The organism is Pseudomonas sp. 1 (genome assembly GCF_056626735.1).
In genome coordinates this window covers 229,325-284,883 of record NZ_JBWXMQ010000002.1, presented here as the reverse complement: position 1 = coordinate 284,883, position 55,559 = coordinate 229,325, and the positions used below count along the sequence as shown (strand labels likewise).

The 55,559-nt window shown below is 60.5% G+C and carries 54 protein-coding genes, 5 tRNA genes and 1 riboswitch (1 of these 60 cut by a window edge); of the genes, 22 read left to right on the top strand and 37 right to left on the bottom strand.

Translation table 11 applies throughout. The features are described 5' to 3' along the window. Position 1: 1 nt before the first annotated feature. From rlmD to AC1MDC_RS04415, 4 genes are all read right to left on the bottom strand, one after another. Entirely contained in the window at positions 2-1,387 is a 1,386-nt protein-coding gene (gene rlmD, locus AC1MDC_RS04430; protein WP_480392563.1) for a 23S rRNA (uracil(1939)-C(5))-methyltransferase RlmD, read from the bottom strand. Continuing rightward, positions 1,387-2,289 carry a cysteine synthase CysM gene (gene cysM / locus AC1MDC_RS04425; RefSeq protein WP_085704789.1) on the bottom strand — a complete coding sequence of 301 codons (903 nt, stop codon included), beginning with the start codon at positions 2,287-2,289 and terminating at the stop codon, positions 1,387-1,389. Before cysM ends, rlmD begins: the two co-directional genes overlap by 1 nt. A 141-nt stretch (positions 2,290-2,430) precedes the next feature. Beyond that, on the bottom strand, positions 2,431-3,855 hold the full coding sequence (locus AC1MDC_RS04420) for a HAMP domain-containing sensor histidine kinase (RefSeq protein WP_480392562.1): 1,425 nt from the start codon (positions 3,853-3,855) through the stop codon (positions 2,431-2,433). Continuing rightward, the gene (locus tag AC1MDC_RS04415; RefSeq protein ID WP_480392561.1) at positions 3,842-4,564 is read right to left on the bottom strand and encodes a response regulator transcription factor; all 723 of its coding nucleotides are present in this window, start codon (positions 4,562-4,564) and stop codon (positions 3,842-3,844) included. The genes AC1MDC_RS04420 and AC1MDC_RS04415 overlap by 14 nt, the downstream gene beginning before the upstream one ends. Positions 4,565-4,780: 216 nt before the next feature. Here AC1MDC_RS04415 and AC1MDC_RS04410 point away from each other — a divergent pair, with 216 nt between their 5' ends. Further along, complete coding sequence (locus AC1MDC_RS04410; protein WP_227233242.1) at positions 4,781-7,534, top strand: response regulator; 2,754 nt, start codon at positions 4,781-4,783, stop codon at positions 7,532-7,534. Between the two features lie 83 nt (positions 7,535-7,617). Continuing rightward, a complete protein-coding gene (locus AC1MDC_RS04405; RefSeq protein ID WP_085704795.1) occupies positions 7,618-8,607 on the top strand; it encodes a 2-hydroxyacid dehydrogenase in 990 nt (329 codons plus the stop codon). Between the two features lie 10 nt (positions 8,608-8,617). On the opposite strand, the gene AC1MDC_RS04400 is transcribed toward AC1MDC_RS04405, so the two are convergent. After that, entirely contained in the window at positions 8,618-9,058 is a 441-nt protein-coding gene (locus AC1MDC_RS04400) for a hypothetical protein (RefSeq protein WP_085697047.1), read from the bottom strand. Between the two features lie 133 nt (positions 9,059-9,191). On the opposite strand from AC1MDC_RS04400, the gene AC1MDC_RS04395 reads away from it, so the two are divergent. Both AC1MDC_RS04395 and AC1MDC_RS04390 read left to right on the top strand, forming a co-directional pair. Further along, on the top strand, positions 9,192-9,626 hold the full coding sequence (locus AC1MDC_RS04395; RefSeq protein ID WP_480392560.1) for a hypothetical protein: 435 nt from the start codon (positions 9,192-9,194) through the stop codon (positions 9,624-9,626). After that, entirely contained in the window at positions 9,626-10,030 is a 405-nt protein-coding gene (locus tag AC1MDC_RS04390) for an META domain-containing protein (RefSeq protein WP_007957769.1), read from the top strand. Before AC1MDC_RS04395 ends, AC1MDC_RS04390 begins: the two co-directional genes overlap by 1 nt. Positions 10,031-10,185: 155 nt before the next feature. Here AC1MDC_RS04390 and AC1MDC_RS04385 read toward each other — a convergent pair whose 3' ends face one another. Beyond that, positions 10,186-10,653: a TlpA disulfide reductase family protein gene (locus tag AC1MDC_RS04385; RefSeq protein WP_007957768.1), complete on the bottom strand. Its 468-nt coding sequence runs from the start codon at positions 10,651-10,653 to the stop codon at positions 10,186-10,188. Positions 10,654-10,767: 114 nt separating this feature from the next. On the opposite strand from AC1MDC_RS04385, the gene arsC reads away from it, so the two are divergent. Genes arsC through AC1MDC_RS04370 form a run of 3 tightly spaced genes read left to right on the top strand, consistent with a single transcriptional unit; the run spans position 10,768 to position 12,141 of the window. Further along, a complete protein-coding gene (gene arsC, locus AC1MDC_RS04380; protein WP_480392559.1) occupies positions 10,768-11,121 on the top strand; it encodes an arsenate reductase (glutaredoxin) in 354 nt (117 codons plus the stop codon). Next, a complete protein-coding gene (wrbA, locus tag AC1MDC_RS04375; RefSeq protein ID WP_085683574.1) occupies positions 11,118-11,714 on the top strand; it encodes an NAD(P)H:quinone oxidoreductase in 597 nt (198 codons plus the stop codon). Before arsC ends, wrbA begins: the two co-directional genes overlap by 4 nt. 1 nt (position 11,715) lies before the next feature. After that, positions 11,716-12,141, top strand: coding sequence for a DUF2069 domain-containing protein (locus AC1MDC_RS04370; RefSeq protein WP_085704805.1), 426 nt, complete (start codon positions 11,716-11,718; stop codon positions 12,139-12,141). A gap of 129 nt (positions 12,142-12,270) precedes the next feature. Here AC1MDC_RS04370 and AC1MDC_RS04365 read toward each other — a convergent pair whose 3' ends face one another. Both AC1MDC_RS04365 and ttcA read right to left on the bottom strand, forming a co-directional pair. Beyond that, a complete protein-coding gene (locus tag AC1MDC_RS04365) occupies positions 12,271-12,945 on the bottom strand; it encodes a DNA-3-methyladenine glycosylase I (protein ID WP_085697051.1) in 675 nt (224 codons plus the stop codon). Positions 12,946-13,090: 145 nt separating this feature from the next. Further along, entirely contained in the window at positions 13,091-13,915 is an 825-nt protein-coding gene (gene ttcA / locus AC1MDC_RS04360) for a tRNA 2-thiocytidine(32) synthetase TtcA (protein WP_064598661.1), read from the bottom strand. 289 nt (positions 13,916-14,204) lie between these two features. Between ttcA and AC1MDC_RS04355 the strand changes: the two genes are divergently transcribed. Both AC1MDC_RS04355 and AC1MDC_RS04350 read left to right on the top strand, forming a co-directional pair. Next, positions 14,205-14,807 carry a Yip1 family protein gene (locus AC1MDC_RS04355; RefSeq protein ID WP_007957761.1) on the top strand — a complete coding sequence of 201 codons (603 nt, stop codon included), beginning with the start codon at positions 14,205-14,207 and terminating at the stop codon, positions 14,805-14,807. A gap of 172 nt (positions 14,808-14,979) precedes the next feature. Next, entirely contained in the window at positions 14,980-15,474 is a 495-nt protein-coding gene (locus AC1MDC_RS04350) for a SprT family zinc-dependent metalloprotease (RefSeq protein ID WP_085697052.1), read from the top strand. Positions 15,475-15,557: 83 nt separating this feature from the next. On the opposite strand, the gene AC1MDC_RS04345 is transcribed toward AC1MDC_RS04350, so the two are convergent. Continuing rightward, positions 15,558-16,739: a CaiB/BaiF CoA transferase family protein gene (locus AC1MDC_RS04345; protein WP_480392558.1), complete on the bottom strand. Its 1,182-nt coding sequence runs from the start codon at positions 16,737-16,739 to the stop codon at positions 15,558-15,560. Positions 16,740-16,884: 145 nt separating this feature from the next. Next, positions 16,885-18,219: a dicarboxylate/amino acid:cation symporter gene (locus tag AC1MDC_RS04340; RefSeq protein ID WP_085697054.1), complete on the bottom strand. Its 1,335-nt coding sequence runs from the start codon at positions 18,217-18,219 to the stop codon at positions 16,885-16,887. 352 nt (positions 18,220-18,571) lie between these two features. Here AC1MDC_RS04340 and AC1MDC_RS04335 point away from each other — a divergent pair, with 352 nt between their 5' ends. Beyond that, positions 18,572-19,570 carry an AraC family transcriptional regulator gene (locus AC1MDC_RS04335; RefSeq protein WP_085697055.1) on the top strand — a complete coding sequence of 333 codons (999 nt, stop codon included), beginning with the start codon at positions 18,572-18,574 and terminating at the stop codon, positions 19,568-19,570. A gap of 4 nt (positions 19,571-19,574) precedes the next feature. Here the strand turns inward: AC1MDC_RS04335 and AC1MDC_RS04330 are convergent, their stop codons facing one another. The 3 genes from AC1MDC_RS04330 to AC1MDC_RS04320 form a co-directional block, all read right to left on the bottom strand. Next, a complete protein-coding gene (locus tag AC1MDC_RS04330; protein ID WP_480392557.1) occupies positions 19,575-20,921 on the bottom strand; it encodes an ATP-binding protein in 1,347 nt (448 codons plus the stop codon). Continuing rightward, complete coding sequence (locus AC1MDC_RS04325) at positions 20,918-21,595, bottom strand: response regulator transcription factor (RefSeq protein ID WP_085683580.1); 678 nt, start codon at positions 21,593-21,595, stop codon at positions 20,918-20,920. The genes AC1MDC_RS04330 and AC1MDC_RS04325 overlap by 4 nt, the downstream gene beginning before the upstream one ends. 104 nt (positions 21,596-21,699) lie before the next feature. Then, positions 21,700-22,305 carry a hypothetical protein gene (locus tag AC1MDC_RS04320; RefSeq protein WP_085683581.1) on the bottom strand — a complete coding sequence of 202 codons (606 nt, stop codon included), beginning with the start codon at positions 22,303-22,305 and terminating at the stop codon, positions 21,700-21,702. A gap of 142 nt (positions 22,306-22,447) precedes the next feature. On the opposite strand from AC1MDC_RS04320, the gene AC1MDC_RS04315 reads away from it, so the two are divergent. Together AC1MDC_RS04315 and AC1MDC_RS04310 are read left to right on the top strand one after the other, a co-directional pair. Further along, positions 22,448-23,239: a dienelactone hydrolase family protein gene (locus AC1MDC_RS04315; protein WP_085697057.1), complete on the top strand. Its 792-nt coding sequence runs from the start codon at positions 22,448-22,450 to the stop codon at positions 23,237-23,239. 183 nt (positions 23,240-23,422) lie between these two features. Further along, a complete protein-coding gene (locus AC1MDC_RS04310; protein ID WP_085697058.1) occupies positions 23,423-24,148 on the top strand; it encodes a 4'-phosphopantetheinyl transferase family protein in 726 nt (241 codons plus the stop codon). A gap of 115 nt (positions 24,149-24,263) precedes the next feature. On the opposite strand, the gene AC1MDC_RS04305 is transcribed toward AC1MDC_RS04310, so the two are convergent. Continuing rightward, a complete protein-coding gene (locus tag AC1MDC_RS04305; RefSeq protein ID WP_085697059.1) occupies positions 24,264-25,874 on the bottom strand; it encodes an ATP-binding protein in 1,611 nt (536 codons plus the stop codon). Further along, complete coding sequence (locus AC1MDC_RS04300; protein WP_085697060.1) at positions 25,871-26,593, bottom strand: response regulator; 723 nt, start codon at positions 26,591-26,593, stop codon at positions 25,871-25,873. The genes AC1MDC_RS04305 and AC1MDC_RS04300 overlap by 4 nt, the downstream gene beginning before the upstream one ends. 736 nt (positions 26,594-27,329) lie before the next feature. Between AC1MDC_RS04300 and AC1MDC_RS04295 the strand changes: the two genes are divergently transcribed. Then, complete coding sequence (locus tag AC1MDC_RS04295) at positions 27,330-30,224, top strand: ribonucleoside-diphosphate reductase subunit alpha (protein WP_085697061.1); 2,895 nt, start codon at positions 27,330-27,332, stop codon at positions 30,222-30,224. A gap of 250 nt (positions 30,225-30,474) precedes the next feature. Here AC1MDC_RS04295 and flgE read toward each other — a convergent pair whose 3' ends face one another. The 6 genes from flgE to AC1MDC_RS04265 all read right to left on the bottom strand — a co-directional run bounded on the left by flgE (position 30,475) and on the right by AC1MDC_RS04265 (position 35,484). Further along, positions 30,475-31,806, bottom strand: a complete 1,332-nt coding sequence (gene flgE / locus AC1MDC_RS04290) for a flagellar hook protein FlgE (RefSeq protein WP_234205811.1) — start codon at positions 31,804-31,806, stop codon at positions 30,475-30,477. A gap of 30 nt (positions 31,807-31,836) precedes the next feature. Further along, on the bottom strand, positions 31,837-32,565 hold the full coding sequence (flgD, locus tag AC1MDC_RS04285) for a flagellar hook assembly protein FlgD (protein ID WP_085697063.1): 729 nt from the start codon (positions 32,563-32,565) through the stop codon (positions 31,837-31,839). A gap of 15 nt (positions 32,566-32,580) precedes the next feature. Beyond that, complete coding sequence (gene flgC, locus AC1MDC_RS04280) at positions 32,581-33,024, bottom strand: flagellar basal body rod protein FlgC (RefSeq protein WP_480392556.1); 444 nt, start codon at positions 33,022-33,024, stop codon at positions 32,581-32,583. A gap of 3 nt (positions 33,025-33,027) precedes the next feature. Next, entirely contained in the window at positions 33,028-33,435 is a 408-nt protein-coding gene (gene flgB, locus AC1MDC_RS04275) for a flagellar basal body rod protein FlgB (protein ID WP_085697064.1), read from the bottom strand. A gap of 241 nt (positions 33,436-33,676) precedes the next feature. Further along, complete coding sequence (cheR, locus tag AC1MDC_RS04270; RefSeq protein ID WP_085697065.1) at positions 33,677-34,504, bottom strand: protein-glutamate O-methyltransferase CheR; 828 nt, start codon at positions 34,502-34,504, stop codon at positions 33,677-33,679. 47 nt (positions 34,505-34,551) lie between these two features. Continuing rightward, entirely contained in the window at positions 34,552-35,484 is a 933-nt protein-coding gene (locus AC1MDC_RS04265) for a chemotaxis protein CheV (RefSeq protein WP_085697066.1), read from the bottom strand. A gap of 82 nt (positions 35,485-35,566) precedes the next feature. Between AC1MDC_RS04265 and flgA the strand changes: the two genes are divergently transcribed. The 4 genes from flgA (at position 35,567) to AC1MDC_RS04245 (ending at position 38,220) form a co-directional block, all read left to right on the top strand. Further along, positions 35,567-36,328, top strand: a complete 762-nt coding sequence (gene flgA / locus AC1MDC_RS04260) for a flagellar basal body P-ring formation chaperone FlgA (protein ID WP_266201890.1) — start codon at positions 35,567-35,569, stop codon at positions 36,326-36,328. 207 nt (positions 36,329-36,535) lie between these two features. Continuing rightward, complete coding sequence (flgM, locus tag AC1MDC_RS04255) at positions 36,536-36,862, top strand: flagellar biosynthesis anti-sigma factor FlgM (RefSeq protein ID WP_007960324.1); 327 nt, start codon at positions 36,536-36,538, stop codon at positions 36,860-36,862. A gap of 48 nt (positions 36,863-36,910) precedes the next feature. Beyond that, positions 36,911-37,378, top strand: coding sequence for a flagella synthesis protein FlgN (locus tag AC1MDC_RS04250; RefSeq protein ID WP_085683591.1), 468 nt, complete (start codon positions 36,911-36,913; stop codon positions 37,376-37,378). A gap of 95 nt (positions 37,379-37,473) precedes the next feature. Beyond that, positions 37,474-38,220: a flagellar brake protein gene (locus AC1MDC_RS04245; RefSeq protein ID WP_085697068.1), complete on the top strand. Its 747-nt coding sequence runs from the start codon at positions 37,474-37,476 to the stop codon at positions 38,218-38,220. Positions 38,221-38,279: 59 nt separating this feature from the next. On the opposite strand, the gene AC1MDC_RS04240 is transcribed toward AC1MDC_RS04245, so the two are convergent. From AC1MDC_RS04240 to AC1MDC_RS04220, 5 genes are all read right to left on the bottom strand, one after another. Further along, the gene (locus tag AC1MDC_RS04240; RefSeq protein ID WP_480392555.1) at positions 38,280-39,632 is read right to left on the bottom strand and encodes an MFS transporter; all 1,353 of its coding nucleotides are present in this window, start codon (positions 39,630-39,632) and stop codon (positions 38,280-38,282) included. Between the two features lie 68 nt (positions 39,633-39,700). Continuing rightward, positions 39,701-40,942 (bottom strand): glutamine synthetase family protein, encoded by a 1,242-nt coding sequence (locus AC1MDC_RS04235; RefSeq protein ID WP_170929701.1) that lies wholly within the window; start codon positions 40,940-40,942, stop codon positions 39,701-39,703. A 219-nt stretch (positions 40,943-41,161) separates the two neighbouring features. Beyond that, the gene (locus tag AC1MDC_RS04230) at positions 41,162-41,854 is read right to left on the bottom strand and encodes a sensor histidine kinase (protein WP_007960318.1); all 693 of its coding nucleotides are present in this window, start codon (positions 41,852-41,854) and stop codon (positions 41,162-41,164) included. Beyond that, complete coding sequence (locus AC1MDC_RS04225) at positions 41,851-43,455, bottom strand: tetratricopeptide repeat-containing response regulator (RefSeq protein ID WP_085697072.1); 1,605 nt, start codon at positions 43,453-43,455, stop codon at positions 41,851-41,853. Before AC1MDC_RS04225 ends, AC1MDC_RS04230 begins: the two co-directional genes overlap by 4 nt. 277 nt (positions 43,456-43,732) lie before the next feature. Beyond that, positions 43,733-43,809: transfer RNA gene (locus tag AC1MDC_RS04220), tRNA-Arg, on the bottom strand. Between the two features lie 284 nt (positions 43,810-44,093). Between AC1MDC_RS04220 and AC1MDC_RS04215 the strand changes: the two genes are divergently transcribed. Continuing rightward, on the top strand, positions 44,094-44,321 hold the full coding sequence (locus AC1MDC_RS04215; protein WP_085701582.1) for a hypothetical protein: 228 nt from the start codon (positions 44,094-44,096) through the stop codon (positions 44,319-44,321). Positions 44,322-44,340: 19 nt separating this feature from the next. Then, positions 44,341-44,520, top strand: coding sequence for a PA3371 family protein (locus AC1MDC_RS04210; RefSeq protein WP_007960291.1), 180 nt, complete (start codon positions 44,341-44,343; stop codon positions 44,518-44,520). Here the strand turns inward: AC1MDC_RS04210 and phnN are convergent. Then, positions 44,495-45,064 (bottom strand): phosphonate metabolism protein/1,5-bisphosphokinase (PRPP-forming) PhnN, encoded by a 570-nt coding sequence (gene phnN, locus AC1MDC_RS04205; RefSeq protein WP_480392554.1) that lies wholly within the window; start codon positions 45,062-45,064, stop codon positions 44,495-44,497. The two genes, AC1MDC_RS04210 and phnN, sit on opposite strands and share 26 nt — an antisense overlap. A gap of 389 nt (positions 45,065-45,453) precedes the next feature. On the opposite strand from phnN, the gene AC1MDC_RS04200 reads away from it, so the two are divergent. Then, on the top strand, positions 45,454-45,780 hold the full coding sequence (locus tag AC1MDC_RS04200; RefSeq protein WP_003178899.1) for an Arc family DNA-binding protein: 327 nt from the start codon (positions 45,454-45,456) through the stop codon (positions 45,778-45,780). A gap of 114 nt (positions 45,781-45,894) precedes the next feature. Here AC1MDC_RS04200 and mgtE read toward each other — a convergent pair whose 3' ends face one another. Then, positions 45,895-47,337 (bottom strand): magnesium transporter, encoded by a 1,443-nt coding sequence (mgtE, locus tag AC1MDC_RS04195; protein ID WP_011335525.1) that lies wholly within the window; start codon positions 47,335-47,337, stop codon positions 45,895-45,897. A 320-nt stretch (positions 47,338-47,657) separates the two neighbouring features. Between mgtE and AC1MDC_RS04190 the strand changes: the two genes are divergently transcribed. Next, positions 47,658-48,176, top strand: a complete 519-nt coding sequence (locus tag AC1MDC_RS04190; protein ID WP_480392553.1) for a cell envelope protein SmpA — start codon at positions 47,658-47,660, stop codon at positions 48,174-48,176. A gap of 19 nt (positions 48,177-48,195) precedes the next feature. Here the strand turns inward: AC1MDC_RS04190 and AC1MDC_RS04185 are convergent. From AC1MDC_RS04185 to ltaE, 8 genes are all read right to left on the bottom strand, one after another. After that, positions 48,196-48,272, bottom strand: a tRNA-Arg gene (locus AC1MDC_RS04185). Between the two features lie 72 nt (positions 48,273-48,344). Beyond that, a tRNA-Arg gene (locus AC1MDC_RS04180) sits at positions 48,345-48,421 on the bottom strand. 72 nt (positions 48,422-48,493) lie between these two features. Continuing rightward, positions 48,494-48,570 (bottom strand) — tRNA-Arg (locus AC1MDC_RS04175). 107 nt (positions 48,571-48,677) lie between these two features. Next, positions 48,678-48,768 (bottom strand) — tRNA-Ser (locus AC1MDC_RS04170). A 62-nt stretch (positions 48,769-48,830) separates the two neighbouring features. After that, positions 48,831-49,019: a carbon storage regulator CsrA gene (gene csrA / locus AC1MDC_RS04165; RefSeq protein WP_002554426.1), complete on the bottom strand. Its 189-nt coding sequence runs from the start codon at positions 49,017-49,019 to the stop codon at positions 48,831-48,833. A 186-nt stretch (positions 49,020-49,205) separates the two neighbouring features. After that, entirely contained in the window at positions 49,206-50,447 is a 1,242-nt protein-coding gene (locus tag AC1MDC_RS04160; RefSeq protein ID WP_007951048.1) for an aspartate kinase, read from the bottom strand. Positions 50,448-50,537: 90 nt separating this feature from the next. After that, positions 50,538-53,162, bottom strand: a complete 2,625-nt coding sequence (gene alaS / locus AC1MDC_RS04155; protein ID WP_480392552.1) for an alanine--tRNA ligase — start codon at positions 53,160-53,162, stop codon at positions 50,538-50,540. Positions 53,163-53,308: 146 nt separating this feature from the next. Further along, on the bottom strand, positions 53,309-54,313 hold the full coding sequence (gene ltaE / locus AC1MDC_RS04150) for a low-specificity L-threonine aldolase (RefSeq protein ID WP_480392551.1): 1,005 nt from the start codon (positions 54,311-54,313) through the stop codon (positions 53,309-53,311). A 197-nt stretch (positions 54,314-54,510) separates the two neighbouring features. After that, a riboswitch (FMN riboswitch) is annotated at positions 54,511-54,682 on the top strand. Between the two features lie 102 nt (positions 54,683-54,784). Between ltaE and AC1MDC_RS04145 the strand changes: the two genes are divergently transcribed. After that, positions 54,785-55,294: a 6,7-dimethyl-8-ribityllumazine synthase gene (locus tag AC1MDC_RS04145; protein WP_039772077.1), complete on the top strand. Its 510-nt coding sequence runs from the start codon at positions 54,785-54,787 to the stop codon at positions 55,292-55,294. Between the two features lie 149 nt (positions 55,295-55,443). On the opposite strand, the gene astE is transcribed toward AC1MDC_RS04145, so the two are convergent. Next, on the bottom strand, positions 55,444-55,559 hold the 3' end of the coding sequence (gene astE / locus AC1MDC_RS04140; RefSeq protein WP_007951052.1) for a succinylglutamate desuccinylase. The gene runs 895 nt beyond the window's last position; 116 of the gene's 1,011 nt are visible here — the last part of the coding sequence; its start codon lies off the right edge, out of view — the gene reads right to left on this strand; the stop codon is at positions 55,444-55,446.

The following is a 55,559-nucleotide window of genomic DNA, read 5'->3' as shown; positions in this document are numbered from 1 at the left end:
GCTACGGACGACCAGTCGGATCAGACGAGCCATCCTGGCTCGCTTCAAATAACGCCATGGCCTCGACATGCGCCGTCTGAGGAAACATATCGAGAATCCCGGCACGTTTTAACCGGTAGCCCTGCTTGATCAATTCGATCGTATCGCGCGCCAGAGTTGCAGGGTTGCACGACACGTACACCAGTCGTTTGGCGCCCAGGGTCGCCAGCTTGCGCACCACCTCGAAAGCACCGTCGCGCGGTGGGTCCAAGAGTACCGCAGAAAAGCCGTTTCCGATCCACTGAGCATCGGTCAAAGGCTGGGATAAATCGGCCTGAAAAAACTTTGTGTTATGCAAATTGTTGCTAGCGGCATTTGCCGCCGCGCGATCGACCATCGTCTGCACGCCTTCGACCGCCACCACTTCACACGCGGCTTTCGCCAGCGGCAAAGCGAAATTGCCCAAACCGCAAAACAGATCGAGCACGCGCTCATCGCCTGTCGGTTTCAACCAGTCCAGCGCTTGGGCGACCATGCTCTCGTTGACACCGGCATTGACCTGAATGAAATCCCCCGGCCGGTAGGCCAGTTGCAGGTCCCATTGCTCCAGGCGATAGCCGAGCGACTGGGCCTCATCCACCGGCTGCGGTTCGCCTTCGCCATGCAGCCAGAGTTGCGCTTCGTGGAATGCGCAGAAATCCTTGAGGATCGTCAGGTCGGCGTCGGACAGCGGCGCCATGTGACGCAGCAGAACGGCCAGTGACGAGCCACTGAACAATTCGACATGCCCCAGCGCCTGAGGTTTGCTCAGGCGACGAAGCATCTCCGGCAAGCGGGTCATGATCGGCTGCAAGGGCTGTACCAGTACCGGGCATTCGCTGATCGCGACAATGTCCTGGCTGCCGGCGGCACGGAAACCGACTTCAAGCTTTTTGGCCTTGCTGTCCCAGCGCACGGCGATCCGGGCACGGCGACGGTAGCCGAATTCGGGACCGGTCAACGGCGCCGCCCACTCCTCCGGTTCGGCACCGGCGACTCGCGACAACTGCTCGGCGAGCATGCGCTGTTTGAGGGCAAGCTGTTCGTTATGGGGCAGATGCTGGACGCTGCAACCGCCGCAGCGTCCGGCGTGCTGGCAAGGTGCAGGACGACGCAATTCACTGGCACTGAACACGCGTTCGGTGCGCGCCTCGACCACTTTGCCGTGGGCGCCGAGCACCCGCGCTTCGACCTCTTCACCGGCGAGGGCGCCGAGGACGAACCAGGTTTTGCCTTCGAAAAACGCGATGCCGCGACCGTCATTGGCCAGGCGCTCGATGCTCAGGCGCTGCTTTTTGCCGGTCGGGATTTGCGGGGCCTTGCTGCCGCCGGTGGGCTGAAAGCGCAGGCCTCTCTCATGCCTGGCCATCAGTTGGGCGCGTCGAAAATGCCGGTCGACAGGTAACGGTCGCCACGGTCGCAGATGATCGCGACGATCACCGCGTTTTCAACTTCCCTGGACAGGCGCAACATCGCTGCTACCGCACCGCCCGAGGACACGCCACAGAAAATGCCTTCTTCGCGGGCCAGACGACGGGTGACGTCCTCGGCTTCGCTTTGCGCCATGTCGACGATACGGTCGACGCGCTCGGCCTGATAGATCTTCGGCAGGTATTCCTGCGGCCAGCGGCGGATGCCGGGAATGGCCGAGCCTTCCATTGGTTGCAGGCCGACGATCTGTACGTTGTCGTTCTGCTCCTTGAGGTAGCGCGACACGCCCATGATGGTGCCGGTGGTGCCCATGGAGCTGACGAAATGGGTGATGGAGCCCTGGGTCTGACGCCAGATTTCCGGGCCGGTGGTGGTGTAGTGCGCTTCAGGATTGTCGCCGTTGGCGAACTGATCCAGCACCTTGCCACGGCCTTCGGCTTCCATCCGCTGGGCGAGATCACGAGCGCCTTCCATGCCCTCTTCCTGGCTGACCAGAATCAGCTCTGCGCCGTAAGCGGTCATCGCCGCTTTACGCTCGGCGCTGGAGTTGTCCGGCATGATCAGGATCATCTTGTAACCCTTGATCGCAGCGGCCATCGCCAGGGCGATCCCGGTGTTGCCCGAGGTCGCTTCGATCAGCGTATCGCCTTCATGGATCTGCCCGCGCAACTCGGCACGGGTGATCATCGACAATGCCGGACGATCCTTTACCGAACCCGCCGGGTTGTTCCCTTCGAGCTTGAGCAAAAGGGTGTTGCTGGTGACACCGGGCAGGCGCTGTAAACGCACCAGCGGCGTGTTGCCGACGCAATCGGCGATGGTTGGGTACTGCAAGGTCATGGCGTTTTTCGCAATCCGGACAGCGGGGGCGCCTATCATACCGGCAAACCTGCGCGTGCCATATCACGCAAAGTGTGGTGCTTATGGTTTCTTGGAATAAGCATTAAAAGTCTCGCCAGTGGTGAGACTTTCCTGTGCCGCTCACACAATCGGCGGGCGGGCCATGTCCATGGTGGGAGCTGGCTTGCCAGCAACGATGTCGGGACTGACAGCACTGTCATCCGCCATCAGCCGCAGATTCAAGCGTAATCCCGATGGGCCGTTCTCGGCCCACAGGGTTCCGCCCTGGCGTTGCACCGCGTTCCTCGCGATGCTCAGTCCCAGACCAAACCCGTCGTCCCCCGGCCGCGAGCCGTCGAGTCGGATGAACGGCGAGAAGATTCGCTCAAGATCAGCTTCGGCCACGCCGCCGCCCTCGTCCTCCAGCCACAGGTGCCAGTAATCGCCATCCCGCCGGCCGTCGAGCCGCACGATGCCGCCGGGTGGCGAATGGCGAATCGCATTGCGCAGAATGTTTTCAAGAGCCTGGGCCAGGCTGTTGAGATTGCCGCGCACCCAGCAGCAAGCGTCAACGCCGCACTGCAACTGCCCCACTGGCCAGCAGCTTTCGTAGCAGGCATTTTCCGTGAGCATTTCCCACAGCGCCTGAATCTGGATCGCTTCGTCCGGCAGCGGCGCGCGCTCGGTGTCGAGCCAGGCCAATTGCAGGGTGTCCTCCACCAGACGCTGCATCACGTCGACTTCGCGACCGATGCGCTCGCGCAACGGTTGCAACTGCTGCTCGCTTTCACTGGCGACGCGCAACCGGCTCAGGGGGGTACGCAGTTCGTGGGACAGGTCGCGCAGCAGTTGCTGTTGCAGGGCCACGGTGGATTGCAGGCGTTCGGACATCGAGTCGAAGGCGCGGGCCAGTTCACCGAGTTCATCGGGGCGCTGGGTGATACCGCTCGACAGCCGCACATTCAGTTGATCGGCGCGCCACGCCTTGGCCTGCTCGCGCAGATTGTTCAGCGGCACCACCAGCAGACGATACAGACCGACGCACAGCAGCAGCGTAAAGAGGCCGGGAATCACACCGTTGGTGATGACCCGCCAGAACACCCGGTATTTCCCCGGCAGGAATCGCTCGGGCAACTCGATCACCAGACTGCCAGCAGTCGGATCCATGGGGAACGGAACCCGCAGCCACGGTCGGCCCTTTTTATGAATCGGCCAGTCAAGGCCTCGCAGGAAGGTCAGGCGCTGAAGTTCTTGAGCGCTCAACGGCTGGCTGCCCAGCGACTGCAGATTGCTGCCGATCACGCCGACCCAACCGGCTTCGCGCAGCTGCATGCCTTGCAGCCAGCTATCGATGCCATCGCGCTCGCCCTGCTGCCACGCGCGCTCGGCCTCGGCGGCATAACCGCTCAGGGTGCGACGGGCGTCGTCGGAGAGGAACTGATTGCGCTGCTCCATGTACCAGCCCCAGGACCAGCTCAGCCAGATCATCAGCAGACAGAACGCCACCAGCAGGCAGGCGAGTTTCCAGAACAGCGAGTGCCGGCCCGGCAGGTCAGACACTTTCATCGACGGCACTCAGGACGTAACCCTTGCCCCACACCGTACGCACTTCCCGCTCGGTGTAACCGACCGATTTGAGTTTGCGGCGGATCTGGCTGATGTGCATGTCGAGGCTGCGGTCGTGGGCTGCGTAACCGCGCTGAAGAACGTGCTGGTAAAGGAAGGCCTTGCTCAGCACTTCCTCGTCGTTGCGGTCGAGGGTTTCCAGCAGGCGGTATTCGCTGCGGGTCAGTCCGGCGGGCTGATCGAAATAGAACACCTCGCACTGTTCATCGTCGAAACGCAGCCCGCCGACCGGCACCACCGGAGCGATGGCCGCCGGGCGACGGTCGAGGGCGACCCGGCGCAGGATCGCTTCGATCCGCACATGCAGCTCGGCCATGCTGAAGGGTTTGGGCAGATAGTCGTCGGCACCGAGGCGGAATCCGCTGATGCGGTCGGCTTCGGCACCGAGGGCTGACATCAGCAGCACCGGGGTGGAATGGCTCTGGCGCAGTTGGGTCAGGACATTCAATCCGTCGAGCCCCGGCAACAGAATATCCATCAACACCACATCGAACGGCTGACGCCGGGCGATGCTCAGGCCTTCGCTGCCGTTCTGGCACCAGGTGACCTGAAAGCCACTGCGGCCCAGATGCTCATGGACATAGGCACCGAGAACGGGATCGTCTTCGATGGAAAGAATGCGGGGCTGGCCAATAGAGACAGGAGTCATGACTATCTGCAAATAATTCTCAGTTGGGCGATTATTCAAGATTGCCCGGCGCCCGGCAACCCAAGCTTGACCTGTCGGACAGATGACCACTGCTTGAGCGAAGGACGGCGACATCATTTTTCCCAAGATTGCCCGCAAGCAAATCGCTACACTGCGCCGATACCGCGTGCCGGACGCACGTGTGAGTCAACGATCAGCGGGATGCAGGAGAAAGGCGTGCTCAAGAAACTGGGAATCAAAGGTCGCGTATTGTTGCTGACCCTGTTGCCGACCAGCCTGATGGCACTGGTGCTGGGCGGGTATTTCACCTGGACGCAGCAGTCCGACCTGCAGACCCAACTGATGCAGCGCGGCGAAATGATCGCCGAGCAACTGGCGCCGCTGGTGGCACCGGCCATGGGCCACGGCGATGCCGAACTGCTCGAGCGCATCGCCACCCAGTCCCTCGAACAACCGGACGTGCGCGCCGTGACCTTCCTCGCGCCCGACCGCTCTCCCCTCGCCCACGCCGGCCCGACCATGCTCAACCAGGCGCCGAGCGGCGACAGCGCGCACTTGCTGCGACGCAGCGGCAACGACGCCACCCGCTATCTGCTGCCGGTCTTCGGCAAACACCGCAACCTCGCCGGCGAGCTGATCCCGGAAGAGTCCGACCGACTGCTCGGCTGGGTCGAACTGGAGCTGTCGCACAACGGCATGTTACTGCGCGGCTATCGAAGCCTGTTCGCCAGCCTGCTGCTGATCGGCGCGGGTCTGGCCGGCGCCGCGTTACTGGCTTTGCGCATGGGCCGCACGATCAACCGCCCGCTGAGCCAGATCAAACAGGCCGTCGCGCAGCTCAAGGACGGTCACCTGGAAACCCGCCTGCCGCCGCTGGGCAGTCAGGAACTGGATGAACTGGCGTCCGGCATCAACCGCATGGCCGGCACCTTGCAAAACGCTCGCGAAGAATTGCAGCACAGCGTCGATCAGGCCACCGAAGACGTACGCCAGAACCTGGAAACCATCGAGATCCAGAACATCGAGCTGGACCTGGCCCGCAAGGAAGCACTGGAAGCGAGCCGGATCAAATCCGAATTCCTCGCCAACATGAGCCACGAGATCCGCACGCCGCTCAACGGCATTCTCGGTTTCACCCACCTGTTGCAGAAAAGCGAGCTGACTCCGCGCCAGCTCGACTATCTGGGCACCATCGAAAAGTCCGCCGACAGCCTGCTGGGGATCATCAACGAGATCCTCGATTTCTCGAAGATCGAGGCCGGCAAACTGGTGCTCGACCATATCCCGTTCAACCTGCGCGACCTGTTGCAGGACACCCTGACCATCCTCGCCCCTGCGGCCCACGCCAAGCAGCTGGAACTGGTGAGTCTGGTGTACCGCGACACGCCGTTGTCGCTGGTCGGCGATCCGCTGCGCCTCAAGCAGATCCTGACCAACCTTGTGAGCAACGCGATCAAGTTCACCCGCGAAGGCACCATCGTCGCCCGTGCCATGCTTGAAGAAGAAAACGACGACAGCGTGCAACTGCGTATCAGTATTCAGGACACCGGCATCGGTCTGTCGAGCCAGGACGTACGCGCACTGTTTCAGGCCTTCAGCCAGGCCGACAACTCCCTGTCGCGCCAACCTGGCGGCACCGGTCTGGGGCTGGTGATTTCCAAACGTCTGATCGAGCAAATGGGCGGCGAAATCGGCGTCGACAGCACGCCGGGCGAAGGCTCGGAGTTCTGGATCAGCCTGAACCTGCCCAAGACCCGCGACGACGCCGAAGACCTGCCCGTCGCGCCATTGCTCGGGCGTCGGGTGGCGGTACTGGAAAACCATGAACTGGCGCGTCAGGCCTTGCAGCATCAATTGGAGGATTGCGGCCTCGACGTCACGCCGTTCAATACGCTGGAAAGCCTGACCAATGGCGTCACCGGTGCCCATCAGACCGATCAGGCCATCGATCTGGCAGTGCTCGGCATTACCAGCAACGACATGCCGCCGGAACGCCTCAACCAGCACATCTGGGACCTTGAACACCTCGGTTGTCGAGTGCTGGTGTTGTGCCCGACCACCGAACTGACGCTGTATCACCTTTCGGTGCCCAACCCTCACAGCCAGCTGCAGTCGAAACCGGCCTGCACCCGCAAACTGCGCCGGGCGTTGTCGGACATGGTCAACCCGCGCCAGCCGCGCAGCGAACCGGGCGAACCGTTGTCGAGCCGTGCGCCGAAAGTGCTGTGCGTCGACGACAACCCGGCCAACCTGTTGCTGGTGCAAACACTGCTCGAAGACATGGGTGCCAAGGTGCTGGCCGTGGAAAGCGGTTACGCCGCAGTCAAGGCGGTGCAGAACGAAACCTTCGATCTGGTGCTGATGGACGTGCAGATGCCCGGCATGGACGGACGCCAGAGCACCGAGACGATTCGCCAGTGGGAAAGCGAGCGGCACTGCACGCCGCTGCCGATCGTTGCCCTCACCGCCCACGCCATGGCCAATGAAAAACGGGCGCTGCTGCAAAGCGGCATGGACGACTACCTGACCAAGCCGATCAGCGAGCGGCAACTGGCGCAGGTCGTGCTGAAGTGGACCGGCCTGGCATTGCGTAATCAGGCGCCGGACCGTGGTGGCGAAAGTCTGCTGGGTAATCAGGAACTGCCGATTCTCGATCACGAAGAAGGTCTGCGTCTGGCTGCCGGCAAGGCCGATCTGGCAGCGGACATGCTGGCAATGCTGCTGGCCTCACTCGAGGCCGACCGCGAAGCCATCCGCACCGCCCGCGACAATCAGGATCAGAACGGCCTGCTTGAACGGGTGCACCGCCTGCATGGCGCCACCCGTTACTGCGGCGTGCCGCAATTGCGCGCCGCCTGCCAGCGCAGCGAAACCCTGCTCAAGCAGCAGGACCCCAAGGCCTCGACCGCGCTGGACGAGCTGGAACGGGCGATCAATCGCCTGGCGGCCCAGGCGAAGATCAGCGCCTGATCCACGGCAATGCCGGTCAACGCCGACGCGGCTAAAGTTGTCGCGGGTGATTTGCGCCCGCGTCGATGCTCCAGGAGGATTTCATGCGCACGATCGTTTTCAGCAGCCAGACCTATGACCGCGACAGCTTCCTCGCCGCCGACTGCCCGGCCGGGATCGAACTGCACTTTCAGCCGGCGCGGCTCAGTGTCGACACGGCGGCGCTGGCCGAACATCACGAGGTGGTCTGCGCGTTCATCAACGATGACCTGAGTGCGCCGGTGCTGGAACGCTTGGCTGCCGGCGGCACACGCCTGATCGCCCTGCGCTCGGCCGGCTACAACCATGTGGACCTGGCCGTCGCCAAACGCCTCGGGCTGGCCGTCGTGCGCGTGCCGGCCTACTCGCCCCACGCGGTAGCCGAGCATGCGGTGGCATTGATCCTCGCCCTCAACCGGCGCCTGCATCGCGCCTACAACCGCACCCGTGAAGGTGACTTCAGCCTGCACGGGCTCACCGGTTTCGATCTGGTGGGCAAAACGGTCGGCATCGTCGGCACCGGACAGATCGGCGCGACCTTCGCGAAGATCATGCACGGCTTCGGCTGTGAACTGCTGGCCTACGATCCTTATCCGAATCCTGACGTCGAAGCGTTGGGCGCCCGTTACCTGAGCCTGCCGGACCTGCTGGCGCAGTCGCGGATCATCAGCCTGCACTGCCCGCTCAACGAACAGAGCAAACACCTGATCAACCGCGATTCGCTGGCGCACATGCAACCGGGGGCGATGTTGATCAACACCGGGCGCGGCGGTCTGGTGGACACGCCGGCGCTGATCGACGCCTTGAAGGACGGCCAGCTCGGTTATCTGGGACTGGATGTGTACGAAGAGGAAGCGCAGCTGTTTTTCGAGGACCGTTCCGACCTGCCGCTACAGGACGACGTGTTGGCGCGGCTACTGACGTTCCCCAATGTGATCGTCACCGCACATCAGGCGTTTTTGACCCATGAGGCGCTGGGCGCGATTGCCGCGACAACTCTGCACAACATCGCGACCTGGGCGGCGGGTACGCCGCTGAACCAGGTCGAAGGCTGAGCGATCGGACTCAGACCGGAGGCGGCGTCGGGGTAATCGCCACGCACAGGATCAACAGCGCCATCCAGCCGAATCCCAGTAAACGTTGTTTGAGGGAGTGCCCGCTGCGCAGCAGGAACCAGACAAACACCAGCGGCATCAGGAACGCCATGATCTTCAACCAGCCTTCCACCGGGCGCGAACCGTCCGGGTTCAGCTCCGGCTCGACCGGCTGCGAACGACGGCGGCGGCCTGCAGCGGCCGGCATTATCTTCGGCCGCTCGGGGGCCGGTGGCGGAACGTAGGCCTCGGGCACCGCCTTGTTGCGCGGCAGGCTGCCAAAGGAAATCGTCGACTTGCCCTTTTCGGCGTGAGGAGCCTGCGCCTCTGCCTGCGGAGCCCCGCAATGAATGCACGCCGTGGCTTCGGAGCTGATGCTCCGCTTGCATTCATAACATTCGATCAGCGCCATGTTCCGTTCCTTGAAAATGAAGGCGGCAGTTTGCCACGACTGCGGTGTCGATTTGAACCGGATCGAAGGTCGCACGCGCGCATCATTCTGCAATCAAGCCCGTGCTAGCATGTCGCGCATATTTGGAGGACCCATGGTCGAACACGATTTTCGCTACACCCTGATGAACCCGCAACACACCCTCACCGAATGCCGCGCCCTGGTTCCGGGCCGTTATCAGGTCACCGGCAATGGTGGCTCGATTCGCATCGGCGACGTGCTGGTCGTGACCCTCAAAGGCAGCAAGGACTTGTCCATGCGCCTGACCGTCGACACCGTCCGCCACCTGATCAATCCGCCAGGCCAATGGACTGCCATGGCCACCGGCCCGGTGTTCGGTGAACTGGCGATCCACACCTGGCAGGTCAACTGCGACAGCTGCGCCAAGGAATTGAGCTTCGAATTCGCCGTGGACGCCAGGTTGGGCAAGCCTGCGGAAAAACCGGCCGCCACCGCACGCATCGCGGAACTGGGCTGGAAAGCCGTCGGCGACAAGCACCTGTGCCCGAACTGCCAGGAGCCGGCGTGATGAAACACCTGGCCCTGACCGCCGCTGTCGGCGCCGGCCTGATGGGTTGCGCCGCGGAGCCTGTGCAACTGCAACAGAACCGCAGCTACATTCTTGAATGGATCGGCGAGCGTCCGCTGATGGACTACAGCCACCTGACCGTGACCCTCGGCGATGATGGCCGGGCGTATGGCAATGGCGGCTGCAACCATTGGTTCGCGCCGTACACCCTGGAAGGCGACAAGCTGAGCTTCGGCAAGATCGGCAAGACCCGCAAACTCTGCGCACCGGCGCTGATGGAGCAGGAGCAGCGCTTCCTCCAGGCGCTGGAGCACGTGGAGCGCTGGGACATTTCGCCGATCGAGCAGATGCGCTTCTGGCCGGCTGAAGGCAAGCCGTTGCGCTGGTGGCTGGAAGAAGGCTGATCCTTCGACCATTCCCACGCGCAGCATTTGATCGTTCCCACGCTCTGCGTGGTAACGCCGCCCCGGATGCTCCGCGTCCGCTGTGACGCAGAGCGTCACGGGATGCATTCCCCCGCGGAGCGCGGGAACGATCAGCGACGATCAGCCAAGGCGAATCAGTTGGTCGCCTGCAACGCCTCAAGCTTCGCCATCACTCCCGCCGCCGTCTGCTCGCCCATCAACTGTTCCCGCACCTTGCCCTTGTTGTCGATGATGTAAGTCACCGGCAAGGCTTCACTGCGCGGCAGTTCGAACAGTTCCGACGGATCCTGCGCCAGTACGGTGAACTTGATGCCCAGTTTTTCGCTGGCGCTCTTCAGCTCTTCACCCTGCACGTTGTCGAAATTGACCCCGAACACGCCGATCTTCTTGCCCTTGAGTTCGTCGGCCAGGTGATTGAGTTCCGGGATTTCCGTGCGGCACGGGCCGCACCATTCGGCCCAGTAGTTGAGCACGACCCATTGTTTGTCGAGGCGCTCGGACGCCACTTTCTGCCCGTTCTGGTCGATGCCGTAGTCGTTACCGCAGCCCCCGAGCATCAACGCCCCGATGATCGTCAATGCCGCTGCCAGTGCCCGTGTCATGTCGTGTTCCTTGTGCAAAATTGAATGCGCCTGCGACCCATCGCCTCTCAAGGTTCTGGATTGCGCGCTGCACAGTTAGAATAGCCGCCACTCTACGCAAGAAGCGACCCGCCCATGACCGATCTGACGCTTTATCACAGCCCGCGCTGCTCGAAATCCCGTGGTGCGCTCGAACTGCTCGAAGCCCGTGGCCTGACGCCGAACGTGGTGCGCTACCTCGAAACGCCGCTCGACGCCGCGCAGATCAAGACCTTGCTCGGCAAGCTGGGAATCAGCGCACGGCAACTGCTGCGCACCGGCGAAGACGAATACAAGACCCTGAACCTGGCCGATGCCAGTCTCACCGAGAAACAATTGATCGACGCGATCGCCGCACATCCGAAGCTGATGGAGCGACCGATTCTTGAAGCCGGCGACAAAGCCGTCATCGGCCGTCCACCGGAGCAGATCCTGGAGCTGCTGCCGTGAGTGCGCCGTACATTCTGGTTCTCTATTACAGCCGCAGCGGCTCGACCAACGAGATGGCCCGGCAAATCGCCCGTGGTGTCGAACAGGCCGGCCTCGAAGCGCGCCTGCGCACCGTGCCGGCGATCTCCACCGAGTGCGAAGCGGTGTCGCCGGACATTCCGGATGAAGGCGCGCTGTACGCCACGCTGGATGACCTGAAAAACTGTGCCGGCCTGGCCCTCGGCAGCCCGACCCGTTTCGGCAACATGGCCGCGCCGCTCAAGTATTTCCTCGATGGCACCAGCAACCTGTGGCTGACCGGCGCACTGGTCGGCAAACCGGCCGGGGTGTTCACGTCCACCGCCAGTCTGCACGGCGGGCAGGAAACCACTCTGCTGTCGATGATGCTGCCGCTGCTGCACCACGGCATGCTGATCACCGGCCTGCCCTACAGCGAATCGGCGCTGCTGGAAACCCAGGGCGGCGGCACGCCTTACGGCGCCAGCCATCACGCCGGGGCCGATGGCAAAAGTGGTCTCGATCAACACGAAGTGGCGCTGTGCCGCGCCCTCGGTGCACGTCTGGCCAAAACGGCCCAGAAACTGGGGAACTGAGATGGCCAGAAAGCCGAAAGTCCTGCCGGCCGTCGAATGGCTGGAGCCACGGGTGCGAGCAATGCGGGTGATCAGTCTGCTGTGCTTTTTCGCCCTGGCCGGACTGCTCGCCGCGTATTACCTGGTGTTCGCCGACCTGCACGGCGCGCGGCCGTGGGTGATTCTGCTGATCGAGCTGATCCCGTGGATCGTGCTCGCACCGGGCATGATCATGGGCAGCGCACGCGGGCACTCGTGGATGTGCTTTGTGGTGAATCTGTATTTCATCAAGGGCGCACTGGCGGCGTATGACCCGAGCCGGCAGTTGTTCGGCGTGCTGGAGATGATCGCCAGTCTGGCGGTGTTCTGCTCGGCGTTGCTGTTTGTGCGGTGGCGGTATCAGTTGAATCGCAAACTGGCGGGCGAAGGCGAAGTTTCCGTCGCCTGACAGACCGCTATCTCCGAGATCGTTCCCACGCTCTGCGTGGGAATGCCGCCCGGGACGCTCTGCGTCCCTGAGACGCGGAGCGTCTCTTTATGCATTCCCACGCGGAGCGTGGGAACGATCGCTTTGAACTCAATGATTGACGGTGTACGCCAGCATCATCGAAATCTGGCTCATCGGCCGTCCACCGCTCTCTTCATGCCACTGGTTGAATGCGTTCTGCACCGTCGCCAGATCCCGCAGACTGCTCGGCACCTTGTCGACGATCTTCTGTGCGTTCAACGCCGCCACCACGTCGTAGCTCGGCACGAAGGTATCCTTGCCGACCATCCGCAAGAAGCGTGGCGCCGACAGGCCGCCCAATTGACTGCCATGCTTTTTCAGGTACGTCCATAAACCGACGATGTCGGTCACCGGCCAGTCGGCGAGCAACGCACCGAAACTGCCCTTCTCTTTCTCGACGTCCAGAATGAACTGCGCATTGCGCGGTACGCTTTTGAGTTTGCCCAGGTGGCGGATGATCCGCGCGTCCTGCATCAAGCGCTCAAGGTGTTCGGCGCTCATCAGCACGACTTTTTCCGGGTCGAACTTGAAGAACACTTCTTCGAAGGCCGGCCATTTGGCGTCCACCAGGCTGTGCTTGAGCCCGGCGCGGAACACCCGCAGGGCCATGGTCGAGAGATAGCGGTCGTCGCTGATCTTGCGCAGTTGCGTCGGGGTCTTGGGAACAGGCAGATGGGCTTCCAGTTCAGCCGCCGAACCGAAGCGGTTCAGACAGTATTCGTGCAGCCACTTGTAGTCGCGCATGCCCTCTCCTTTTGATGAAACGAAAAACCAATGTGGGAGCGAGCTTGTTCCGGGTGGCGATCCGACGATTGCGGTGTGTCATCCAGTGTTGATGCCGGCTGACACGACGCTTTCGCGAGCAAGCTCGCTCCCACAGTGACGGTGTTTACAGGTTTACGACGTTAACGAATCGCGAAGCGGCGGTTTCATCAATCTTCAGGCTGGTGAAGTCAAACAGATTGCGGTCAGCCAGCTGCGAAGGGATCACGTTCTGCAGGCTGCGGAAAATGCTCTCGGTGCGGCCCGGGGTCTTGCGCTCCCAGTCCACCAGCATTTCCTTGACCACCTGACGTTGCAGGTTTTCCTGAGAACCGCAGAGGTTGCACGGGATGATCGGGAATTGCTTGAAGTCCGAGTAGGCCTGGATGTCTTTCTCGTTGCAGTAGGCCAGCGGACGGATTACCACGTTGCGGCCGTCGTCGGCGCGCAGCTTCGGCGGCATGGCCTTGAGGCTGCCGTTGAAGAACATGTTGAGGAAGAACGTCTCGACGATATCGTCGCGGTGATGACCGAGGGCCATCTTGGTCGCGCCGATTTCGTCGGCGAAGGTGTACAGCGTGCCGCGACGCAGGCGCGAGCACAGCGAGCAGGTGGTCTTGCCTTCCGGGATCAGCTCCTTGACCACCGAGTAGGTGTCCTTCTCGACGATGTGGTACTCGATGCCCAGTTCTTTCAGGTAGGCCGGCAGCACGTGTTCGGGGAAACCCGGCTGCTTCTGGTCCATGTTCACGGCGACGATCTCGAACTTGATCGGTGCAACCTTCTGCAGGTGCATCAGCACGTCGAGCATGGTGTAGCTGTCCTTGCCCCCGGACAGGCAGACCATGACCTTGTCGCCGTCTTCAATCATGTTGAAGTCGGTGACGGCTTCGCCGGCCAGGCGGCGCAGGCGCTTTTGCAGTTTGTTCTGGTTGACCGTAAGAGTGCCCATGACGCGAAATCCGTGAGGTGTGACGAAAGGCGGGCATTTTACGCAAAAAGACCGAGGTTGTGGCCACAGGTTGTCGCCCCCTCGAATGCCCGCTCGCACAGACCCCGACGCGATTACCCCGAGGTTTTACAGCGCGATTTGCTCTAAGCCCCTATCACCTGTGCGGTTAAGACCTTTCTATACTGCGACATAAGGTCGCACACAATCTGAAGACCTGTATTTGCTCGGCCGCATTGGCCCGTACGCGCTCCGCTGGGGGGCGATGGCAATAACGAGAGGAGTGACTGGCATGATCCATCACGTAGTGGGACTTTTTACCCACCCCGATCAGGAATGGAAGGAAATCCGTGGCGACCAAGAGGAAAGCATCAGCCACATGTACCTGACGCACACGCTGATTCTGGCGGCGATCCCCGCTGTTTCGGCATTTATCGGCACCACTCAGGTCGGCTGGGTGATCGGCAACCGCGCACCGGTGATGCTCACCGTCGAAAGCGCGTTGTGGATGACGATCATGTCGTACCTGGCGATGCTCGGCGGGGTCGCGGTCATGGGTGCCTTTGTGCACTGGATGGCCCGCACTTATGACGCCAACCCGAGCCTGGCCCGTTGCGTGGCATTTGCCACCTACACCGCGACACCGTTGTTCGTCGGCGGGCTGGCGGCGCTGTATCCGCACATGTGGCTGGGGATGATCGTCGGCACGGCGGCTATCTGCTACACGGTGTACCTGTTGTATGTGGGGCTGCCGACCTTCATGAACATTCCGTCCGACGAGGGCTTCCTGTTTTCCAGCTCGGTGCTGGCGGTGGGTCTGGTGGTGCTGGTCGCCATCATGGCGTTTACCGTGATTGTCTGGGGACTGGGCGTGGGGCCTGTCTATACCAATTAGAGAGCCACCAACTGGCTGGCTGCAACGCCGAAAAGAACAAGATCCGCCAACACAGGCCGCCGCAAGGCGGCCTTCTCATGCCTGAAAGAGACGTTGCGACCATTCGGCAGTCCGGCGATGCGCAAGACCGGACGGTTGCGGCATACTCCAAACCTCTGGAGATCCATCAAGCATGCCCGAGCAACTCAATACCCGCGTCGAAGACTGTTTCCAACTCGCTGAATCCTTTTTCAAACGTCCTTTCAAACGCCCCGTGGTGAGCCTCAAGCTGCGCGGGCAAAAAGCCGGGGTCGCGCATTTGCACGAGAATCTGCTGCGCTTCAATCCGCAGCTGTACCGGGAAAACACCGAACACTTCCTCAAGCAGACCGTGGCCCACGAAGTCGCACACCTGATCGCCCATCAACTGTTCGGCGACCGCATCCAGCCCCATGGCGAGGAGTGGCAACTGATCATGCGCGGGGTCTATGAGTTGCCGCCGGATCGCTGCCATACCTATGAAGTCAAGCGCCGCAGCGTGACCCGCTACATCTATAAATGCCCGTGCGCGGATAGCGATTTTCCGTTCTCGGCGCAGCGTCATAGCCTGGTCAGGCAAGGTCGGCGCTATTTGTGCCGGCGCTGTCGCAACACGCTGGTGTTCAGTGGCGAGACGCGGGTCGAGTAAGTCCCCACCTCGTTCCCACGCTCTGCGTCACAGTGGACGCGGAGCGTCCATGGCGGCATTCCCACGCAGAGCGTGGGAACGAGCTACAAAACCACTTTCGCAGCACGTAATCCGGCAATTCGCTCTGGGCTCAACCCCAACTCCCCCAACACCTGATCCGTATGCTGCCCCAGCGCCGCGCCGACATGTCGCGGCGCCGGCAATGCTTCAGAGAACTTCAGCGGGCAAGCGATCTGCGCCTGCGTCGAACCATCGCCACGGGGCACCTGCGTCACCAGTTCCCGGGCCTGTAACTGCGGATGCTGCACCGCCTCGCCAAGGTTCAACACCGGTTCGACGCAGGCATCAATGCCGGCGAACAGCTCGCACAGTTCGGCAAAATCATGCTTTTCGAACTCGACCTTCAAGGCGTCCTTCAGCGCGCGTTGTTGCTCAGGCTTGGGTGACAAGCCTTGCGCCGCCAACTCAGGCCGGCCCAGTGCCGCGCACAGTTGCTGCATGAAGGCTGGCTCCAGACTGCCCACCGACATCCAGCGCCCGTCGCGGGAGCGGTAGTAATCGTAGAAACTGCCGCCATTGAGCATCTGTTCTTCCCAGCCCGGCTCCTCGCCGCACGCCAGATACCCGGCACCGGCCATGGCGTTGAGGCTGAATGCACAGTCGGTCATGCTCACGTCCAGATGGGTGCCCTGCCCGGTCTGCTGGCGGGAAATCACCGCCGCCAACAGGCCGATCACCCCGTGCAGCGAGCCGCCCGCGATATCCGCCACCTGCATGCCCAGCGGCAACGGCCCGCTGTCGGCGCGCCCGGTGTAGCTGGAGAGCCCCGTCAGCGCCAGATAGTTGATGTCGTGGCCGGCGCGATCCTTGTACGGCCCGGTCTGGCCGTAACCGGTGATCGACACATAAATCAGCTTCGGATTGATTGCCTTCAACGCTTCGTAACCCAGCCCCAGCCGCTCCATCACACCGGGACGGAATTGCTCCAGCACGATGTCGTAATCCGCCAGCAACTGCTTGACCAGCTCAAGCGCCTCGGGCTGCTTGAGATCCAACGCCAGGCTGCGTTTGTTGCGATTGAGATAAGCGTGACTGGCAGAGACGCCGTGATCGTGGGGCGGCAAGACCCGCACCAGGTCGAGGCGGGTCGGCGATTCGATGCGCAGCACGTCGGCGCCCATGTCCGCCAGCAGCAGCGAGGCGAAAGGCCCCGGCAGCAGGGTCGAGAAATCCAGAATCTTCAGTGAGGCCAGCGGTGCAGACATGGGCGATCTCCATCAACGATGCATGCAGCCTAGGCAGCCATCGGCGATGGGGCAATTACCGGATCCATCAGTTGCGCTGACCGTTGCGCTCAAACAGCAGACAAGAAAAAACCCGCCGAAGCGGGTTTTTCCAGGCAAGCGATGCTTACTTCACATTGCTCGGGGTCGGGCCTTCGGCCACGCCCAGGTCATCTTCAGGCCGGGTATCGGCAATACCGCGACCGCCCGACGCCAGCTCGGCATCCAGCACGTCGGTGTCCAGTTCCTTGACCCACTTGGCCACAACGATGGTGGCAACGGCGTTGCCGACCAGGTTGGTCAGGGCGCGGGCTTCGGACATGAAGCGGTCGATACCCAGGATCAGCGCCAGACCGGCCACCGGCAGGTGACCTACCGCCGAAAGAGTGGCCGCCAGTACGATGAAGCCAGAACCGGTCACACCGGCTGCGCCTTTGGAGGACAGCAGCAACACCACCAGCAGCGTGATCTGGTGAGTGATGTCCATGTGGGTGTCGGTCGCCTGGGCGATGAACACGGCCGCCATGGTCAGGTAGATCGCGGTACCGTCGAGGTTGAACGAGTAACCGGTCGGGATCACCAGACCCACTACCGATTTCTTCGCGCCCAGACGCTCCATCTTGATCAGCATGCGTGGCAGTACCGATTCCGAAGAGGAAGTACCCAGCACGATCAGCAGTTCTTCACGGATGTAGCGGATCATCTTCAGCACGCTGAAACCGTGCATGCGGGCGATGCCACCCAGCACGATCAGGATGAACGCCAGGCAGGTGATGTAGAAGCAGGCCATCAGTTGACCCAGCTGCACCAGCGAACCGACACCATAGGCACCGATGGTGAACGCCATCGCACCAAAGGCACCGATCGGCGCGAGCTTCATGATCATGTTGATGATGTTGAACATCACGTGGGCGAAGCGATCGATGAAGTCCAGGATCGGCTTGCCGTAGGCGCCCAGACGGTGCAGGGCAAAACCGAAAATCACCGAGAACATCAGCACTTGCAGGATGTCACCGGTGGCGAACGCGCCGACGATGGTGTTCGGGATTACGTTGAGCAGGAAGCCGACGACGCTCTGGTCAGCACCTTGTTGCACATAGGTCGCCACTTTGGAGGCGTCCAGCGTGCTGACATCGACGTGCATGCCGTTGCCCGGTTGCACGATGTTGACCACGATCAGACCGACCAGCAGGGCGATGGTCGAAACGATCTCGAAATACAGGAGTGCATAACCGCCGGTCTTGCCGACCGATTTCATGCTTTGCATGCCAGCGATGCCGCTGACCACGGTGCAGAAGATGATCGGGGCGATGATCATTTTGATCAATTTGATGAACCCGTCACCCAGCGGCTTTACGGCCACGCCGAACTGCGGGTAGTAGTGGCCGAGCGCGATACCGATACAGATTGCGACGATCACCTGGAAATACAGGGATTTGTACAGTGGCTGACGAGTCGTCATTGCAAAGTTCCTCAAGAGTCCCGCGCGGCAACATCCATCTGTTGTACGCGACACTTGAATTGCGAACCCTCCTGCACTGGAGGGATTTGTTGTGTCGAACGGCGCTTTCCGGACCGGCTCGGCGCACGCTTCTGTCGCTCTTATCGCAAACGTCGTGCCACTTTGGTGCAAATCGCTGGAAGCCTTTTGATATCAGGGGATACAGGTTTTTTTGTGTCACCGTTCGGTGACTCAAGTGTGGCGGATTTCCGCCAACTCGCCCGACCTCGTCCTACAATTTGGCGGAAATCCGCCTTGTTACCGATCAAAGGCAGCCGCTACCATCGGTCGCCAGAGGAAGGATCTGCCGCTCATGCGTGAACGCACCATCGCCAGTCATTTCGCCCGCGCCGCCCTCGGTGGCGCACGGCGCTCCGGTTACGACTATTCGGACCTGCTGCAGCAACTGGGCATCAGCCCCGAACTGCTCGACGAGCCGCGCGCGCGGATCGCCCCGGAGCAATTCACCCAACTGATCCAGAACCTTTGGCTGGCCCTGGACGACGAATACCTGGGTTTCGGCAACGCGCCGAGCAAACCCGGCAGCTTCGCCATGATGTGCCACGCCATCATTCATTGCCGCAGCCTGGAGAAGGCTCTGCAACGCGGCTTATTGTTTTATAGCCTATTCCCCGAAGCCCCGCGCCTGACCCTGAGCCGTGAAGACGAATGGGTGCGCCTGAGCCTCGACGATGCGCAATTGTGGGATCCGGATCACTTTCTCAGCGAGAGCCTGCTGGTGATCTGGCATCGCCTGGGCAGTTGGCTGATCGGCCAGCGGATTCGCCTGGAGCAGGCCAGTTTCAGCTACCCGAAACCGGCGCACGGGGCGGAATACGATCTGCTGTTTTCCTGTCCGCTGGAATTTTCGGCAGCGCAAAGCAGCCTGGTGTTTCACAGCCGTTATCTGCAAATGCCGCTGTTGCAGGATGAACGCACCCTCAAGCATTTCCTCGAACGCTCCCCCGCCGACCTGCTGTCCCGCCCGGACGACGGCAACAGCCTGAGCAGCCGGCTGCGGCGCTTGCTCAGCCACGACAGCGCACGCTGGCCGGACCTCGAAGCGGTGGCGGCGCACCTGCACATCAGCCCGCAAACCCTGCGCCGGCACCTACGCGAAGAAGGCACCAGTTTTCAGGAATTGAAGGATCAGTTGCGGCGGGACATCGCGATTTATCACCTCGGGCGGGCGGATCTGTCGTTGCAACAGATCGCCGAACAGCTCGGGTTTTCCGAGCCGTCGGCGTTTCATCGGGCGTTCAAGAAATGGACAGGGCTGACGCCGGGGGCTTATCGGGCGCAGGAGCAGTAAGCCGTCACACCGCCGGAAAATGAATCCTGAACGCCGCCCCGCCCATCGGCGAGTCCCCCAGCGTCAGCTTGGCGTTGTAGCTCTCGATGATGTCCTTGACCACCGCCAGCCCGATCCCCTGCCCCGGATGCTGACGGTCCAGACGCTCGCCGCGTTCGAGAATCCTTGCGCGCTGATCCGGTGGTACGCCGGGGCCGTCGTCTTCGATGCACAGTTCGCTTCCGGAATGGCTTTCACGCACACTGACGCGCACTTCGCCCAGGCACAGGCGATAGGCGTTTTCCAGCAGGTTGCCGAGCATTTCCAGCAAGGCGCCCTGCTCGATCGGCACATAACAGTGCTCCGGCAGATCGAAGGCAACGCGCACGTGTTTGTCGCGGTAGACCTTGTCCAGCGTGTCGCACAGGCTTTGCAGCACCGGGCGCAGGCGCACCTGATGGCGCACCAGACCGCTTTTGCGCAGGCTGGCGCGCTGTAACTGGTAGCCGATCTGCTGGCTCATGCGTTCGATCTGGGTTTGCAGCACCCAGGCCTGATCGCGGTCTTCGGGGCGCTGGGCCATGTCTTCGCTGACGCCTTGCAACACCGCCAGCGGGGTTTTCAGACTGTGGGCCAGATCGTCGAGGGAGTCGCGGTAACGGCTGCGCTGCTGGCGTTCGCTGTGCAGCAGGCGGTTGAGGGAACCGGTCAGGCGCAGCAGTTCGCGCGGGTGCTGTTCGCTGAGGCTTTCGAGGGTTCCGCCCTCGATTTCGTCGAGTTCCTGACTGAGCCGGCGCAAGGCTTTCAGGCCCCAGGTCAGGCCGATCCACAGCAAGGCGAGCAGCACCAACAGCGCCGCACCAAAACCGAGGTAGAGATTTTCCCGCAGACCTTCGAGGGTGGTTTCGTACTCGCGCACCGGTTGCAGGGCCACGATACTGAAGGCCGCGCTCTTGCCGCCGAGCAGTTTGACCTCAACGTCGTAGACGAAGAATTCCTGACCGTTGGCCTCGCGGATCCGCGCGAACTCGTTGCCGAGGCCGTCGTAGCGCGGCGTGTAGTTGATCTTCTCTTCCTGTGTGCCCTTCGAACGCCAGACCAGATGCCCTTCGCGGTCATAGATGTAGCCGAGCAGGCGATTGTCCGTAAGGTTGAAGCGCTCGTCGGGCAACTGTGCCGGCATCATCAGGTGGTTGTTTTCAACCCGCGCGGCGGAGATCAGCGTAGTGACGTCGGACGCCAGCCGCTGCTCGATCGAGTCCTGCAACGCCAGGCTGAACGCGCCCTGCATTGCCGGGAGCAACGCGAGCATGAACAACACCGCCAGGGTGGTGGCGGCGAGCATCAGCCGGACGCGAAGGGAACGGATCAAGTGCAGCGCTCATTGAACAGGTAACCGAGGCCGCGCACGGTATCGATCGGCTTGAACCCGGCCGGGCCTTCGAGCTTGCGGCGCAGACGGCCGACCAGCACTTCGATCACGTTCGGATCGCGCTCGTCGTCATCCGGGTACAACTGCTCCATCAGCCGATCCTTGGGCACCACCTGCTGGTGATGGCGCATGAGGTATTCGAGGATCCGGTATTCGTAGGCGGTCAGCGCCAGCGGTTGCTCGTCGAGGGTTGCCTGCTTGCGATTCAGATCCAGCAACAGCGGGCCGGCGATGATGGTCGACTGGGTGAAACCGCTGGAGCGGCGCAGCAACGCATTGAGCCGCGCTTCGAGTTCTTCGAACTGGAACGGCTTGACCACGTAATCGTCGGCGCCGGCGGCCAGGCCTTCGACCTTGTCCTGCCAGTTGCCGCGCGCGGTGAGGATCAGGATCGGAAAGGTCTTGCCGCCCGAGCGCAACTGGCGGATCAGGTCGAGCCCGCCCATGCCCGGCAGGCCGAGGTCGATCACCGCCAGGTCAAAGTTGAATTGCCCGGTCTGGTACAACGCTTCTTCGGCGTTGGCCACGGACTCGACCACATGACCACTCTCCGTCAGGCGGGTTTGCAGGTGATGGCGCAACAGCGCTTCATCTTCGACGACCAACAGTTTCATGACGCTCTCCCGGGTAAATCGACAACTCCAAAGGCTTTCGCCTCACATGGCTGCGCCGGGTCGCCCCTCGAAGGACGACCCGGCGCGGGCCTGACGCCAATCGCTTAGAAAGCGTAGTTGGCCGACAGGTAAGTCTGGGCGCTGCTGGTCAAGTCCAGCGAGCCTTGCTTGCTGCCGCCGCTCTCTTTCATCTCGGTGCTGGCGTTGCTGCGCAGGTAACGGTAACCGAGTTCGACCGAGGTGTTCTGCGAGACTTGCTGCAGCACACCGAACTGGCCGCCGACGGCGTAACCGATGTCACTGTCGCGGCTGTAGCCCGGCGAATCCTGGGTCAGCTTGGTCAGGCCCGCGGTCGCACCGCCGAACAGCTTGGTGCTGCCGCCCACCGGGTAGAACAGATCGTAGCTGCCCAGCAGGTTTTCCTGGCGCAGTTTAATGCCATTGTGCGAGCCGGACACGTTGTCGTAGGTGGCGTAGTAGCGACCCTGGCTGTTTTGCTGACCCAGGCGCAGGCCGTAGGTGTTGTTGCCGTCGATGGCCGCGGTGGCATCCGGGTGGCCGAGGTTGTCGTTCAGGGCGTTGGATTTCTTGATCTTGTCGCTGGTCTGGCCAAAGGTCAGGCCGGCGAAGTTGGTGGTGGTGTCGGCATGGGCAGCGATGCTTGCGCTCATGACAGTGAAAGCCAGCAGCAGTTTATTTAAACGAGTCATTGAGTGTTCCTCTCAGTTGTGCTCTTCGGGTATGGCGCAAGGTTACTGACCCTCCCCTGTACCGCCCCTGAACGCTCTCTGAACCTGGCCTGAATGAAATGAACTAGGCTGTTTTGACCCTTTATTGTCCGGAGACCCGATCATGCGCCTGCTATTGACCCTCGCCCTGCTCGTCTTCAGCGGCCTCAGCCAGGCTGCGATCAAGACCGAGGAAATCCCCTATCAGAGTGCCGACGGCACAAAGCTGATCGGTTATTACGCCTACGACGACGCGATCAAGGGCCCGCGCCCCGGCGTGGTGGTGGTGCATGAATGGTGGGGACTGAACGACTACGCCAAGCGCCGCGCCCGGGATCTCGCCGGGCTTGGCTACAGCGCGCTGGCCATCGACATGTACGGTGAGGGCAAGAACACCGAGCACCCGAAAGACGCGATGGCCTTCATGCAAGCCGCCACGCAAAACGCCGATGCGGCCAGCAAGCGCTTTCAGGCCGGGCTGGATCTGTTGAAGAAACAGCCGCAGACCGACAAGGATAAAATCGCCGCCATCGGTTACTGCTTCGGCGGTGGCGTGGTGCTGAATGCGGCGCGTCAGGGTGTGCCGCTGGCCGGCGTGGTGAGTTTCCACGGAGCGCTGGCCACCAAGACGCCAGCTGCGCCGGGCAGCGTGAAGGCGAAAATCCTCGTCGAGCACGGCGCGCTGGACAGCATGGTCACCCCGGACAACGTCACGGCGTTCAAGTCGGAAATGGACAAGGCCGGCGCCGACTATCAATTTGTCAGCCTCGAGGGCGCCAAGCACGGCTTCAGCAACCCCGATGCGGATCGCCTGAGCCACGGCGATCACGGTGGCCCGGATATCGGCTACAACAAGGCTGCCGATGAAAAATCCTGGGCGGACATGCAGGCGTTCTTCAAGAAAATCTTTGGCTGAACCCCTGTTGCTGATCGTTCCCATGCTCCGCGTGGGAATGCATACAGTGACGCTCTGCGTCACACGGCGAAGGGACGCGGAGCGTCCCGGACGGCATTCCCACGCGGACGGTTCGACGCCTCGACGTGGGGACGATCATGTCGGCACTATCCAGCCCGAAGACAACCCGGCAAAATGCCCGACATGACTGCCAACCCTTTCCTCCCCGCCTGCTGCACCCCGCTCGATGCCCATTGGCCGCTGCCGACCGCATTGCCCGACACCGCGTTTCTGAGCACCCATTTCGACCCGTCGCAATTGCTCGGCGATGACTTTCGCCGCAGCGCCATCGAGCCGCCGTCGAGTATCCAGCGTTCGGTGGCCAAGCGGCAGGCGGAATTCCTCGCCGGGCGGATTTGCGCCCGGGCGGCGTTGCTGCAGCTGGAAGGCACAAGCAGCGTTCCGGCGATCGGTGAAGATCGTGCACCGGTATGGCCGGCGCACATCTGCGGCTCGATCACCCACAGCACCGGTCGTGCGGCGGCGATTGTCGCCAACAAACAGCACTGGCGCGGGCTGGGCATGGACCTGGAAAACCTGCTCAACGCCGAACGCGCCGAGCGACTGGCCGGAGAGATCCTGACCCCGCCGGAAATGCAGCGCATGGCCGCCGCTTCCCGGGATCAGATCGCGCTTTGGGTGACCCTGACCTTTTCAGTAAAAGAAAGCCTGTTCAAGGCGCTGTACCCGATCGTGCAGCAGCGCTTCTATTTCGAACACGCCGAAATGCTGGAGTGGAATGAACAGGGTCAGGTGCGGCTGCGGTTGCTGACAGATCTGTCCGGCGAATGGCGCAACGGCACGGAACTCGATGCGCAATTCAGCGTGCAGGACGGCCAGTTGCTGAGTCTGGTCAGCATTCCTGCCTGAAGGTTTGTTTTATTTGGAATCACCCTTTCGCGAGCAAGCGCGCTCCCACCCTGAAGCGCGCTGACCTGTAGGAGCGAGCTTGTACGCGAAAGGGTCAGCTTGACCAATGCAAGATTCAGCGCCGCTCCTGATTCCTCGGCCAGCTCAGGCTGAAACACGCCCCGCCCAAGCTCTTGCTCTTGCCGATCAGTGCCCGGCCGTCGTGCCAGTGGATGATCCGCCGCACGATCGACAGACCCAGCCCGTGCCCGCCGGACGCCCGAGTTCGGCTGTCGTCCAGGCGCAGGAACGGCGTGAAAATTTTCTCCCAGGCAGTTTCCGGCACACCGGGTCCGTCGTCCTCGACATCCACCCGACAGCGCATCTGCCCGACCTGATAACTGACCGTGACCTTCGAACGTGCATGGCGCATGGCGTTGCTCACCAGGTTCTGCAAGGCGCGATGCAGGTAGCGCGGCTCGGCCTCGACCCACGCATCATCGCAATCCGCCGCTGACAGGCACAGACCGCGTTGCACTGTGACCTCGGCGCGCAGAGGCGCCAACTCTTCAATCACCTGATTGACCAGTGCATCCAGATCGATGCGCTGGAACGTCAGCGCCGGCGAACCCTGCTCCAGCCGGGCGTAGGTGAGCATTTCATCAACCAGTTTGTCGAGGTCTTCGATGTCGTGGTCCATGCCCTCGCGGTATTTTTCCAGCGCCTGCGGGGTAGTGGCCGAACCGATCATCTCCAGACCGAAACGCAGGCGCGCCACCGGCGTGCGCAATTCGTGGGACACCGCGCGCACCAGTTCACGCTGGATGGCGAGCAACTGCTGCAAGTGCTCGGCCATGCCGTTGAAAGCCGCTGCGAGTTTGCCCACCGAGTCGGCACCCCGGGCCGGTACGCGGGTTTCCAGGCTGCCTTTGGCGATGCGCGTGGCGGCGGCTTCGAGCCCGCGCAAACGTCGCTCGAGCTGGCGCACCAATAAATAGACGATCAGGCCGATCAGGGTCAGGCCGAGGGCGGCGATCAGCACCAGCCACTCCGGCGGGTACGGATTCATCTGATACAGCGGCCCGATTTCCAGCACCCACGGCGTGCCGACCATGCCGGCGAACACCCGGATCGAATCGCCGCCCTTGCCCAGCGCCATCACCGTATCGCCCTCGGCCACCCGACGGCTCTGGTCTTCGTCCATGTCGGCATCGCTGACGGTGACCAGCCGCAAGTCGAAACCGAAGCCTTTGTCTTCCTTCAATTGCGCCAGCCGTTTGGGCTGCTCGCCCACCGGCACCCGCACCAGTTCATCGGCCAACAGGTAAATGGTCGCCCGTGCCAGTTGCTCGCTGATCTGCTGCACCTCGCCCACCAGCACCAGTTGATCCTTGTCGCTGACCAGTCGATAGACCTTGGCCGCGTGCGGGCCGGTCTGTTCGACCAGCGCCTGCCCGCGCTGCACCCGAGTGCGCTGGGTCAGGTCGAGGTCGGTCTGGGCAAAGGTCTTCAGCGCCAGCGGAATCCCGAGCAGGCGCTCCCACACCAGCAAGGCGCGATGGCGCTCGGTTTCGTTCATCGGTTGCAGGTTGTCGGCCATCAGCGAAAACGTGCCATGGGCCAGACGCTCGCGGTATTGCTCGCTGCGCACCTGATTGAGCAGGTGCAGTGCCAGCACGCCGAGCACCGCCACCAGAATCAGCGCCGCGCACATGCCGCCATAGATGCGCAGGAAGATCGAATTCACAGCGGCAGGTCTGCGCAGGCTTCCGGCACGAACAGATAACCTTTGCTGCGCACGGTCTTGATCAGGCGCGGGTGATCGGGGTCGTCGCCGATCTTCGGGCGGATGCGCGAGATGCGCACATCGATCGAGCGGTCCTGGCCGTCGTAGCCGATACCGCGCAACGCGGTGAAGATTTCTTCCCGGGACAGGATGCGTCCGGCGTTGGATACCAACAGCCAGAGCAGGTCGAATTCGGCACTGGTCAGCTCGATGCCGCTGTCACTGAGCCAGGCTTCGCGCAACGCGTTGTCCACCACCAGCGGGCCGAATTGCAGACGACGCGGATTGCCTGCCGATGGCTCCGGTGTGTCACTGCGTCGCAGCAACGCCTGGATCCGCGCCAGCAGCAGCCGTGGGCGCACCGGTTTGCACACGTAATCGTCGGCGCCGAGGTCGAGACCAAGGATCTGGTCGGCGTCATCGGTGCGCGCGGTGAGCATCAGGATCGGCCCGTCGTAGCGGTCACGGACCTTGCGGCAAATGCTCAGTCCGTCTTCGCCGGGCAGCATCAGGTCGAGGATTACCAGGTCCGGCTGTTCCTTGATGATCCGCGCCGCCGCCAGTGCACCGTTGCCTTCGATCTCCACGCGCAATCCGTTGGCTTGCAGGTATTCACGGGTCAGTTCGGCCAGACGCTGGTCGTCCTCGACTATCAATACCTGCCAGGCTTCTTGCTCCACGGGTGACCTCTGCTTGCCGATGCTGCTTATAAAGGAAGGATCCTCCCGTCTTTTTGTCATCTTTCAGGAGGATAAGAATGCGTGCGCACGGGCCGATTGTATAAACGGCGTACAGCCAGAACACAAGTCGGTAAATGCGTTCGGACAAGGCGGATTTTTGTGATAGGGTTCGCGCCCTCAAAATTCCGCTGAAGCGTTTTTCCCGGCGAAAAAACAGTGACAAACGGTCTAGCTCAGCAGGTTCGCGGCCTACACGGGTTTTCCTGGTTTCTTACACAATTTACGCACAGGTTTATCCACAGCTCGTACGTTGCAAGCCCCCTCGAAACGCATTATCTTGTAGCGCGGCGCAAGGGAAGCCCCTACATATAGGGTTTTCCGTTTTAGAGCCCAACCACATTTCAGACCTGAAACTCAAGCGCTTTATTGCTGGTTTCCGGTTGAACCAAGCAAGTTTTTCAAAGCCCAAACCGCACTTGCGGATGGCACCGTTTTTCAGGTTGGAAACGACTGGAACGGTACGGGTGTTGCAGTCATTACTGTCACCCGAGAAGTAATTCGGCTCGAGCCTTGGCTCGCGGCCAAAAACTTCGGCAAGGATGCGGCTTCATTAGCCTTTTTCCTACTGGTCCGAAGTTGTTATGCCCGACGCCCGTCGGCTGTAGTGCTTCGGACCAGAACGGTGAGCACCATGATGGTGCCCAAACAAACATAGAGAATGTGGAGATCACCCCCCATGCAAACCGACACAACTCGCGAGAACCCGCAGGGCACCTTGCCGCAGGCCGCCGATTCGAATTCGGATCTGGCAGCCACCGCGCCAGGTCAACTGCGTGTGATCAAGCGTAATGGCACTGTCGTTCCTTACACCGATGACAAGATCACCGTCGCTATCACCAAAGCGTTTCTCGCAGTTGAGGGCGGCACCGCTGCCGCCTCGTCGCGAATCCACGACACCGTTGCCCGCCTGACCGAACAGGTCACCGCGACCTTCAAGCGTCGCATGCCATCGGGCGGCACCATCCACATCGAAGAAATCCAGGACCAGGTCGAACTGGCCCTGATGCGTGCCGGCGAGCAGAAAGTGGCTCGCGACTACGTGATCTACCGCGACGCCCGTTCCAAGGAACGCGCCACCCGCACCACCGCCGAAGCACCGGTGCAAGCGCACCCGTCGATCCGCATCACCCGCGCCGACGGCACCCTCGCGCCACTGGACATGGGCCGCCTGAACACCATCGTCACCGAAGCCTGCGAAGGCCTGGCCGAAGTCGACGGCGACCTGATCCAGCGCGAAACCCTGAAGAACCTGTACGACGGCGTGGCCCTGAACGACGTCAACACCGCACTGGTGATGACCGCGCGTACCCTGGTCGAGCGTGAGCCGAACTACTCGTTCGTGACCGCCCGTCTGCTGATGGACACCCTGCGTGCCGAAGGCCTGGGCTTCCTGGGCGTCGCCGAGAGCGCGACCCACCACGAGATGGCCGACCTGTACGCCAAGGCACTGCCGGCCTACGTCGCCAAAGGTATCGAGTTCGAACTGCTGAACCCTGTGCTGGCCGACTTCGACCTGGAAAAACTGGGCAAGGCGATCAACCACGAGCGCGACCAGCAATTCACCTACCTGGGCCTGCAGACCCTGTACGATCGCTACTTCATCCACAAGGATGGCGTGCGTTTCGAACTGCCGCAGATCTTCTTCATGCGCGTGGCCATGGGCCTGGCGATCGAAGAGAAGCAGAAAGAAGACCGTGCGATCGAGTTCTACAACCTGCTGTCCTCGTTCGACTACATGGCTTCGACTCCGACCCTGTTCAACGCCGGTACCCTGCGTCCACAGCTGTCGAGCTGCTACCTGACCACCGTTCCGGATGACCTGTCGGGCATCTATCACGCGATCCACGACAACGCCATGTTGTCGAAATTTGCCGGTGGCCTGGGCAACGACTGGACGCCGGTTCGTGCACTGGGTTCGTACATCAAGGGCACCAACGGCAAATCCCAAGGCGTGGTTCCGTTCCTGAAAGTGGTGAACGACACCGCCGTTGCCGTTAACCAGGGTGGCAAGCGCAAAGGCGCTGTGTGTGCCTACCTGGAAACCTGGCACATGGACATCGAAGAGTTCATCGAGCTGCGCAAGAACACCGGTGATGACCGTCGTCGTACCCACGACATGAACACCGCCAACTGGATCCCTGACCTGTTCATGAAGCGCGTCTTCGATGACGGCAAGTGGACCCTGTTCTCGCCGTCCGAAGTACCGGACCTGCACGACCTGACCGGCAAGGCCTTCGAAGAGCGCTATGAGTACTACGAAGCCCTGACCGAATACCCGGGCAAGATCAAGCTGTTCAAGACCATCCAGGCCAAAGACCTGTGGCGCAAGATGCTGTCGATGCTGTTCGAAACCGGCCACCCGTGGCTGACTTTCAAAGACCCGTGCAACCTGCGCAGCCCGCAGCAGCACGTCGGCGTGGTTCACAGCTCGAACCTGTGCACCGAGATCACCTTGAACACCAACAAGGACGAGATCGCGGTCTGCAACCTGGGCTCGATCAACCTGCCGAACCACATCGTCGACGGCAAGCTGGACACCGCCAAGCTCAAGCGCACCATCGATGTAGCCGTGCGCATGCTCGACAACGTGATCGACATCAACTACTACTCGGTACCGCAGGCGAAGAACTCCAACTTCCGCCACCGTCCGGTCGGTCTGGGCATCATGGGCTTCCAGGACGCGCTGTACCTGCAGCACATCCCTTACGGCTCCGAAGCTGCCGTCGAGTTCGCCGACAAGTCGATGGAAGCGGTCAGCTACTACGCGATCCAGGCCTCCTGCGACCTGGCCGACGAGCGCGGCTCGTACGAGACGTTCCAGGGCTCGCTGTGGTCCAAAGGCGTGCTGCCGCTGGATTCGCAACAGATCCTGATCGAAGCCCGTGGCCAGAAGTACATCGACGTCGACCTGACCGAGTCCCTGGACTGGGCACCGGTTCGCGCCCGTGTACAGAAAGGCATCCGCAACTCGAACATCATGGCCATCGCACCGACCGCGACCATCGCCAACATTACCGGCGTATCGCAGTCGATCGAACCGACCTACCAGAACCTGTACGTGAAATCGAACCTGTCGGGCGAATTCACCGTGATCAACCCGTACCTGGTTCGCGACCTCAAGGCTCGCGGTCTGTGGGACTCGGTCATGATCAACGACCTGAAGTACTACGACGGTTCGGTTCAGCAGATCGAGCGCATCCCGCAAGAACTCAAAGAGCTCTACGCGACCGCGTTCGAAGTGGACACCAAGTGGATCGTTGACGCCGCCAGCCGTCGTCAGAAGTGGATCGACCAGGCGCAGTCGCTGAACCTGTACATCGCCGGCGCATCGGGCAAGAAGCTGGACGTGACCTACCGCATGGCCTGGTACCGTGGTCTGAAAACCACCTACTACCTCCGTGCCCTGGCCGCGACCAGCACCGAAAAGTCGACCATCAACACCGGCAAGCTGAACGCTGTATCCAGCGGCGGCAACCACGGTGACGACTCGGTCCTGGCAGCCCCTGCCGGCCCGGCTCCAGTACCGAAGGCCTGCGCCATTGACGAGCCGGATTGCGAAGCTTGCCAATAAGCTGAGCTGAATCGGGCGTTGCGAAACGCCCGATCCGAGAACCCCCCGACAGACTTCTGGTTTGTCGGGGGTTTTCTTTTGCCCGCGAAAAAGTCAAAAGCGGCCCTCAGCCCTCCCCTCTTCCTGAGGGAATGGGAACCGAACGAGCTGTTCTCAAGAGATGCGCCAGCTTGAAATAACGATCCCCCCAAATCCAAGACAAAAAAAGCCCCTCAAAAAGAGGGGCTCCTTAACCAGCCAAAACCAGAAATCAGGTCATCTGAATGATGGTCTGCATGATGGTGCTCTGAGTCGAAATGGTCTTGGCGTTCGCCTGATAGTTGCTCTGACCCTTGATCAGATCAACCAGCTCGTTGGTCAGGTTAACGTTCGACTCTTCCAGCGAGTTCGAAACAACCGAACCCAAAGTACCGGTTTCCGGTGCGTCGTAGCCCGGGATACCCGAAGCGTAGGTCTCTTTCCAGCTGGTACCACCAATCGGCTGCAGGCCCTGTTCGTTGGTGAAGCTGGCCAGTGCAACCTGGCCGATGGCCTTGCTCTGGTTGTTGCTGAAGTTGGCGAACAGCGTACCGGTGCCATCGATGGTCAGGTTGGTGATCTGGCCGGTGGCGTAGCCATCCTGAGTCGGGATCGATCGCGCGGTGTCAGCGTTGTACTGAGTGGTCTTGGCCATGGAGATGGTGATGCCGGCCGGGTTCGCCGAAGCGCCGTTGGCAGTCCATACACCGTTGGTCACGGTACCCGGCACCCAGCCAGTGAGTTTCAGGTCGCTGCTGATGATCGGCGTACCAGGGTTCGCAGGATCCGGGGTGCTGACCTGAGTCAGTTTGCCGGTGCTGTCGAAGCTCATGGTCGAGGCCACCGGTGCCGTGGTTTTCGGATCACTGCCGGTGGCATCCGGGTTGCGACCGTCCACCAAGGTGTAGACCTTCCAGGTGTTGGCACCGGTCTTGACCATGTATTGATCCATGGTGTGCTGGTTGCCCTGGCTGTCATAGATCGGCGTACTGAACGACTTGGTGTAGGTCGCCGTGTTGGTCGGATCGAATTTGCCTGCCGCCACAGTATCGTCGATCACCGGAGCGGTCGAGTTCAGGTTGATGGTCGAGGTCACCAGCGAGGTGGACTTCGGTGCCAGGTTCGAAGTGTCGATCTTCAGATCGGTCAACACACCGTTGATGATCTTGCCGTTGGAGTCCACACCGTAGCCTTGCAGACGCGAGGTGTAGTCGGTGTTGGTGATGAAACCGTCCTTGTCGACCTTGAACGTACCGGCACGGGTGTAGGAGATCGAACCGTTGTTGCTCAGAGTGAAGAAACCCGAACCGTTGATGCCCATGTCCAGCACGTTGCCGGTGTTGTTGATGTCGCCCTGGGTGAACTGCTGGGAAACGTTGGCCAGACGCACACCGTTACCGATGACCTTGCTGCCGCTGCCCAGGCGAGTGGCCGAGTAGACGTCTTCGAATTCTGCACGGGACGATTTGAAACCGGCGGTCGCGACGTTGGCGATGTTGTTGCCGGTCACGTCCAGTTGTTTGTTGGCTGCATAGAGACCGCTAAGGCCGATATTGAAAGACATATTCCACTCCTTTGTGCCGGTTAGTCGGCTCTATATACCAATGGTTTGTACTTTGGACAGGGCAACGGTGCCCTTGCCGGACAGGTTGAGCATCAGCTCGCCACCGGTCTGGCTGATCGTCACGCTGGTGACCGTGGCTGGCAGGTAGGTCGCCAGGTCGGTCGCGGTGCCGTTGATCGAGGCGTTCGCCTTGACGGTGTAGGTACCGGTTTTCACCAGGTTGCCGTCCTTGTCCTTGCCGTCCCATGTGAAGCTCGCATTGCCTGCGGCGCGACTGCCCAGATCGATGGTGCGAACAACGGCGCCGCTGCTGTCGGTGATGGAGACAGTACCGCCGGCGATCGACGACGGAACGGTGACCGAACCGGTCATGCCTTTGCTCGGGTCATCCAGCTGAACAGTGTTGGTCTGCACGATCACGTTGCGACCCACCAGCGACGAAGCCTGCAGGGCTTGCGACGAGTTGTAGTTGCCGGCCAGCGAGCTGACGGTGCTGTTGAGGGTGGTGATCCCCTCAAGGCTGCTGAACTGCGCCAGCTGGGCAACGAATGCGCTGTTGTCCTGCGGGTCGAGCGGGTTCTGATTCTTCAGCTGGGTAACCAGCAGTTGCAGGAACGCGTCCTTGCCCAGGGCCTGGCCGCCGGTCGAGCTGTTGGTGGCCGAAGCGATGCCGCCGGTGGTCGTGCTACTGGTCTTCTTCGAAGAGTTGGCCAGTATGTCGTTCATCGTCAGGCTGCTGGTGGTATCGGTAACACTCATGGCAGTCGCCCCTTATTACTGACCGAGGGTCAGTACCTTCTGCATCATGGTCTTGGCGGTGTTCATCATCTCGGCGTTGGTCTGGAACGACCGGCTCGCGGAAATCATGTCAGCCATTTCTTCCACCACGTTGACGTTCGGGTAGTAGACGTAGCCCTTGGCATCGGCCGCCGGATGGTTCGGCTCGTAGCGCGCTTCGAGGTTGCTCTGGTCTTCGACCACGCCGAGCACTTGCACGCCTTGACCGGCTGCATCCTGGTTCTGGAACAACGAATTGCTGCCGACGCTCTGGCCGCCCTGGAACATGGTGGCGAATACCGGGTGACGGGCACGATAGGTCTGGTCGATGCTCGACGAGACGGTCTCGGCGTTGGCGATGTTCGAAGCCACGGTGTTCAGACGGGTGGTCTGGGCGCTCATGCCGCTGCCGGCAATGTTGAAAACGCTGGACAGGGACATGGATTATTCTCCGCGCAGGGCTGACACCAGCCCTTTGAACTTGCTGTTGAGCAGGGTGAAGCTCGCCTGGAAGTCGACAGCGTTTTGCGCGTAGTTCGACTGTTCCAGCTGGGCGTCCACGGTGTTCTGGTCGATCGACGGCTGCATCGGCGTGCGATACATCAGCGACTCGTCGCCATTGCCCAGGCCTTCAGCTTCGATGTGACGGCTGTTGGTCATGTTCAGGGCGATGGTGCCGTTGGCGTTCTTCTGGCTCTGTGCTTCGAGCACTTTGGAGAACTCCAGATCCCGCGCCTTGTAGTTCGGGGTGTCGGCGTTGGCGATGTTGTTGGCCAGCACTTCGGCACGCTGGGCGCGGAAGCCCAGAGCCTTTTCGTGAATGCCGAGCGCTTTATCGAAGCTGATGCTCATGTCGGGAACCTTCAGGTGACCGGATTTTTCGTAACAGGGTCATAGCAAGCGTCGTGCCAGTTTGAGAAAGCCCCGGATTACGGGGCTTTGCCGGGGATCGGCAATGCGGCAATGCCAGAAAAGCGGCAACCGGTTTCCGCCAGATGCCGCTTTTCTGCCGCCGCCTGCCCCCGGCAAAACCTTCAGGCATAAAAAAACGGGAGCCCCTGAGGACTCCCGTTTCTTGTGTTGCCGATCTTGATCACTTCGCCTGGTAGATGATCCCCGGGCTGCACTGAACCATCTGGTAATGATCCGGCAGACCGTTCAGCGCTTCGGAAGCGCCAAGGAACAGATAACCGCCCGGCTTCAGCGTGCTGTGGATGCGCAACAGAATGTCTTTCTTCACCTCGGCGGAGAAGTAGATCAGCACGTTGCGGCAGAACACGATGTCGAACTTGCCCAGGCTTGCGTAGCTGTCCAGCAGGTTGAACGAGCGGAACTCCACCCGGTTCTTGATCGGCGCCTTGATCACCCAGCGTCCCGGCCCTTTCGGATCGAAGTAGCGCTGCAGACGATCGGCGGACAGACCGCGACCGATCGCCAGACTGTCGTACTCGCCGGTCTTGCAGTTGGTCAGCATGCTGCCGGACAGATCGGTGGCAACGATCTGCACGCCCATTTTCAACTGACCGATGTTGGCTCGTTCGAACTCGTCGATCGACATCGACAGCGAATAGGGTTCCTGACCCGACGAGCAGGCCGCCGACCAGATCCGCAGACGCTGGTTGGGAGCGGCCTTGATCGCCTCGGGCAGCACCTTGTTCTTCAAGACTTCAAACGGATAGGTGTCACGAAACCACAGGGTTTCGTTGGTCGTCATGGCATCGACCACCTGCTCGCGCAAACCGCTGCGCGGCTGGGTCTGGATGCGCTGTACCAGCTCACCCAGGGACTTGATGCCTTGCTGCTCCATCAGTTTGTTGAGACGGCTCGACACCAGGTACTGCTTGTTTTCACCGAGCAAAATGCCACAGGCTTTTTCCAGGAAGACCCGGAACTGTTCGAAATCCAAATTACCCGTAGACAAATGATGCCGCCTCTTAAATCGTGTTGAACGCCAGGGGCAAAAGGCCCTTAGCTGATATCTGCTGCTCTGATCCGGTCGACTACCCGGGATGCCAGGTCATCAGGACGGAACTTGGCCAGGAAGTCATCGGCACCGACTTTCTTGACCATCGCCTGATTGAACACTCCCGACAACGAAGTATGCAGGATGATATGAAGCTTTTGCATGCGAGGGTCGCTGCGAATCTCGGCCGTCAGGGTGTACCCGTCCATCTCCGGCATTTCAATGTCGGAGATCATCATCAGGAACTCTTCTTCCGGCTTCTTGCCCTCGTCGACCAGCTTGCGCAGGTAATCCAGCGCCTGCTTGCCGTCGTTCAACGCCACCACTTCGACGCCGACCGTCTGCAGGCAACGCGTCACCTGCTTGCGCGCCACCGACGAGTCATCGACCGTCAGCACCCGCAACGACAATGCCTTGCTCTGGGTCTCGACATCCACCACGCCGACCGAAATCGCTTCCGGCGTCGGCGCAACTTCCGCCAGCACCTTCTCGACGTCGATGATTTCGACTAACTGATTGTCGACCCGAGTCACAGCGGTCAGGTAATGATCACGTCCAGTGCCCTTGGGCGGCGGATGAATCTCCTCCCAGTTCATGTTCACGATGCGTTCCACCGAGCGCACCAGGAAACCCTGGGTCTTGGTGTTGTATTCCGTGATGATCACGAACGGACTGTTCTTGTCTTTCAAAGCTCCGGAGCCGGTCGCCATCGCCAGATCAAGGATCGGAATGGTCGCCCCCCGAATATTCGCCACCCCGCACACGACAGGACTGGACTTGGGCATCAGCGTCAGTTGCGGGCATTGCAGCACTTCCCGAACCTTGAACACGTTGATCCCGTAGAGCTGCTGACCGTCGAGACGGAACAACAACAGCTCCAGGCGATTCTGCCCCACCAGTTGCGTGCGCTGGTTCACCGAATCCATTACACCAGCCATGCCCAGACTCCTACCCCAACGCCAAGTGTTGTTGCGACGCACATTCATTGCTAAACGGCACGGCGCTTGCTTTTTAACTCGTATGAACGCTCAAACGACATTTTTCCGACGCCTGACATCTCCCCTCCGCAGAGGGCTTTGCGCGATGTCCGCCGTTTGCCTTTTTTTCGCTGGCAGCCCTGCCGGTGCTGATGCGGTTACCTTGCCTGACATGCTTATCGGCGTCACTCAGGGCTTTCTTGAATTCACCGTAGAAGACTATCTGGCTACCAGTCAAACGGAAGGCCGTTATGAAATCGAGGTCAAGCAGCTTGATCCACGCATGCGCATGCCTATGTGCGACAAGGAATTGACAGCGACGCTGGAGAGTCCGGCACGTCCTCTGGGCCGTGTCACGGTCAAGGTCCGCTGCGAAGGTGCCTCCCCCTGGACGGTGTTTGTGCCCGCTCAAGTCCGCCTGTTTCGCGAGATTGTCACCACCACGCGGCCACTCAAACGCGCCGGCATCATCGAGCCTCAGGACGTGACCTTGCGCGAGCGCGACGTCAGTACGATCAATCAGGGTTTTCTGACGTCGGTGGATGAAGCCATCGGACAGAAATTGACCCGACCAACGGTAGCCGACCAAGTCATTACCCTGGTGCATCTGGAACAGGCGGAAGTGGTTCGCAAGGGCGATCAAGTGGTAATCACCGCCCGCAGCGGCACCTTGGCCGTCCGAATGCCGGGCGAAGCGCTGGCCAACGGCGGCCTGAAAGAACAGATTCGCGTGAAAAACCTCAACTCCCAACGGGTCATCAAGGCGCAGGTCGTCGCGCCCGGCCAGGTGGAAGTGGCCATGTGAGCGGCGATGCAAACGGTTGCATGAACGGATATTTGAAAAGCCCCTGAGTAACCAGGCAGAAAACTGGCGCTGACCAGAGCTGTTCCCTAAACTGTGCCGCAGCAGGATCTGCAACGGCGCATGCAAGCTCATTGCTAAATGAGCCTAAAGTTTTCCAGGGGATGGCCGAGAACATGGCAAGCGTCCAAATTCCCAGAGGTTTTTAACATGGTCATCGATTTCAGCCGTTTGAACAGCTCCTCGTCACTTACGGGCAGTACACGTACCAGCAACGCCAAGGAAACCGCCGAAACCGGCACCTCCGCGCCGCTGAATACCCCGGCCGAACAGGCCAGTACCGCAAAAAGCGGGGAATCGGTACACCTCAGCAATGAGGCTCAACAGTTGCAGAAGGTCACTGACAAGCTGCGCGATCAGCCTGCCGTCGATAAAGCCCGCGTGGCCGAGTTGAAAGCAGCGATTGCCGATGGCAGCTACAAGGTCGACAGCAACCGTGTAGCCAGCAAACTGCTTAATTTCGAAGCCCAGCGCTAGGCCTCGGTCAGCGCCAGGCTTTTGGACGCTTAAAACCCAAGGCCAGCCATGCACGACACTAATTTATTGCAACTGATCACCGACGACTTTGCTCCAGCTCAACAATTGCTGGAGTTACTGCAAACCGAGTCCCTCGCCTTGCACGGTCGCGACATGCCTCTGCTGGAAGAAATTCTGGCGCGCAAACAGGCATTGATCATTCTGCTCGAACAGCATGGCCGCAAGCGCAGCGAAATCCTCGCCAGTCTCAATCTGTCGCTCGACCGCGCCGGCCTGGAACAACTGGCCAGTCAGTCGAGCATCGGCGACCAGTTGCTCAGCCAGAGCGACGTCCTCACCGACCTGATTGCCCAGTGCCAGGCAGCCAACGCCAAGAACGGCCAGTCGATCATCATGCAGCAGGCCGCCACCGCCAATCAGCTGAAAATCCTCACCGGCGGCGAGCCTCCCGCGCTCTACGATGCCAGTGGCACCTTCTCCAAACTGCAGAAACCACGCGCGCTCAGCCAGGCGTGATGCTTTCTTCAATGCTTGCGCCCTATCAACGTGCGAAACATGCTGGCAAAATACTGGCCAGCCGTAGTCAAATTTTGTCTGGAGATTGATTTAACGTGTCCAACGTCCTCAGCGCGGATGATGCTCCGCAGCCCCCAAAGGTGCTCACCACACCTCTGGAAATCTCCAGCAACCTGCGCCAGCTGCAAGAGAGCCACGATCCGCTGATCATCACCTTCCACGAGCGCAGCCAGCGCTTCCAGAGTTACCTGATCAAGGTTGACCGGGAAACCGCCACGATTGCCCTGGACGAAATGATCCCGCGCGATGGCGAACGCTTCCTGCTCGCCGGCGAACCGTTCAAGGTCGAAGGTTTTCATGACGGCGTGCGCATTGCCTGGGAATGCGACGGCAAGCTGAACATCGAAGAATCCAGTGGCGACCGCTTCTACACCGGCGACCTGCCCACCGAAGTGGTTTATCACCAGCGCCGCAACGCCTTTCGCGCAGCCCTGAAGCTGACCGATCTGGTCAGCGTCGTGCTCGGTGGCGAAAAGCTCAAGTCACCGATCGACGGCAAGCTGCTGGATATCTCCGCCACTGGCTGCAAACTGCGTTTCGAAGGCGACATCACCGACCGCCTGCAACTGGGCCAGGTCTACGATCGCCTGATCGCCGCACCGCTGTTCGGCAACCAACCGGCCTCGGTCGAGCTGCGTTACCTGCATTTCGAAGAAAAACTCAACATCACCTTCGCCGGCCTGCGCTTTCACAACATCAGCGGCCCGGCGGCCCGCAACGTCGAGCGTTTCGTTTATCAGCTGCAACGCGAAGCGCGTCGGTTTGATAAAGACGACTTCTGATCGGAAGGCATGAAAAACGGGCAGTCATTGCGGTGACTGCCCGTTTTTTTATGCGCGGATCAAGGCCTGGCGGGGCTGATGTCCGGCCCTTCGCCCTCGACTGTCGAGTCGGTTGGTGTGACAGGTTCCGGCTCCGGTTCAGGAGCGACCGTATTCTGCATCTGCTCCTGCACCACCTGCTCGTCTACCCGTGGGTCAAGCGCAGCCACCAGCGGCGAACTGGACATGCTGTCCGGCATCGCCACGTGATGCAGCGGCGCATCGTCGACCTGATGCAGATTGGTCACGGCTTTCGGCCGGATCCGCCACACCAGCACCAGCGCGAAAAAGGTGAAGAACGCGTACAGGCTCTGCGGCCCGAACAGCTTCATCAGCACCCCGGCCGCCAGCGGCCCGACACTGGCACCCACGCCGTAGGTCACCAGCAACATCGCCGTCAGCGAAACCCGGCGCTCGCCTTCGACATGGTCATTGGAGAACGCCACCGCCAACGGGTACAGGCAAAACTGCACCAGCGAGCAGAGGAAGCCGACCACGAACAGCACCTCCAGCGGCACCTGCGGCAGGATCGCCAGCGGTAATGCAGCGACTGCCAGAAACAGCGCAAAGCAGCGAATCAGCAAGGCCCGGTCATAACGATCCGACAACCAGCCCAACGGCCACTGCACCACCAGCCCGGCAAAAATGCAGCTACCCATGAACAGACCGACCTGTTCGGTCGACAACCCCTGCTGCGAGGCATACAGCGGCGCCAGACCGTAAAACGAACCAATGATCAGCCCGGCCCCGAGCACGGTGCTCAGCGACTGCGGCACACGCTTGATAAAGAAACGCGGCTCCATCGGCGCCGGATGCAGCGGCGCCGGGTGAATCCGCCGGGTCAGCGCCACCGGCACCAGACACAGGGCGAAGCACAGCGCGACCAGCATCAGCAGTTCCAGGCCAAGGCCCGGGTGCATGACCAGAATCAGCTGACCGAGCACCAACCCCAGATACGACGCGATCATGTAGCCGCTGAACACCAGACCGCGCTGATTGGCGTCAGCCTGCTCGTTCAGCCAGCTCTCGATGACCATGTATTGGCACATCATGCCGAGGCCAACGATGGTCCGCAGTACCAGCCAGGCCGGCAGCCAGTCCACCAGACCATGACCGAGCACCGCCGCGCCGACGATCCCGGCACACGCCGAGTAGGCACGGATATGCCCGACCCGGGCAATCAGGCGGTGACCGATCTTGCCGCCCAGCACCAGACCGAAATAGTTGGCCGCCATCAGCGCACCGACCCACAACCCGTCGACATGGTCGGCCGCCAGACGCAACGCCAGATAAGTAGAAAGAAGGCCCGAGCCGATCAACATCATCAGCGAGGCGAAATACAGCGCTCGAAAGGATTTCCAGATTTGGCGCATCGGCGTTCCGAGCGGCTCCTTGCGGTAAGTATCGGGCTATCAAACGATAGCCCGACGGCGACATTTCGTCAGGCCTGGGCAGCTAGAACACGGCGTTCCCAGGGAGTGATTTCATCAAAGAAACTGGTCAACTCCATGGTCTTCGAAGCGACGTAGCCTTCGATGAACTCCGTGCCGAACAGTTCCTTGGCCAGCTGACTGCGCTTGAGACGTTCGAGCGCCGCGTGCAAGGTACACGGCAGCGAAAGATGGTCCGGGACATCGAACTCGCCCTGAATCGCTTCGCTTGGCTCAAGCTCATGCTCGATGCCGTACAAACCGGCGGCCAGGCTCGCGGCAATCGCCAGATACGGATTGGCATCAGCGCCCGGCAAGCGATTCTCGACCCGGCGCGCGACCGGCGAACTGGCCGGAATACGCAGACCGGCGGCGCGGTTGTCATGGGACCAACAGGCGTTGTTCGGCGATGCAAACGGATGGCACAGACGCTGATACGAATTGACGTTCGGCGCAAACAGCGCGGTGAAATCAGCCATACCCGCCTGCTGCCCGCCGATGAAGTGACGAAACATTGCGGTCGGCTGACCGTCCGCGTCGCTGAACACATTCTTGCCGCTGCCGATTTCGACGATGCTCTGGTGAATGTGCATCGAACTGCCCGGCGTGTGCGCCAATGGTTTGGCCATGCACACCACGGTCAGACCGTGCTTGAGCGCGACTTCCTTGAGCAGGTGCTTGAACAGGAAGGTCTGGTCGGCCAGCAGCAGCGGATCGCCGTGCAGCAGGTTGATCTCGAACTGGCTGACGCCCATTTCGTGCATGAAGGTATCGCGCGGCAGACCGAGGGCCGCCATGCATTTATAGACTTCACTGAAGAACGGTCGCAGGCCGTTGTTGGAGCTGACACTGAACGCCGAGTGGCCGTCCTCGCGACGACCGTCGCGGCCGACTGGCGGCTGGAACGGTTGGGTCGGGTCGGTGTTCGGTGCGAACACAAAGAATTCGAGTTCGGTCGCCACCACCGGTGCCAGACCAAGGGATGCGTAGCGGGCAATGACTTTCTTGAGCTGGCCGCGGGTCGACAGGTTGGAGCTCTCGCCGGTCAGCTCGTCGGCATCACAGATGGCAAAGGCCCGTGGTTCGTCACTCCATGGCAACGGATGGATCTGCGCCGGATCAGCCACCAGCGCCAGGTCACCGTCATCGCTGCCATAGAATTTGGCGGCGGGATAACCACCCATGATGCATTGCAGCAGCACCCCCCGGGCCAACTGCAAACGCCGCCCTTCGAGGAAGCCCTCAGCGGTCATTACCTTGCCACGTGGCACGCCGTTCAAATCCGGCGTGACACATTCAATCTCATCAATGCCCGTCAATCGCTGCGCGAGTGAACGCTGGCCATCGGTTGTCATGACGCAATCCTTGTTATTGTGCGAGCCGCGAACGGCGACCCGGACAAAATAGGCTTCGGCTGTTCGGAATATCAAGCAGCAGCCAACAAAAAGAATTCCGGTCGATGAATCCGTGATTCAGGGCAGGTAAATACTGAACACGCCGCCGCCCAACGGGCCGCCATTACGGATCTCGGTCCGGCCACCCACACCGTTGCGCTGATGCAGCGCAGCGATGCGCCCGGCGAAGTACAGACCAAGGCCAGTGCTGCCACTGCTGTGGTTGATGCCCTGCACGTAATCGGACTGGCGCTCGAGCATTTCGGCCGGATAACCGTCGCCGTCGTCATTGATGCTCAGCACCAGTTGCCCGGCCTCGTCGCTGACGGTGATCAGCAGCGATTCACGGGCGTAGCGGATCGCGTTGTTGATGCAGTTGCCCAGCACCGAGGCGATCAGTTCGCGGTCGAAAAAACCCAGGGGACTGAGCGGATCGACTTCGTAAGTGGCGATGATTCCACGGCTGGCGAACACTTCCTGATGCGCCGCCAGTTGCGCCTCGATGAAATCGTCCAGCTCGTGATAGGCCGGCTGCAACGGCATCTGGTTGACCCCGAGCTTGTACAGTCCGAGCAACTGCACCAGCATGCCGTTGAGGTGAGCGAACTCGAAGTCGATCACGCCCTGCTCCGCCCCTTGGCGCTGCGCCTCGGGCAGACGCGCCAGCCATTGGCTATGGGCCTGCATCAGCATCGCCAGAGAGTTCTTCATGTCGTGCACGGTGGAGGCAATCACCGTGGAAAAATCCAGTGCCTGCTCGTCTTGGTTCATTCGCCAAACGCCTTGCTTTTCAGCTTCTGATAACGCGGATAACGCGCGTCGGTATCGGGCATCATGCCCACCAGTTTCAGGCAGGCCCGACATTCTTCCAGCTCCGCCGACGGCACACTGGTGTCGGTGCCGTGCAGCAGCGACTGGGCCATGTTCAGCGCAATACTGATGTTCTTCGGTTGCATCTTCAGCGCCTTGCGGAACACCTCGCGGGCCTCCACCAGGTTGCCGGTCTTGTACACGCGCACGCCCTGACGGTTGAGGTCGGCGGCCGCATTACTGGAGCTGAGAATAGTCGGGTCATCGGTGAGCTTGGCGATGTCTTTCATCACCGCCGGGTCATCGCCGTAGATCTCCGCGCAACTCTTGAGCATCGACGTGCCCGCCTCGGCCTGACCGAGCATCTGCAATTGCTTGGCCACCAGCAACGCAGCCTCGGGGCTCATGAACTGCTCCATGCCGTCGAGGCGCATCAGCGCTTGTTCGGTGAGTTTTTCAGCGGTCTCTGCATCGTTGAGCAACAGGCTGGTGGCCTTCATCAGGCGCGCGCGAATTTGCAGGCCCGGATCGGTCGGGTTTTCCTTGGCCACTGCGCTGAGAGTGGTGTTGATCTCCAGACGCGTACGGGTATCGAGCCCGCGCTCGCTGCCCTTGCTGATCAGCGCGTGCGCCAGGCCCAAATTGCTTTCCGGATCCTTGAACCGCGATTGCGCGCCCTGATTCACCGCCTGGCGATAAGCCCGGGAGGCGGTGTCGAAATCTTCGTTGGCCATCGCCAGCTTGCCCAGCAACGCCTGACGACGCACCGCCAGCGGCGACAGACGAATCGCCTCCTCCAGCACTTGCTGCGCGCCTTTGGTATCGCCCTCGGCGACCAGCACGTCGGCCATCCCGTCATACAGCGCCGGCATCATCGGAAAGACCTTCAGGGCTTTTTCGTAAACGCCCTTGGCCTGACTGACCTGCCCGCGCTTGAACAGCAACTTGCCCAACCCGGCAAAGGCCCACGGCAACGGCCGGTCGGCGATGATGCTGTCGTAAAGGCGCTCGAGCGCTTCGTTCTGGTTCATGTCGCGCAACGCATCAGCGCGATAGCGCAGGCACAGCGGCGAATAACGGATGTCCTGTTTGCACAGGGCAATACAGGCGTTGAGCACCTCGACCGGTTTGCCACGGTCGAGGGCTTGCAGAATCGGCTTGAGCAACGTCTTGCGCTGCTCCAGACGCTCCAGGCGCTGAGCCAGGCCAGAGCGGTTGAACGGCTTGGTCAGATACGCGTCGGGCTCGTGCTCCAGAGCACTGAGCACCATCGCCTGACTGGTTTCGGCCGTCACCATCACGAACACCGCTTCGTGGCTGATCAGCTTCTCCATCATCAGGTCTTCCAGCACCTGCTGACCGTTCTTCTTGCCGTCGCCGAGGTGGAAGTCCTGGAGGATGAAATCGTAGGACTTCTGCGCACACATTTTCAGCGCCTGCTCACCGGTGTCGGCGGTGTCCACATCCTTGACGCCCAACTCGCGCAACATCGAACGCACGGAACTGCGGAAATCCGAGAAATCATCGACGATCAGAAAACTCTTTTGGTGATACGACAGCATCGAGGATTTCCAGGCAATTGAAGAAGATGGTCCATTTCCAGGCGCGCAGATGATAGCTGCCGGCCAAATGCTATCAAGCGATTTCGCGCGACTCTGAAGTCACCGAACGGGTTATCGGCCGGATCAGCGGTTCTCTTGAAGCGGGGGTTCAAGATTCGTTGTGCAGAGGTCGGCACATCGAATGACAAAACTGAGGATGGCGCCGAGACGTTCCATGACTTTTTCCCAAGCAGCAAAAAGCCCCGCCAGATTACTCTGCTCGGGGCTTTTCAATAGATGGTGTCCCAGGGCAGGTTCGAACTGCCAACCTTCCCCTTAGGAGGGGGATGCTCTATCCAATTGAGCTACTGGGACACAGGACTGTCGGTGCGACAGACGGCGTGCATGTTAACGGCCAGGCCCTGATTTGTCATGTCGTCCGCAGGGCTTTTTAAGTGTAGGCAGGCGCCCTGCACGGGTGCCGGACGTTTTACCGTGCAATTTGCATCAGCGCAGAAAGCCATCATTGCAGATTGCAATGCAGCCCTTCCGAAAAACCCTTCTAAATGCTTGTTTTTAAAGGACTTAACAGCAGTTAGACTATTGGCACGACGGCTGCTTTACCGGTTCTTATACAAGAACAGTCGGAGACTCGTCTCATGAACAGCGCCCTCGTGTTCGCAAACGCAATCGCACTGGCCGTCCTGGTGGGCTTTCACTTCGTCCCCGAGGACAACGAGAAAGTGGCCGGGCGCATGCCGCATTACCTGCAAGTGCAGAAGGCGCCGCAATGGGCGGTGTTGAGCGATCAGAGCTTCGCCCCGCAAGCGGTCAGCGAGTCTGAACAGGCGTTGCCGGCGCATTCGACTGAACGTCTGGTTTTTTGAATATCTTCAGGAGTACAGCATGTCCAAGTCAGCTGCGGGGTTTCTGATCCTCGCCTTATTGAGTGGCCTCGGGCATTTTTCGCTCTTCGAGGAAACCGAAATATCCCTGCCCCTGATCGGTTGCGGCGTGTTTTCGGCACTGTTCGTACTGGCGCTGGTGGCCGGACGCAAAATCAAGTTTGATCCGGTATTACGCTAAACCTGACCAGCTCCAGCAAATGATTGACCGCGTCGGCCAGGTCGCCCGAGTTATCGATCTGGTGCACAGGGCTGTCGGTTGAACGCCTCTGCTTGAACAACGTGTTGCGGGCCAGCCGCGCATCAATCTGCTCACGCGTCTCCCGGCCACGCCGGAGCAGGCGCTCACGCAGGACATCATCTTGAACCGTCAGCAACACCGGCACCAGCGTCGGATAGCTTTGCTGCGCTTGCCGAAGGTTCGCCCGAGAGCCGTTCACCAGGACGTGTTTACCGGCTTTCAACCATTGATCCATTTCCACTGGAATCCCGTAGGCGAGACCGTTGGCCTCCCACGCCAGCGAAAAATCGCCGGCGCGCTGACGTTGCTCGAACTCCTGCGGCGTCACGCCGATCGCATCCTCGCCAACGGATTCGGCCGAACGGGTGATCACTCGTCGCATGATTTCGCAGTTCAACGCCCGCAAGGGTTCACGCGCAGCCTCGATCAGACTGTCCTTGCCGGAACCGGAAGGCCCCATGAGGTAAATCAGCCTGCCATCCATCCTGAAAACGCCCTCCGACGGGCACTTGCCCCTAGTAAATCGGCCATTTGCCACTATCCTGTAAAAGGTAAGGAACAACGATTCAACCCGCATAGCATGCACGTTCTGCCTCCTTCGGGCATCAGTCGACATGCTTCAGGACGCGGTCAGCGATACGGGCCGAAGCTTTCTTTTCAAACCAGTCCGCATTTCTGATAATTGGTGCTGGCATTACGCCTTTACCCGGATCAATATTTGTCACAGAATTGACGCCAATGATCTGGCAATTTTGAGGCATGATGCGCGCCTCTTAACAATTCAGGTTGAACCATTTGGCGCGGATGCTTGTCCTACCACACATCCTGCGGCCAATCCCGAGAACCGCTCCCCTGAACTAACCGGTTAAATATATGCGCCCATTGAAACAGGCAATTTATTCCAGCCGTACGGCTGACAAGTTCGTCGTACGTCTGCCAGACGGAATGCGTGAACGCATTGCCGAGGTGGCTCGCAATCATCATCGCAGCATGAACTCCGAGATCATTGCGCGCCTTGAGCAGAGTCTTATTCAGGAAGGCGCACTGGGCGAAGAGCTGAGCATGCGCCTGGACAGCCCGGAGCTGTCGCTGCACGAACGCGAGTTGCTGCAACGCTTCCGCCAACTCTCCCATCGCCAGCAGAACGCGCTGGTTTCTCTGATCGCCCACGACGCCGAAATGGCCGCAGACGCATCCTGAGTCAAACCGAACATCTCAAGCCAGCATGAATGCTGGCTTTTTTTTGCCCGTAATTTGAGCATTTCAGGGACGAAAAAAAGCCCGCCAATCGGCAGGCTGTTTCAATGCAGTCGGTCAGAGCAGGAAGATCGTCGCCAATCCCAGGAAGATGAAAAAACCACCACTGTCGGTCATGGCCGTAATCATCACGCTGGCGCCCATCGCCGGATCGCGGCCCATCTTCGCCAGCGTCATCGGGATCAACACCCCCATCAGCGCCGCCAGCAAAAGGTTCAACGTCATGGCAGCCGTCATCACCACACCCAATGACCAACTGCCGTACAGCATGTAGGCGACCACACCGATCACCCCACCCCAGACCAAGCCGTTGATCAACGCGACGGCCAGCTCTTTGCGCATCAGGCGTGAGGTGTTGCCGGTGCTGACCTGATCAAGCGCCATGGCACGAACAATCATGGTGATTGTCTGGTTGCCGGAGTTACCACCAATACCCGCTACGATCGGCATCAGCGCCGCCAGGGCCACCAGCTTTTCGATCGAACCTTCGAACAGGCCGATCACACGCGATGCGACGAACGCCGTGATCAGGTTGATCGCCAGCCACGCCCAACGGTTGCGCAAAGACTTCCAGACGGAGGCGAAGATGTCTTCCTCTTCACGCAGACCCGCCATGTTGAGGACTTCGCTTTCGCTCTCCTCACGAATCAGGTCGACCATTTCGTCGATGGTCAGACGGCCGATCAGCTTGCCGTTCTTATCGACCACCGGGGCCGAGATCAGGTCATAACGTTCGAACGCCTGAGCGGCGTCGTAGGCGTCTTCGTCCGGGTGAAAACTCACCGGGTCACTCGCCATGACTTCGGAAACCTGTTTCTCCGGGTCATTGACCAGCAAACGCTTGATCGGCAGCACGCCCTTGAGCACGCCGTCGTAGTCGACCACAAAGAGCTTGTCGGTATGGCCCGGCAGCTCTTTCAGTCGACGCAGGTAACGCAGCACCACTTCGAGACTGACATCCTCACGGATGGTCACCATCTCGAAGTCCATCAGCGCACCGACCTGCTCCTCGTCGTAGGAGAGAGCCGAACGCACGCGCTCGCGCTGTTGCTGGTCCAGAGTCTCCATCAGTTCATGGACGACGTCTCGCGGCAGCTCGGAGGCCAGGTCAGCAAGTTCGTCGGCATCCATGTCCTTGGCCGCAGCCAGGAGCTCGTGATCGTCCATGTCGGCGATCAGCGTTTCACGGACAGAATCGGATACTTCGAGAAGAATGTCGCCGTCGCGGTCGGCCTTGACCAGTTGCCAGAGCGTCAGACGATCGTCGAGCGGCAGGGCTTCAAGAATGTAGGCGACGTCGGCGGAGTGCAGATCATCGAGTTTGCGTTGCAGCTCGACGAGGTTTTGCCGGTGGACCAGGTTCTCGACCCGGTCATGATGCGGGCCTTCCTGGCGATGAGTCAGGTCTTCGACGACCCGCTGGCGCTGCAGCAGCTCGACGACCTGAGCCAGGCGATCCTGCAGGCTTTCCTGTGTTTTCTTTACTTCGATTTCGGACATAGGCGAACTCCACTCCCAGCAGCGGGGCACGCCGGAAGGATCAATCAGTCAATTCATGATTGGTGAAACGGGCTACTGAATAACTACTGGGTAAGTCCATGGAGGTTTTCCATAAGCCCCGGCGGGGCTGACGGGCGCAATGATACACCGCATGACGGTTTTAAACGTTAAAAAATCGTGTCTGAAACAAGCGCTTGCGAGACAAAGCTGAGCGCTGTCCTGATCCTTCAGACTGCGACGACTCATTCTGAAAAGAAAACACACCGGCGGTGAAAAAACTGCCGGCTACGCTTGAAGAGGATCGTCACGGAGGACGCCGAATGCCATCGAAAACATCCCGACTCATGCTGACCACCCTGCTCTGCCTGCCCGCCATCGGGAGCGCAACCACACTTCATCGCTGCGAAGCTTCTGATGGTAGCGTCACATTCACGACGCTGAGCTGTGCGAACGATGAACACCTTTCATTGCAGGAAGTACGACCCTACTCGCCTGGTTCGACCGTGGCACTGATACCCGAAGCCCGTCACGAAGAAATATCGGGCATGAATATCAGAAAACGAGAAATGACCGTCGTCGGGCGCACTCACGACAAATGTGGAGATCTGATCGACGCACGACAGAAACGCGAGGCGATCATCAATCAACGAATCATCGCCGGCATGAGCCAGCAGGACGTTGAGAGCGCTCTGGGCAAACCCGACAAGGTAAATATCCGCAATTCGGCAACAAGCTATCGTTACGACCTCAAGCGAGGGCGCAGTGCTCAAATCGATTTTGATGAAAAAGGATGCGTGACGGGAAAAGCCAAATCCCGGACAGCAAAAAGCCCGCGTTAAACGCGGGCTTTTCGATATATGGTGCACTCGACAGGATTCGAACCTGTGACCGCTCGGTTCGTAGCCGAGTACTCTATCCAGCTGAGCTACGAGTGCAATTTGTGTTTTTAGACCAGACCACAACTGGCTGTAACCAAGTCATCTGCATTGCTGCAACCGACTCTTAAATGGTGCACTCGACAGGATTCGAACCTGTGACCGCTCGGTTCGTAGCCGAGTACTCTATCCAGCTGAGCTACGAGTGCAATTTGTGTTTTTAGACCAGATCACAACTGGTTGAAGCCGAGTCATTTACATCGCTGCAACTAACTCTTAAATGGTGCACTCGACAGGATTCGAACCTGTGACCGCTCGGTTCGTAGCCGAGTACTCTATCCAGCTGAGCTACGAGTGCATTTGTTGCGCCGCATTATAGCCCGTCTAATCTCTATTCCAACCACTTTTTCTATAAATTTCAATAACTTACAGAAGAAGCCAGATTACAACGTACTAAGCAAATAATGGCGGAGAACGGGGGATTCGAACCCCCGACACCCTTTTGAGGTGTACTCCCTTAGCAGGGGAGCGCCTTCGGCCACTCGGCCAGCTCTCCGCAACACGGGGCGTATATTAACCACCTTCTTCCCCGTTTGCAAACATAAAAATCGATAAAAATTAATGGCTTGGTTCTTCGTCCTTCTCTTTCTTTATACGCAGATAGATTTCTTCACGGTGCACGGCCACCTCTTTCGGGGCATTGACGCCGATACGCACTTGATTTCCTTTAACGCCGAGCACGGTCACGGTGATTTCGCCATCACCGATAATCAGGCTTTCTGCGCACCGACGAGTCAGAATCAGCATACCTTTCTCCTCACGCGAATCATTTCAGGGACAACAGTCTGCAAAAAAAAGGCACCCGACCTACAACCGGAGCGATCGTAGCCCTACATGCCTGAGTATTGACCAGCGCGAGCAAAAGAACAGTTAAGGGCTCACGCCATTCAAAAAATAAAGGGCGCGGTCAGACCGCGCCCTTCAGACAACGCATCACTCGCCCTGACGGGCCGGAGCGTCGAGTTCGAAAGCCGTGTGCAGGGCGCGCACGGCCAGTTCCAGGTACTTCTCTTCGATCACCACGGAAACCTTGATTTCCGAGGTCGAGATCATCTGGATGTTGATGCTTTCCTTTGCCAGGGATTCGAACATGCGGCTGGCCACGCCTGCGTGGGAACGCATGCCGACGCCGACGATCGAGACCTTGGCAATCTTGGTATCGCCAACCACTTCACGGGCACCGATCTCGCGAGCGGTGTTTTCCAGCACGGTCTGCGCGGACTGATAGTCGTTGCGGTGTACGGTGAAGGTGAAGTCGGTGGTGTTATCGTGCGCGACGTTCTGCACGATCATGTCGACTTCGATGTTCGCGGCACTGATCGGGCCGAGAATCTTGAACGCCACGCCCGGGGTGTCTGGCACGCCACGGATGGTCAGCTTGGCTTCATCGCGGTTGAAAGCGATGCCGGAAATGATCGGCTGTTCCATGGTTTCCTCTTCATCAATAGTAATGAGGGTGCCCGGACCCTCCTTGAAGCTGTGCAGTACGCGCAGCGGAACGTTGTACTTGCCGGCGAACTCCACCGCGCGGATCTGCAACACCTTGGAACCGAGGCTGGCCATTTCCAGCATCTCTTCGAAGGTGATCTTGTCCAGACGCTGAGCAACGGACACCACGCGCGGGTCAGTGGTGTAGACACCATCGACGTCGGTGTAAATCTGGCACTCGTCAGCCTTCAGCGCAGCGGCCAGCGCCACGCCGGTGGTGTCGGAACCGCCACGACCCAGGGTCGTGATGTTGCCGTGTTCGTCGACGCCCTGGAAACCGGCGACCACAACCACGCGACCGGCCTTCAGGTCGCCGCGAATCTTCTGATCATCAATCTGCAAGATACGCGCTTTATTGTGCGCGCTGTCCGTCAGGATCCGCACCTGGTTGCCGGTGTAGGACACCGCCGGCACACCGCGCTTGATCAACGCCATGGCCAACAGGGCGATCGTCACCTGCTCACCGGTGGAAACGATCACATCCAGTTCACGGGGAACCGGTTGATCTTCGCCACTGATTTGCTTGGCCAGATCGATCAGACGGTTGGTTTCGCCGCTCATTGCAGACAGCACAACCACCAGGTCATCGCCGGCATCGCGGAATTTCTTAACCTTGTCGGCGACCTGCTCGATTCTCTCGACAGTGCCGACCGAGGTGCCTCCAAATTTCTGTACGATCAAAGCCATTTCAAAGCCGCCTCTGCCCATGAAGGGCGCCCAATAATCACTCAAACAGCCGCCCGGCCCGCCACTAGACTGCGGGCCCGACGGGCCGTCTTATAAACCCTGCTCGACGAATGGAACGGTCAGCGCCAGAGCGCCATCCAGTGCGCCGGCGTCGACACCGCCGCCCTGCGCCATGTCCGGACGACCACCGCCCTTACCGCCCACTGCCGCAGCAGCCTGTTTCATCAAATCACCGGCTTTGAGTTGGCCAGTCAGGTCCTTGGTTACGCCTGCAACCAGTACGACCTTTTCCTCATGGACACTGCCGAGCAGGATCACTGCGCGGCCGAGTTTGTTTTTCAGCTGATCGACCAGCGCCAGCAGCGCCTTGCCGTCCTGACCATCCAGGCGCACGGCCAGCACTTTCACGCCCTTGACGTCCACGGCCGAGGCCGACAGATCGTCGCCTGCAGCGGCGGCGGCCTTGGCCTGCAACTGCTCGAGCTGCTTTTCAAGCGCGCGGTTGCGCTCCAGCACAGCCGACAGCTTGTCGATCAGGTTGTCGCGGCTGCCTTTGACCAGGCTGGCCGCTTCCTTGAGTTGTTCTTCAGCAGCGTTCAAGTAAGCCAGCGCCGCTGCGCCGGTGACGGCTTCGATACGACGCACGCCCGATGCCACACCGCCTTCGCTGATGATTTTCAGCAGACCGATGTCGCCGGTACGGTTGGCGTGGATACCGCCGCACAGCTCGACGGAGAAATCACCGCCCATGCTCAGTACGCGCACGCTGTCGCCGTACTTCTCGCCGAACAGCGCCATCGCGCCTTTCTGCTTGGCGGTTTCGATGTCGGTTTCTTCGGTTTCAACGGCGGAGTTCTTGCGGATCTCGGCGTTGACGATGTCTTCCAGCGCCTTGATCTGCTCCGGCTTGATCGCTTCAAAGTGGCTGAAGTCGAAGCGCAGGCGCTGACTGTCGACCAACGAACCTTTCTGTTGAACGTGATCGCCCAGCACTTTGCGCAACGCAGCGTGCAGCAAGTGAGTGGCCGAGTGGTTCAGCGAAGTGGCGTGACGCACGTCGGCTTCGACGTGGGCTTCCACCGGTGCGCCAACGATCAGGCTGCCCGACGCCAGCACGCCGTGGTGCAGGAACGCGCCGCCGGTCTTGGTGGTGTCGCGCACGTCGAAACGGCTGTTGCCGGCCTGCAGATAACCGCAATCGCCAACCTGGCCGCCGGATTCGGCGTAGAAAGGCGTCTGGTTCAGAACCACAACGCCTTCCTGCCCTTCGCTCAAGACGTCTACGGACTGACCGTCTTTATAAAGGGCAACGACTTTCGCCGAACCGCTGGTGGCGTGATAACCGGTGAACTCAGTGTCCACGTCAACCTTGACCAGGCTGTTGTAGTCCAGGCCGAACGAGCTGGCGGAACGGGCACGGACGCGCTGGGCTTCCATTTCACGCTCGAAACCGGCTTCGTCGATGGTCAGGCTGCGCTCGCGGGCGATGTCCGCGGTCAGGTCCATCGGGAAACCGTAGGTGTCGTAGAGTTTGAACACCACGTCGCCCGGAACCACGTCGCCTTTGAGTTCGGCCAGATCCTGCTCGAGAATCTTCAGGCCCTGCTCCAGGGTCTTGGCGAATTGCTCTTCTTCGGCTTTCAGTACGCGCTCGATGTGCGCCTGTTGGGATTTCAGCTCAGGGAAGGCATCGCCCATCTCGGCCACGAGTGCGGCGACGATCTGGTAGAAGAAGCTGCCCTTGGCGCCCAGCTTGTTGCCGTGACGGCAAGCGCGACGAATGATCCGGCGCAGCACGTAGCCGCGACCTTCGTTGGACGGCAGCACGCCGTCGGCAATCAGGAAGCCGCAGGAACGGATGTGGTCAGCCACGACTTTCAGCGACGCCTGATTGTCGTTGCTGCAACCGATGGCCTTGGCCGAAGCGGCCAGCAGGCTCTGGAACAGGTCGATTTCATAGTTCGAGTGAACGTGCTGCAGCACGGCACTGATCCGCTCAAGGCCCATGCCGGTGTCCACCGATGGGGCTGGCAGCGGGTGCAACACGCCATCGGCGGTGCGGTTGAACTGCATGAACACGTTGTTCCAGATTTCGATGTAGCGGTCGCCGTCTTCTTCCGGCGAGCCCGGCGGGCCGCCCCAGATGTCGGCGCCGTGATCGTAGAAAATCTCGGTGCAAGGACCGCACGGGCCGGTATCGCCCATGGTCCAGAAGTTGTCGGACGCGTATGGCGCGCCTTTGTTGTCGCCGATGCGCACCATGCGCTCGGCCGGCACACCGACTTCCTTGGTCCAGATGTCGTAGGCCTCGTCATCGCTGGCGTAGACGGTGACCCACAGCTTTTCCTTCGGCAGGTTCAGCCACTTCTCGGAGGTCAGGAAGTTCCAGGCGTAGGTGATGGCATCACGCTTGAAGTAGTCGCCGAAGCTGAAGTTACCCAGCATTTCGAAGAAGGTGTGGTGACGGGCGGTGTAACCGACGTTTTCCAGGTCGTTGTGCTTGCCGCCGGCGCGCACGCATTTCTGGCTGGAGACGGCGCGGGTGTACGCGCGCTTTTCCTGGCCCAGGAAGCAGTCCTTGAACTGGTTCATCCCCGCGTTGGTGAACAGCAGGGTTGGGTCGTTGCCCGGAATCAAAGAGCTGGAGGCTACACGGGTGTGGCCTTGCTCTTCGAAGAAGCGAAGGAAGGCTTCACGGATTTCTGCGCTTTTCATTAGGTTCTTCCACGGAGGCTGCGGCCAAAGGCCTGTACGAAACGTCAACAGACGAAACGACGGCAAAGGGCCGCATTATATCGGCCCTGCGCGCGGGGTACAGCGTGTTTATACGATAGAAACGGTCAATTGGGTGGCTAACGCTGTCACTTGCGCGAAAACTCGACGAATGTCGCGACCACTTGCTCGATTTGCGCGCGGTTGACGTCCATGTGCGTGACCATTCGCAGCCGCGCGGCAGCGCTCAATTTGATCCCGCGCTCGGCAGCGAATGCCTTGATCGCATGGGCACGATCACCCATCTGCACGTAAACCATGTTGGTCTGCACCGGCTCGACACTGAAACCGGCCTCGCGCAAGCCTTCGGCCAGCAACTGCGCGTTGGCATGGTCATCCGCCAGACGCTCGACGTTGTGATCCAGCGCATACAGCCCCGCCGCCGCCAGCAATCCGGCCTGACGCATGCCGCCACCGACCATTTTGCGCAGGCGCCGGGCCTTTGCAATCAACGCCGACGAACCGCACAGCACCGAACCGACCGGCGCGCCGAGGCCTTTGGACAGGCACACCGAGACCGAATCGAAATACTGGGTGATTTCCCGGGCATCGACCCCGAGCTTGACCGCCGCGTTGTACAGCCGCGCGCCGTCCAGATGCAGCTGAAGGCCATGGCTCTGAGTGAACTGACGGGCACGGGCCAGATACTCCATCGGCAACACTTTGCCTTGCATGGTGTTTTCCAGCGCCAGCAGACGGGTGCGGGCAAAGTGGAAGTCGTCAGGCTTGATCGCCGCTGCCACCTGATCCAGGTCCAGCGAGCCATCGGCCCGCACTTCCAGCGGCTGCGGCTGGATCGAGCCGAGCACCGCCGCGCCGCCGCCCTCGTACTTATAGGTGTGCGCCTGTTGACCGACGATGTATTCGTCGCCGCGCTCGCAGTGCGCCATCAACCCCAGCAGGTTGCTCATGGTGCCGGTCGGGACGAACAGCGCCGCAGCAAAACCCAGCCGTTTTGCCAGTTCGGTCTCCAGACGATTGACCGTCGGATCTTCGCCATACACGTCGTCGCCGGTATCGGCGCGAGTCATCGCATCGAGCATGGCGGGAGTCGGTTGGGTGACGGTGTCGCTGCGAAGATCGATAACGCTCATGAACCTGGCCTCTGGTCAGCAGGGGAAATCCCTTTACGAAGACGAATTACTGCGGGCATGGCGCGGATTAATCAACCCTTGAGCAAGGAAAAGTCGTTTGTGTGCTTCGAAAAACTCGATGGCAATCATCACAAAGGCGCAATGCACTGCCCGGAAATCTGTGTTAAAAACGCTGCGCCGCCCGATAAAGGGCGGCGAAACGTTCTCAGGGCGGGGTGCAATTCCCCACCGGCGGTAATTGCGCGCAATGCGCATAGCCCGCGAGCGCTTGGTGACGTACACGGCAAATGCCGTGAGCGGCGGCAAGGTCAGCAGACCCGGTGTGATTCCGGGGCCGACGGTCACAGTCCGGATGAAGAGAGAACGGGATTGACGCCAAAGGGCCGCCCGCCGTGTTCGCGCGAGCGTGCGTACCCTTGAATCCCTTTCGATTCATAACGCCCTGTTTTTCACACAAACAGGAGTCAGAACATGCAACCCACCGCTATCGACAGCAAAAGCAAACACCCTCACGGCGAGCGCGTCGCGTTCATCCAGGCCTGCTGGCACAAGGAAATCGTCGACCAGAGCCGCAAGGGCTTCCTCGCCGAAATGATCGCTCAGGGATATCAGGAATCGGACATCGATTTCTTCGAAGTCGGCGGCGCCTTTGAAATGCCTCTGCACGCCAAGCTGCTGGCCAAGACCGGTCGTTATGCCGGTATCGTTGCCGCCGCCCTGGTGGTGGACGGCGGAATTTACCGTCACGAGTTCGTTGCCCAGTCGGTGGTCAGCGGCCTGATGCAGGTTCAGCTGGAAACCGAAGTGCCGGTGTTCTCGGTGTCGCTGACCCCGCACCACTTCCATGCCGGCGAAGAACACCAGAAATTCTTCTTCGAGCATTTCGTGCACAAGGGTCAGGAAGCGGCGAAGACCTGCGCCGATACGCTGCAGAAAGTGCGTGCGTTGCGCCGCACCGAGCCGCGTGCTGTTGCGGTCTAAGCATCATAAAAAAACTGCCATGATCGTTCCCACGCTCTGCGTGGGAATGCTGCCCGGGACGCTCCGCGTCCCTAAAGCGGACGCAGAGCGTCCATTAAGGCATTCCCACGCAGAGCGTGGGAACGATCAGTCATCTAGTAAGACGATCATCAGGCAAGATTTTCGTCAGTGGTCGGCACGATCAGGATGCCCGCCCGCAGGCCGTTCTTGACCTTGGGATTGGGGAAAATGATCCGCGCGCCCTGCTCTTCGATGATCCAGCGGG

Excerpts from the sequence above, each read along its gene's own strand:
- rlmD (WP_480392563.1), bottom strand. The coding sequence starts at position 1,387 with ATGGCCAGGCATGAGAGAGGCCTGCGCTTTCAGCCCACCGGCGGCAGC.
- cysM (WP_085704789.1), bottom strand. The coding sequence starts at position 2,289 with ATGACCTTGCAGTACCCAACCATCGCCGATTGCGTCGGCAACACGCCG.
- AC1MDC_RS04420 (WP_480392562.1), bottom strand. The coding sequence starts at position 3,855 with ATGAAAGTGTCTGACCTGCCGGGCCGGCACTCGCTGTTCTGGAAACTC.
- AC1MDC_RS04415 (WP_480392561.1), bottom strand. The coding sequence starts at position 4,564 with ATGACTCCTGTCTCTATTGGCCAGCCCCGCATTCTTTCCATCGAAGAC.
- AC1MDC_RS04405 (WP_085704795.1), top strand. The coding sequence starts at position 7,618 with ATGCGCACGATCGTTTTCAGCAGCCAGACCTATGACCGCGACAGCTTC.
- AC1MDC_RS04400 (WP_085697047.1), bottom strand. The coding sequence starts at position 9,058 with ATGGCGCTGATCGAATGTTATGAATGCAAGCGGAGCATCAGCTCCGAA.
- AC1MDC_RS04395 (WP_480392560.1), top strand. The coding sequence starts at position 9,192 with ATGGTCGAACACGATTTTCGCTACACCCTGATGAACCCGCAACACACC.
- AC1MDC_RS04390 (WP_007957769.1), top strand. The coding sequence starts at position 9,626 with ATGAAACACCTGGCCCTGACCGCCGCTGTCGGCGCCGGCCTGATGGGT.
- AC1MDC_RS04385 (WP_007957768.1), bottom strand. The coding sequence starts at position 10,653 with ATGACACGGGCACTGGCAGCGGCATTGACGATCATCGGGGCGTTGATG.
- arsC (WP_480392559.1), top strand. The coding sequence starts at position 10,768 with ATGACCGATCTGACGCTTTATCACAGCCCGCGCTGCTCGAAATCCCGT.
- AC1MDC_RS04370 (WP_085704805.1), top strand. The coding sequence starts at position 11,716 with ATGGCCAGAAAGCCGAAAGTCCTGCCGGCCGTCGAATGGCTGGAGCCA.
- AC1MDC_RS04365 (WP_085697051.1), bottom strand. The coding sequence starts at position 12,945 with ATGCGCGACTACAAGTGGCTGCACGAATACTGTCTGAACCGCTTCGGT.
- ttcA (WP_064598661.1), bottom strand. The coding sequence starts at position 13,915 with ATGGGCACTCTTACGGTCAACCAGAACAAACTGCAAAAGCGCCTGCGC.
- AC1MDC_RS04355 (WP_007957761.1), top strand. The coding sequence starts at position 14,205 with ATGATCCATCACGTAGTGGGACTTTTTACCCACCCCGATCAGGAATGG.
- AC1MDC_RS04350 (WP_085697052.1), top strand. The coding sequence starts at position 14,980 with ATGCCCGAGCAACTCAATACCCGCGTCGAAGACTGTTTCCAACTCGCT.
- AC1MDC_RS04345 (WP_480392558.1), bottom strand. The coding sequence starts at position 16,739 with ATGTCTGCACCGCTGGCCTCACTGAAGATTCTGGATTTCTCGACCCTG.
- AC1MDC_RS04340 (WP_085697054.1), bottom strand. The coding sequence starts at position 18,219 with ATGACGACTCGTCAGCCACTGTACAAATCCCTGTATTTCCAGGTGATC.
- AC1MDC_RS04335 (WP_085697055.1), top strand. The coding sequence starts at position 18,572 with ATGCGTGAACGCACCATCGCCAGTCATTTCGCCCGCGCCGCCCTCGGT.
- AC1MDC_RS04325 (WP_085683580.1), bottom strand. The coding sequence starts at position 21,595 with ATGAAACTGTTGGTCGTCGAAGATGAAGCGCTGTTGCGCCATCACCTG.
- AC1MDC_RS04320 (WP_085683581.1), bottom strand. The coding sequence starts at position 22,305 with ATGACTCGTTTAAATAAACTGCTGCTGGCTTTCACTGTCATGAGCGCA.
- AC1MDC_RS04315 (WP_085697057.1), top strand. The coding sequence starts at position 22,448 with ATGCGCCTGCTATTGACCCTCGCCCTGCTCGTCTTCAGCGGCCTCAGC.
- AC1MDC_RS04310 (WP_085697058.1), top strand. The coding sequence starts at position 23,423 with ATGACTGCCAACCCTTTCCTCCCCGCCTGCTGCACCCCGCTCGATGCC.
- AC1MDC_RS04295 (WP_085697061.1), top strand. The coding sequence starts at position 27,330 with ATGCAAACCGACACAACTCGCGAGAACCCGCAGGGCACCTTGCCGCAG.
- flgE (WP_234205811.1), bottom strand. The coding sequence starts at position 31,806 with ATGTCTTTCAATATCGGCCTTAGCGGTCTCTATGCAGCCAACAAACAA.
- flgD (WP_085697063.1), bottom strand. The coding sequence starts at position 32,565 with ATGAGTGTTACCGATACCACCAGCAGCCTGACGATGAACGACATACTG.
- flgC (WP_480392556.1), bottom strand. The coding sequence starts at position 33,024 with ATGTCCCTGTCCAGCGTTTTCAACATTGCCGGCAGCGGCATGAGCGCC.
- flgB (WP_085697064.1), bottom strand. The coding sequence starts at position 33,435 with ATGAGCATCAGCTTCGATAAAGCGCTCGGCATTCACGAAAAGGCTCTG.
- AC1MDC_RS04265 (WP_085697066.1), bottom strand. The coding sequence starts at position 35,484 with ATGGCTGGTGTAATGGATTCGGTGAACCAGCGCACGCAACTGGTGGGG.
- flgA (WP_266201890.1), top strand. The coding sequence starts at position 35,567 with ATGAACGCTCAAACGACATTTTTCCGACGCCTGACATCTCCCCTCCGC.
- flgM (WP_007960324.1), top strand. The coding sequence starts at position 36,536 with ATGGTCATCGATTTCAGCCGTTTGAACAGCTCCTCGTCACTTACGGGC.
- AC1MDC_RS04250 (WP_085683591.1), top strand. The coding sequence starts at position 36,911 with ATGCACGACACTAATTTATTGCAACTGATCACCGACGACTTTGCTCCA.
- AC1MDC_RS04240 (WP_480392555.1), bottom strand. The coding sequence starts at position 39,632 with ATGCGCCAAATCTGGAAATCCTTTCGAGCGCTGTATTTCGCCTCGCTG.
- AC1MDC_RS04235 (WP_170929701.1), bottom strand. The coding sequence starts at position 40,942 with ATGACCGCTGAGGGCTTCCTCGAAGGGCGGCGTTTGCAGTTGGCCCGG.
- AC1MDC_RS04230 (WP_007960318.1), bottom strand. The coding sequence starts at position 41,854 with ATGAACCAAGACGAGCAGGCACTGGATTTTTCCACGGTGATTGCCTCC.
- AC1MDC_RS04225 (WP_085697072.1), bottom strand. The coding sequence starts at position 43,455 with ATGCTGTCGTATCACCAAAAGAGTTTTCTGATCGTCGATGATTTCTCG.
- AC1MDC_RS04215 (WP_085701582.1), top strand. The coding sequence starts at position 44,094 with ATGAACAGCGCCCTCGTGTTCGCAAACGCAATCGCACTGGCCGTCCTG.
- AC1MDC_RS04210 (WP_007960291.1), top strand. The coding sequence starts at position 44,341 with ATGTCCAAGTCAGCTGCGGGGTTTCTGATCCTCGCCTTATTGAGTGGC.
- phnN (WP_480392554.1), bottom strand. The coding sequence starts at position 45,064 with ATGGATGGCAGGCTGATTTACCTCATGGGGCCTTCCGGTTCCGGCAAG.
- AC1MDC_RS04200 (WP_003178899.1), top strand. The coding sequence starts at position 45,454 with ATGCGCCCATTGAAACAGGCAATTTATTCCAGCCGTACGGCTGACAAG.
- mgtE (WP_011335525.1), bottom strand. The coding sequence starts at position 47,337 with ATGTCCGAAATCGAAGTAAAGAAAACACAGGAAAGCCTGCAGGATCGC.
- AC1MDC_RS04190 (WP_480392553.1), top strand. The coding sequence starts at position 47,658 with ATGCCATCGAAAACATCCCGACTCATGCTGACCACCCTGCTCTGCCTG.
- csrA (WP_002554426.1), bottom strand. The coding sequence starts at position 49,019 with ATGCTGATTCTGACTCGTCGGTGCGCAGAAAGCCTGATTATCGGTGAT.
- AC1MDC_RS04160 (WP_007951048.1), bottom strand. The coding sequence starts at position 50,447 with ATGGCTTTGATCGTACAGAAATTTGGAGGCACCTCGGTCGGCACTGTC.
- alaS (WP_480392552.1), bottom strand. The coding sequence starts at position 53,162 with ATGAAAAGCGCAGAAATCCGTGAAGCCTTCCTTCGCTTCTTCGAAGAG.
- ltaE (WP_480392551.1), bottom strand. The coding sequence starts at position 54,313 with ATGAGCGTTATCGATCTTCGCAGCGACACCGTCACCCAACCGACTCCC.
- AC1MDC_RS04145 (WP_039772077.1), top strand. The coding sequence starts at position 54,785 with ATGCAACCCACCGCTATCGACAGCAAAAGCAAACACCCTCACGGCGAG.